At 39.4% G+C, this 53,910-nt stretch carries 50 protein-coding genes and 1 tRNA gene; 21 read left to right on the top strand and 30 right to left on the bottom strand.

The annotated features are described in order from the left end of the window. The coding region (locus AC1M84_RS12940; RefSeq protein WP_481595135.1) for an integrase core domain-containing protein at window positions 1-383 on the top strand (383 nt) is incomplete at its 5' end. Here AC1M84_RS12940 and AC1M84_RS12935 read toward each other — a convergent pair. The 5 genes from AC1M84_RS12935 to rfbB are packed head-to-tail and all read right to left on the bottom strand — an operon-like array spanning window position 366 to window position 4,356. Beyond that, a complete protein-coding gene (locus AC1M84_RS12935) occupies window positions 366-950 on the bottom strand; it encodes a hypothetical protein (protein ID WP_481595134.1) in 585 nt (194 codons plus the stop codon). The genes AC1M84_RS12940 and AC1M84_RS12935 overlap by 18 nt on opposite strands. Before the next feature lie 12 nt (window positions 951-962). After that, window positions 963-1,514 carry a dTDP-4-dehydrorhamnose 3,5-epimerase gene (gene rfbC / locus AC1M84_RS12930; protein ID WP_481595133.1) on the bottom strand — a complete coding sequence of 184 codons (552 nt, stop codon included), beginning with the start codon at window positions 1,512-1,514 and terminating at the stop codon, window positions 963-965. 5 nt (window positions 1,515-1,519) lie between these two features. Continuing rightward, complete coding sequence (rfbA, locus tag AC1M84_RS12925; protein ID WP_481595132.1) at window positions 1,520-2,395, bottom strand: glucose-1-phosphate thymidylyltransferase RfbA; 876 nt, start codon at window positions 2,393-2,395, stop codon at window positions 1,520-1,522. Continuing rightward, window positions 2,392-3,285 (bottom strand): dTDP-4-dehydrorhamnose reductase, encoded by an 894-nt coding sequence (rfbD, locus tag AC1M84_RS12920; protein ID WP_481595131.1) that lies wholly within the window; start codon window positions 3,283-3,285, stop codon window positions 2,392-2,394. The genes rfbA and rfbD overlap by 4 nt, the downstream gene beginning before the upstream one ends. A gap of 3 nt (window positions 3,286-3,288) precedes the next feature. Continuing rightward, window positions 3,289-4,356, bottom strand: a complete 1,068-nt coding sequence (gene rfbB, locus AC1M84_RS12915; RefSeq protein ID WP_481595130.1) for a dTDP-glucose 4,6-dehydratase — start codon at window positions 4,354-4,356, stop codon at window positions 3,289-3,291. A 283-nt stretch (window positions 4,357-4,639) separates the two neighbouring features. On the opposite strand from rfbB, the gene AC1M84_RS12910 reads away from it, so the two are divergent. From AC1M84_RS12910 to AC1M84_RS12900, 3 genes are read left to right on the top strand one after another with little or no spacing between them, the layout of a single operon-like run. Next, window positions 4,640-5,533: a glycosyltransferase family 2 protein gene (locus AC1M84_RS12910; protein ID WP_168419100.1), complete on the top strand. Its 894-nt coding sequence runs from the start codon at window positions 4,640-4,642 to the stop codon at window positions 5,531-5,533. Between the two features lie 11 nt (window positions 5,534-5,544). Then, window positions 5,545-6,261 (top strand): glycosyltransferase, encoded by a 717-nt coding sequence (locus tag AC1M84_RS12905; protein ID WP_481595129.1) that lies wholly within the window; start codon window positions 5,545-5,547, stop codon window positions 6,259-6,261. 47 nt (window positions 6,262-6,308) lie between these two features. After that, window positions 6,309-7,013: a glycosyltransferase gene (locus AC1M84_RS12900; protein ID WP_481595128.1), complete on the top strand. Its 705-nt coding sequence runs from the start codon at window positions 6,309-6,311 to the stop codon at window positions 7,011-7,013. Here the strand turns inward: AC1M84_RS12900 and AC1M84_RS12895 are convergent, their stop codons facing one another. The 3 genes from AC1M84_RS12895 to AC1M84_RS12885 are packed head-to-tail and all read right to left on the bottom strand — an operon-like array spanning window position 7,014 to window position 9,365. After that, on the bottom strand, window positions 7,014-7,811 hold the full coding sequence (locus AC1M84_RS12895) for a glycosyltransferase family 25 protein (protein ID WP_481595127.1): 798 nt from the start codon (window positions 7,809-7,811) through the stop codon (window positions 7,014-7,016). 14 nt (window positions 7,812-7,825) lie between these two features. Continuing rightward, on the bottom strand, window positions 7,826-8,572 hold the full coding sequence (locus tag AC1M84_RS12890) for a glycosyltransferase family 25 protein (protein WP_481595126.1): 747 nt from the start codon (window positions 8,570-8,572) through the stop codon (window positions 7,826-7,828). Between the two features lie 22 nt (window positions 8,573-8,594). Next, window positions 8,595-9,365 (bottom strand): glycosyltransferase, encoded by a 771-nt coding sequence (locus AC1M84_RS12885; protein WP_179998943.1) that lies wholly within the window; start codon window positions 9,363-9,365, stop codon window positions 8,595-8,597. A gap of 168 nt (window positions 9,366-9,533) precedes the next feature. Between AC1M84_RS12885 and AC1M84_RS12880 the strand changes: the two genes are divergently transcribed. After that, entirely contained in the window at window positions 9,534-10,703 is a 1,170-nt protein-coding gene (locus AC1M84_RS12880) for a nucleotide sugar dehydrogenase (protein ID WP_481595125.1), read from the top strand. A 36-nt stretch (window positions 10,704-10,739) separates the two neighbouring features. Here the strand turns inward: AC1M84_RS12880 and AC1M84_RS12875 are convergent, their stop codons facing one another. From AC1M84_RS12875 to AC1M84_RS12860, 4 genes are all read right to left on the bottom strand, one after another. Then, complete coding sequence (locus tag AC1M84_RS12875) at window positions 10,740-11,666, bottom strand: branched-chain amino acid transaminase (protein WP_035265589.1); 927 nt, start codon at window positions 11,664-11,666, stop codon at window positions 10,740-10,742. A gap of 34 nt (window positions 11,667-11,700) precedes the next feature. Then, a complete protein-coding gene (gene glnE, locus AC1M84_RS12870; RefSeq protein ID WP_481595124.1) occupies window positions 11,701-14,442 on the bottom strand; it encodes a bifunctional [glutamate--ammonia ligase]-adenylyl-L-tyrosine phosphorylase/[glutamate--ammonia-ligase] adenylyltransferase in 2,742 nt (913 codons plus the stop codon). Window positions 14,443-14,507: 65 nt separating this feature from the next. Next, complete coding sequence (locus tag AC1M84_RS12865) at window positions 14,508-15,788, bottom strand: sensor histidine kinase (RefSeq protein ID WP_481595123.1); 1,281 nt, start codon at window positions 15,786-15,788, stop codon at window positions 14,508-14,510. A gap of 358 nt (window positions 15,789-16,146) precedes the next feature. Then, window positions 16,147-16,233: transfer RNA gene (locus AC1M84_RS12860), tRNA-Leu, on the bottom strand. A gap of 182 nt (window positions 16,234-16,415) precedes the next feature. Between AC1M84_RS12860 and queA the strand changes: the two genes are divergently transcribed. The 7 genes from queA to secF all read left to right on the top strand — a co-directional run bounded on the left by queA (window position 16,416) and on the right by secF (window position 23,875). Then, window positions 16,416-17,453, top strand: a complete 1,038-nt coding sequence (gene queA / locus AC1M84_RS12855) for a tRNA preQ1(34) S-adenosylmethionine ribosyltransferase-isomerase QueA (protein ID WP_481587161.1) — start codon at window positions 16,416-16,418, stop codon at window positions 17,451-17,453. 10 nt (window positions 17,454-17,463) lie between these two features. Beyond that, window positions 17,464-18,498 (top strand): hypothetical protein, encoded by a 1,035-nt coding sequence (locus AC1M84_RS12850; RefSeq protein ID WP_481595122.1) that lies wholly within the window; start codon window positions 17,464-17,466, stop codon window positions 18,496-18,498. A 24-nt stretch (window positions 18,499-18,522) separates the two neighbouring features. Next, complete coding sequence (locus AC1M84_RS12845) at window positions 18,523-19,092, top strand: LemA family protein (protein WP_481587159.1); 570 nt, start codon at window positions 18,523-18,525, stop codon at window positions 19,090-19,092. A 285-nt stretch (window positions 19,093-19,377) separates the two neighbouring features. Next, the gene (gene tgt / locus AC1M84_RS12840) at window positions 19,378-20,508 is read left to right on the top strand and encodes a tRNA guanosine(34) transglycosylase Tgt (protein WP_035265598.1); all 1,131 of its coding nucleotides are present in this window, start codon (window positions 19,378-19,380) and stop codon (window positions 20,506-20,508) included. Between the two features lie 97 nt (window positions 20,509-20,605). Beyond that, a complete protein-coding gene (gene yajC, locus AC1M84_RS12835; RefSeq protein WP_035265599.1) occupies window positions 20,606-20,935 on the top strand; it encodes a preprotein translocase subunit YajC in 330 nt (109 codons plus the stop codon). A gap of 53 nt (window positions 20,936-20,988) precedes the next feature. Beyond that, window positions 20,989-22,890: a protein translocase subunit SecD gene (gene secD / locus AC1M84_RS12830; RefSeq protein ID WP_035265600.1), complete on the top strand. Its 1,902-nt coding sequence runs from the start codon at window positions 20,989-20,991 to the stop codon at window positions 22,888-22,890. A gap of 7 nt (window positions 22,891-22,897) precedes the next feature. Beyond that, window positions 22,898-23,875: a protein translocase subunit SecF gene (gene secF / locus AC1M84_RS12825; protein ID WP_481595136.1), complete on the top strand. Its 978-nt coding sequence runs from the start codon at window positions 22,898-22,900 to the stop codon at window positions 23,873-23,875. Window positions 23,876-23,913: 38 nt separating this feature from the next. On the opposite strand, the gene AC1M84_RS12820 is transcribed toward secF, so the two are convergent. From AC1M84_RS12820 to AC1M84_RS12735, 18 genes are all read right to left on the bottom strand, one after another. Further along, window positions 23,914-24,558, bottom strand: coding sequence for a 4'-phosphopantetheinyl transferase family protein (locus AC1M84_RS12820; protein WP_481595121.1), 645 nt, complete (start codon window positions 24,556-24,558; stop codon window positions 23,914-23,916). Window positions 24,559-24,656: 98 nt separating this feature from the next. Further along, the gene (gene der, locus AC1M84_RS12815; RefSeq protein ID WP_481587156.1) at window positions 24,657-26,069 is read right to left on the bottom strand and encodes a ribosome biogenesis GTPase Der; all 1,413 of its coding nucleotides are present in this window, start codon (window positions 26,067-26,069) and stop codon (window positions 24,657-24,659) included. A 170-nt stretch (window positions 26,070-26,239) separates the two neighbouring features. Next, entirely contained in the window at window positions 26,240-27,388 is a 1,149-nt protein-coding gene (bamB, locus tag AC1M84_RS12810) for an outer membrane protein assembly factor BamB (protein ID WP_481595120.1), read from the bottom strand. Continuing rightward, the gene (locus tag AC1M84_RS12805; protein WP_481593519.1) at window positions 27,388-28,089 is read right to left on the bottom strand and encodes a YfgM family protein; all 702 of its coding nucleotides are present in this window, start codon (window positions 28,087-28,089) and stop codon (window positions 27,388-27,390) included. The genes bamB and AC1M84_RS12805 overlap by 1 nt, the downstream gene beginning before the upstream one ends. A 29-nt stretch (window positions 28,090-28,118) precedes the next feature. Then, the gene (hisS, locus tag AC1M84_RS12800; RefSeq protein ID WP_481593518.1) at window positions 28,119-29,414 is read right to left on the bottom strand and encodes a histidine--tRNA ligase; all 1,296 of its coding nucleotides are present in this window, start codon (window positions 29,412-29,414) and stop codon (window positions 28,119-28,121) included. A 3-nt stretch (window positions 29,415-29,417) separates the two neighbouring features. Beyond that, on the bottom strand, window positions 29,418-30,539 hold the full coding sequence (gene ispG / locus AC1M84_RS12795) for a flavodoxin-dependent (E)-4-hydroxy-3-methylbut-2-enyl-diphosphate synthase (protein ID WP_481591683.1): 1,122 nt from the start codon (window positions 30,537-30,539) through the stop codon (window positions 29,418-29,420). An 18-nt stretch (window positions 30,540-30,557) separates the two neighbouring features. Then, window positions 30,558-31,358 (bottom strand): RodZ domain-containing protein, encoded by an 801-nt coding sequence (locus tag AC1M84_RS12790; protein WP_481591682.1) that lies wholly within the window; start codon window positions 31,356-31,358, stop codon window positions 30,558-30,560. After that, entirely contained in the window at window positions 31,349-32,149 is an 801-nt protein-coding gene (gene pilW, locus AC1M84_RS12785; RefSeq protein WP_179998933.1) for a type IV pilus biogenesis/stability protein PilW, read from the bottom strand. The genes AC1M84_RS12790 and pilW overlap by 10 nt, the downstream gene beginning before the upstream one ends. A 56-nt stretch (window positions 32,150-32,205) precedes the next feature. After that, window positions 32,206-33,441 (bottom strand): dual-specificity RNA methyltransferase RlmN, encoded by a 1,236-nt coding sequence (rlmN, locus tag AC1M84_RS12780; RefSeq protein WP_481595119.1) that lies wholly within the window; start codon window positions 33,439-33,441, stop codon window positions 32,206-32,208. A 122-nt stretch (window positions 33,442-33,563) separates the two neighbouring features. Next, a complete protein-coding gene (gene ndk / locus AC1M84_RS12775; protein ID WP_035265623.1) occupies window positions 33,564-33,995 on the bottom strand; it encodes a nucleoside-diphosphate kinase in 432 nt (143 codons plus the stop codon). Window positions 33,996-34,104: 109 nt separating this feature from the next. Beyond that, window positions 34,105-34,305 (bottom strand): Fe-S cluster assembly protein IscX, encoded by a 201-nt coding sequence (iscX, locus tag AC1M84_RS12770; protein WP_035265625.1) that lies wholly within the window; start codon window positions 34,303-34,305, stop codon window positions 34,105-34,107. Window positions 34,306-34,416: 111 nt separating this feature from the next. Next, complete coding sequence (locus tag AC1M84_RS12765) at window positions 34,417-34,968, bottom strand: phosphatase PAP2 family protein (protein WP_035265627.1); 552 nt, start codon at window positions 34,966-34,968, stop codon at window positions 34,417-34,419. Between the two features lie 19 nt (window positions 34,969-34,987). Beyond that, window positions 34,988-36,259: a glycosyltransferase family 4 protein gene (locus AC1M84_RS12760; protein WP_481593516.1), complete on the bottom strand. Its 1,272-nt coding sequence runs from the start codon at window positions 36,257-36,259 to the stop codon at window positions 34,988-34,990. Between the two features lie 155 nt (window positions 36,260-36,414). Beyond that, a complete protein-coding gene (locus AC1M84_RS12755; RefSeq protein WP_481593515.1) occupies window positions 36,415-37,692 on the bottom strand; it encodes a glycosyltransferase family 4 protein in 1,278 nt (425 codons plus the stop codon). A 539-nt stretch (window positions 37,693-38,231) separates the two neighbouring features. Next, window positions 38,232-39,464 (bottom strand): putative phage abortive infection protein, encoded by a 1,233-nt coding sequence (locus AC1M84_RS12750; RefSeq protein WP_481593514.1) that lies wholly within the window; start codon window positions 39,462-39,464, stop codon window positions 38,232-38,234. Between the two features lie 58 nt (window positions 39,465-39,522). Continuing rightward, a complete protein-coding gene (gene ilvC, locus AC1M84_RS12745) occupies window positions 39,523-40,539 on the bottom strand; it encodes a ketol-acid reductoisomerase (RefSeq protein ID WP_035265630.1) in 1,017 nt (338 codons plus the stop codon). Window positions 40,540-40,643: 104 nt separating this feature from the next. Then, a complete protein-coding gene (gene ilvN, locus AC1M84_RS12740; RefSeq protein ID WP_035265631.1) occupies window positions 40,644-41,135 on the bottom strand; it encodes an acetolactate synthase small subunit in 492 nt (163 codons plus the stop codon). Further along, window positions 41,132-42,859, bottom strand: a complete 1,728-nt coding sequence (locus tag AC1M84_RS12735) for an acetolactate synthase 3 large subunit (protein ID WP_035265632.1) — start codon at window positions 42,857-42,859, stop codon at window positions 41,132-41,134. Before AC1M84_RS12735 ends, ilvN begins: the two co-directional genes overlap by 4 nt. A 554-nt stretch (window positions 42,860-43,413) precedes the next feature. Between AC1M84_RS12735 and AC1M84_RS12730 the strand changes: the two genes are divergently transcribed. The 9 genes from AC1M84_RS12730 (at window position 43,414) to AC1M84_RS12690 (ending at window position 53,877) form a co-directional block, all read left to right on the top strand. Continuing rightward, window positions 43,414-43,773: a DUF4124 domain-containing protein gene (locus AC1M84_RS12730; protein ID WP_180000565.1), complete on the top strand. Its 360-nt coding sequence runs from the start codon at window positions 43,414-43,416 to the stop codon at window positions 43,771-43,773. Window positions 43,774-43,895: 122 nt separating this feature from the next. Continuing rightward, window positions 43,896-46,517, top strand: coding sequence for a leucine--tRNA ligase (gene leuS / locus AC1M84_RS12725; RefSeq protein ID WP_481595118.1), 2,622 nt, complete (start codon window positions 43,896-43,898; stop codon window positions 46,515-46,517). 243 nt (window positions 46,518-46,760) lie between these two features. Then, entirely contained in the window at window positions 46,761-47,324 is a 564-nt protein-coding gene (locus AC1M84_RS12720) for an LPS-assembly lipoprotein LptE (RefSeq protein WP_035270158.1), read from the top strand. A gap of 6 nt (window positions 47,325-47,330) precedes the next feature. Continuing rightward, the gene (gene holA, locus AC1M84_RS12715; RefSeq protein ID WP_035270157.1) at window positions 47,331-48,317 is read left to right on the top strand and encodes a DNA polymerase III subunit delta; all 987 of its coding nucleotides are present in this window, start codon (window positions 47,331-47,333) and stop codon (window positions 48,315-48,317) included. A gap of 123 nt (window positions 48,318-48,440) precedes the next feature. After that, complete coding sequence (locus AC1M84_RS12710; protein WP_481589269.1) at window positions 48,441-49,793, top strand: MacA family efflux pump subunit; 1,353 nt, start codon at window positions 48,441-48,443, stop codon at window positions 49,791-49,793. 2 nt (window positions 49,794-49,795) lie between these two features. Next, complete coding sequence (locus AC1M84_RS12705) at window positions 49,796-51,772, top strand: MacB family efflux pump subunit (protein ID WP_481595117.1); 1,977 nt, start codon at window positions 49,796-49,798, stop codon at window positions 51,770-51,772. A 12-nt stretch (window positions 51,773-51,784) separates the two neighbouring features. Further along, window positions 51,785-53,200, top strand: coding sequence for an efflux transporter outer membrane subunit (locus AC1M84_RS12700; protein ID WP_481593509.1), 1,416 nt, complete (start codon window positions 51,785-51,787; stop codon window positions 53,198-53,200). Window positions 53,201-53,377: 177 nt separating this feature from the next. After that, window positions 53,378-53,560, top strand: coding sequence for a hypothetical protein (locus AC1M84_RS12695; protein WP_481595116.1), 183 nt, complete (start codon window positions 53,378-53,380; stop codon window positions 53,558-53,560). Between the two features lie 17 nt (window positions 53,561-53,577). Next, window positions 53,578-53,877: a hypothetical protein gene (locus tag AC1M84_RS12690; protein WP_481595115.1), complete on the top strand. Its 300-nt coding sequence runs from the start codon at window positions 53,578-53,580 to the stop codon at window positions 53,875-53,877. Window positions 53,878-53,910 lie beyond the last annotated feature (33 nt).

Raw genomic sequence — 53,910 nt, 5'->3', positions numbered from 1 at the left:
TGGTGCTCGATGCACTTGAGCAAGCATTGCACGATCGAGGCATGCCAAAGAATGTGATTCATCATTCCGATAGAGGTGTTCAATATCTTTCCATTCGCTATACCAATCGTTTAGAAGCAGCAAATTTACGAGCATCAGTCGGTACGACTGGTGATTCATACGATAATGCTTTGGCTGAAACAGTGAATGGCTTATACAAAACAGAGGTGATTAAATATTTAAAAGCAGATTGGCAAGGTTTAGCGGATGTACAACTTGCGACACTAAACTGGGTAGATTGGTTCAATAAAGAGCGTGTACATAGTGCACTAGGTTATGTGTCACCTTTTGATTTTGAAGCAATGTACTATGATAAAATTAATCCGTTAGGTCAGGTGGCCTAACTTAAATAAAAAGTCTCCGACAAACCCGGTACGGTTCAATATGCGGTTTCCCCCCCCTTTACGCACCATATAACAACAGTCAATATCACGCTTGAGCCCTTGATTATCATAGGTATCAATCGGATAGTAAATAACTTTCATCTCACTCTTCGCCATTGTACAAGTGTCGCGGTGAAAGTCATGAATCGCTGAATTAAACTTAAAATACAGCTCGTTTTTACCATAATCAATTTTGCCAGTATGAAACCCTGGTTGGTGTAACAACCAGCGCACCACATGCTGAATACCGAGTGGGTTACCCGTGACTACTTCTGGGTAAATTACCACTGCATTATTAGGAAATTCCTTTTTAGTCCAAATAGGCGTATTCCAACCATCTTTGGTAATAAAAAGCCGAGGTTTTTTAAATTTATATCTAATTTTTTTCCATTTTGAGTATGACCATTCATTACTAACCAAATAAGCTTTATGCCCTGTTGTATCATTAATAACATGACACAATCGATGCAAAGCAATAATTCCACCACTATTTTCATCATATGGATAACTATAAATAAAAATATTCATCGATATCTCAAATTACTTTATGAATAATGTTGCGACGTGATCCTTATCACTCACCAACACCTCTTCAACCTGATCTAAAGGCCAGTCAATTGCAAGTGTTGGATCATTCCAGACGATTGCCCCTTCGCTCTCTTTATTGTAATAATTGGTCGTTTTATACAAAAACTGAGTATTGTCTTCTAACGTAATAAAGCCGTGTGCAAAACCTTCTGGAATCCAAAATATGGTTTTGTTTTCAGCGCTTAATTCCACCCCAACCCATTGACCATAGGTTTCAGATTCTGGTCGAATATCAACTGCGACATCCCAAACTTTACCTTGGACAACACGTACTAACTTACCTTGACCATATGGTGAATTTTGAAAATGCAGACCACGCAATACCCCTTTTTGTGAAAGGGAGTGATTGTCCTGAACAAAATTTGGAATAGGCAAATTTAACTCATTCAATGCTTGTTCAAATTCTTGCTGGTTAAAACTTTCCATAAACCAGCCACGATCGTCACTAAAAACATTAGGCTGGATAATTAACAGACCTTCAATTTTTGTCTTTTCTATTTTCATTTCGCTTAGTCCAACAATTTAAATAGATATTGACCATATTCAGTCTTTTTCAATGCTTCAGCGCTTACAGCTAATTGTTCTTTCGAAATCCAACCTTTATGGAAACCAATTTCTTCGAGACAAGCCACTTTCAACGACTGTCTTTTTTCAACCGTATATACAAACTGCCCTGCTTCTAATAAAGATTCATGAGTACCTGTATCTAACCAAGCAAAGCCACGACCAAGCAACTCAACATTCAGAGAACCATCTTTCAAATAAGCATTATTGATATCTGTAATCTCTAATTCACCACGATGAGATGGTTTCACTTGTTTGGCAAACTCAACCACACGATTATCATAGAAATATAAACCTGTTACGGCATAATGTGATTTTGGTTGAGTCGGCTTTTCTTCAATACTTAGAACCTTACCTTGAGCATCAAACTCAACAACACCAAAACGTTCAGGATCAGTCACATGGTAGCCAAATACAGTTGCACCATGTTCTACATGACTTGCTGACTCAAGTTGTTTACCAAAACTTTGACCATAGTAAATATTGTCACCAAGGATGAGACACACATGATCATCACCAATAAACTCTTCGCCAATGATAAAAGCCTGTGCTAAACCATCTGGTGAGGGCTGAACTTTGTAACTCAATTCAATTCCAAATTGAGATCCATTACCCAGTAACTTTTTAAAATTTGGTAAATCTTCAGGCGTAGAAATAATGAGAACTTCACGAATACCTGCCAACATAAGTACAGATAACGGATAGTAAATCATCGGCTTATCATAAATGGGCAGCAGTTGCTTAGACACGCCTTTAGTAATTGGGTGCAAACGTGTTCCAGAACCACCAGCTAAAATAATACCTTTACGTTTCATTGTCATTTTATTAATAGCTCCGTTAAAGTGCGTTTCACACCGTCTTGCCAATCTGGTAATTTCAGTTCAAAAGTGTGTTCTAATTTCTGTGTACTCAATCTTGAATTTAAAGGTCGATTAGCAGGTGTTGGATAAGCTGTTGTTGGAATTGAATTAACTTTTGATATTTTTAATTCAGCGCCTAACCTTTTTGCCTGTTCAAAAATATAATTGGCATAACCAAACCATGAAGTTTCACCACTTGCAACCAAATGATAAAGTCCTGATTTACTACGATCTCGATAGATTTGAGGAATGGCTTGCGCTGTCACATCTGCAATGAGTTCTGCTGAGGTTGGAGCACCAATTTGATCTGCAATAATCGACAATTCTTCACGTTGCTGTGCCAAGTTCAGCATCGTTTTGAGGAAGTTTTTTCCTTTGCTGGCATATACCCAAGAGGCTCTAAAAATCAAATAATCACAACCACTTTCTACAATCGCTTGCTCACCCAATGCCTTGGTTCGACCATATTCATTGATCGGCTCAATCTGATCTGATTCAGAAAAAGCACTATTCCCTTGACCCGAAAACACATAATCCGTTGAATAATGTACCAAGATCGCTTGAGTACGTTGACATGCTTCAGCAATCTTTTTCACAGCAATATGATTAACGACATTGGCTAAGTCTTTTTCTGTCTCAGCCAAATCTACAGCAGTATAAGCACTCGCATTTACTACGATGTCAGGTTGAAGCTTTAAAACCGTATTGAAAACTGCCTCAGGGTCAGACATATCGCCACTTAAGTCATCCAATCCTGAACGATCCAGTGCAATCAACTCACCCAATGGCGTTAAAGCCCGTTGCAATTCCCAGCCAACTTGACCATTTTTACCTAAGACCAAGATTTTCATGAATTAGCCTTGATACTGCTTTTCTAACCAAGATTGATATTCACCGCTTTGTACACGAGATACCCACTCTTGATGATTCAAATACCATTCCACAGTTTTTCTTAAACCAGTTTCAAATGACTCTAGTGGCACCCAACCCAACTCACGCTTGATTTTACTCGCATCAATTGCATAACGGACATCATGGCCAGGACGATCTTTCACATAAGTGATTAAGTCTTTGTAGTTTTCTACACCTTCAGGCTTATTTGGAGCGAGCTCTTCAAGGAGTTCACAAATGCCATGAACCACATCCAAATTGGCTTTTTCATTATGACCGCCAATATTATAGGTCTCACCTATCGTACCTTCAGTCACAACTTTATAAAGCGCACGTGCATGATCTTCAACAAATAGCCAATCACGAATTTGCTGACCATTGCCATAAACAGGTAAAGGTTTTCCTTGAAGCGCATTCAAGATCATTAACGGAATGAGTTTTTCTGGGAAATGATATGGACCATAGTTATTCGAACAATTGGTCACGATCACGGGTAAACCATAAGTACGATGCCATGCTCGAACTAGATGGTCAGAACTAGCTTTTGACGCAGAATATGGTGAACTTGGTGAATAGGAAGTCTGTTCAGTAAATAAATCTGTTGTCCCCTCTAAATCTCCATAGACTTCATCAGTAGAAATATGATGGAATCTAAAACTATTTTTCTTGTTTCCTTCTAGGCTTTGCCAATACGTGCGGCATGCTTCGAGTAATTGGTAAGTACCAATAATATTGGTCTCTAAAAACGCATAAGGACCAGAGATAGAACGATCAACATGTGACTCTGCTGCAAGATGCATCACTAGATCGGGTTGAAATTCTTTAAAAATAGTATTTAAAGCAGCACGATTACAAATATCAGTTTGCGAAAATTGATATTGAGCACTGTCTGCAACAGAACTCAGCGATTCTAAGTTACCTGCATACGTTAGTTTATCTATATTGAGTACATGATGATCTGTATTATTAATAATATGACGAATAACCGCTGAACCAATGAAGCCAGCACCGCCTGTAACAATTATATTCAAGCGCCCCCCTAATCAGGTTAGATAAACTAAGCTATTAAATTTTATCATGATTTGAAAGAATAATAATCAATAAAAGCTAAATTAAAATTAAAAACTTTTAAAAGTCAGAATATTAACTTCATCTTAATATTATGAATTGTTATCAAAATATAATCTTCTTTTGCAAGCCTCCAAGGATCAGCGTAAAGATTGTTCACCTTAAAAATTTACTCAAACCCTACATTTTGATTGAGAGTCAAATATGCTAATCTGACGCTTAAATTTAGTTACCTCAGTCTTATCTATGCAACTCTCAATTCTTATTGTAAATTATAATACCGAGTCTTATATTGAGAAACTGCTTCTCGATTTAAAAAAACAAACACTACTTGCAAATGGCTACGAGATTATTATTACCAATAATGTTCAGAACAACCTTTTAGAAATGACCATTCAAAATAATTGTGAGTTAAATTCCTTAAATATCCAAATTGTTCAATCAGACAAAAATTTAGGGTTTGGAAGAGCAATGAACCTAGCTGCTACACATGCTAAAGGAGACCATCTACTCATTGCTAATCCTGACTTAAGAATGATACAGAATGATTATCTCTCTTCTCTTTTACATCATGCAGAATCAAACCCTAAATATGGTCTTATAACCACTCAACTAATTAATGATGATAACATTGATAAATCAGAGGGCTATACATTTGAATTCAATGAAACTTGTGGATATAAAGATAAAATTGCTTGGTTTAGTGGAGCATTATTATTAATAAGAAAACAAGTCATGCAACAAATTAAAGGATTTGATCCAGATTTTTTTATGTACTGTGAAGATGAAGATCTTTGTCTACGTATAAAAAAAATTGGATTAGAACTAATAAAAATCAATAGTCTGAAAATTTATCATAAGGGTGGTTCTAGTGAGCCTTATCGTAATTATGATTACTTTTGTCGATTGTATCGTTCTCAAATTCTATTTGCTAACAAACACTTCTCAACGGACCATTTCAATCAAACAATAAATAAAATCAATAAAATATCCATCTTTAAAACAGAAATATATAAAATTCTTATGCTTTGCATACCAACAAAAAGACATAAATTTCAGTTTGCTCAATGGTCTGCAATGCGTGACGTAACAAACAAAACTTTAAAGGAATCAGTAGACTGGTTATACTTCAAAATATAATTGCTACATAAATGAATTCAGGAACTACATTGAAAGTTAACCATATTACACTTTGCCTCACTATTGGCAAACGTCCGAAAGAATTACGACGAACCTTAGAAAGCATTTTAAGTCAAATTAACTTTGAACACATTATCGCTATCAATGACTTCAGAGATGAAGAAACCAATCAAGTTTTCCGAGAGTTATGTCCTCATGGGACTTTAATCGTACAAGACAAACAGGTTGGGCATCATCGTGCAGTGGATCTTATGTATTCACAAGTCAAGACGCCTTATATTTTCCACTGTGAAGATGACTGGCAATTTGATCAGCCATTACAATTAGACAAATATATTGAACTATTAAAACATGATCATAATGCCAATATCGTTTGTCTTAGAAAAGTATCAAATTTTATACTCTCAGAAGAACAAAAATCACAAGTTAAATATTATGAAACACAGCCACTTGCAACTGCAAGATTAGACTATACACATGCCAAATGGCACGGGTATACCTTTAATCCACATATTGCCAGTATTGATGTGTGGAAAAAAACTGGGGGATTCTATAAGTTTAGAAAAGAGCGTGATGTATCAATATTTTTTAGATCACAAGGTAAATATAATCTTTTTCTTAAAGAAGGTGTATGTCACCACATTGGTGAAAACAGTGTCTCTTACCCACAAAATCAAAGTTTTTTTAAAAAACTTAAGTCTAAAATCTATGGATATCCAGTTGATTAAGCTAGGTTCTAAAATTTTACCTAACATTTAATATCTGGAATTCTCATATGCAAAACATTCAAAAATTTGACAATATTACCCTTTGTCTCACGATAGGCAAACGACCTGAGCTACTGCGTCAAACCTTAAACAGCGTGCTTTCAAAAGCTCAGTTTAAGCAAATTATTGCCATTAATGATTTTCGTGATGAAGAAACGAATCAGGTTTTTAATGAACTTTGTCCTGAAGGTTTACTGATCAATCTTCCAAATCAAGTTGGTCATCATAAAGCTGTGGATGAAATGTATTCACGTGTCCAAACCGAGTATATTTTTCACTGTGAAGATGATTGGTTGTTTGACCAAGACTTTGAATTTGAAAAATATTTCGAGATTCTTAAGTCAAATCCGAAAGCAACACAATTATGTTTCCGGAAATGGACTGACTTCCCATTCTCGGAGGAGCAAAAATCAAAAATTCAATTTATTGATTTTTCACCATTCAACTTAGCAAGATTTGATGGTATGCATGATCAATGGCATGGCTTTACGTTTAATCCTCACCTTTCATCTATTGCATTATGGAAAAGCTTACCGCAGGGCTTTAGCCAATTTAAAAAAGAACGCCACGTTTCACGGTGGCTTCGCGCTCAACAACGCTATGTTCTTTTTTTAGAAAATGGAATCTGCCATCATATTGGTGAGGAAGATAGTGTTGCTAACGCATCTAAAAAATCTTGGTTTGCAAAATGGAAAGGTAAAATTTTTGGTTAATTAAAACTTATTAGGATCAACTAAAATTTCTCTTTTCACCCCTGTTCCTAAATATTGCAACTGACGGAGACCCAATTGAATTTGGGTCTTTATTCGTCTCATTTTAAATTGTGATTTCTCACTCGCTGTTAAATCAAAATTTAGCTTATTTTTTACCTGTGCAATAACAGACTCATGAATATATTTGCATGGAACTGCATATTCTGGACATTTATCACTTTGCAATAATGCAGCAGGTTCGATTTGATAAGCTTTTAACTCATAACAACTATGAATAAACTCATCAGATAAACCTATCGCACGCTTATTCATAAAATCTAGTAAAATTTTAGCACCGGTTGGATATAGCACATATCCCCCTGTTCCACTTCGATCAATATAAATTTCCAATAGATCAAAATTATTATCTGCTAAAGAATATGTTGGCTTTTTGGCCACTGTTTTCTTACGCCCATGCACTTCTAAATTTACATAATCTATTTCATTGAGTTGCGTTAAGTCATTTAAAATATTTTTAAAATCTTTAACTAAAATCGCATCATCTTCTAAAACTACACAAGGTTCATTCTGTTCAACTACATATTCCCATGCTTTTTTGTGGCTCAAAAAACAAGCTAGTTCCGACTGCTTCATTGGACGCTGGCCGTTAAAAGCCATCTCTTTATATTCAGCTTCAGAAAAATCATGAATAGAAACTGCTGGTAGACGTTCGAAATCTAAGCCTAAGTCTTTAAATTGAATGCGTTGCTGGTCTAATCGATCTGTAGATTGCTCTAAGTTAATTAATAAAATTTTCATCTTTTACCCAGTATCTAAGCCGAACGAATCTTATTTTTTAAAGCCTTCAATTTATTACCCCACATTCTTTTTTGTCTAGGCCAGCGTTTACCAATACGCTGTCTATTTGCAAGATTCTTTCCTTTTACTGCATCAATATCACTCTCTGCACCGTTCGGCTGAACCAGTGATGGCGACATAGAATATCCACGGCTCAAATCCGTCAGCCAACTTTGTAATGCCACGTCAATTGGTGCATCAATTTCGGTTAAATCATTTTGAAATGCTTGAGCACCTTTACGTGACCAAACTAGACCCAAAGTTAATACTGGAAAATAATATGCTTTTAAAAGGCGATGTTCATTTATTTCGCACAACTGTTTACTGAATTTACGTTTTGTACTGCCAATATTAATGAGGTACCAACCATTTTGATGTTGCTCTAACCACTGTATAGTTTTTTGTACTACAGGGATCAAATCTGAAATGACTTCTAGATCATCTTCAAGCACAATCACAAAATCATAATCGGATGCTAAAAACTCACTTACACAACGCTTATGGCTTAAATAACATCCTACTTCTCCACCAACTAAGTCTCTCCCCATAAGGGCATTTGCTTTCGCACTATTGTAGCCTTCATAGGTAGCAAGATCTAATTGGCGACCATCAACAGCTGAAATACGTTTAAATTCAATATTATGTTTAGATAACTCAGAAGTTGCTTGGATTAATCGATCGACACTCGAATCTAGATTAATCAAATATATACCTAATTTCATACATTTATTTCCATTGAGCTGATTATTGCCAAGCATCCTTAATCCATTGACTTGGCAACACATAGCGGTACCATTTACCACCGCCACCATTCACAGCATCAGGTGGATTAATCTCACCATGGAAAATAATAATTTTGGCACCTTCAGGTTTTACTGGTGGCTTAAAAAATGCCATTGGGATTTTCTGCAGACAGTGATATTTATAGCTTTTACACCAGCTATCTGGCCAATAGGTTTGCTTAGCGTGTTTGTCTACATACCATGACAAATAAGCTTGCTCATTACGGAATTTTTTCCGAATTTCATCAAAGTTTTCACGAAAATACGGTAATAATCCAGGGAAAGCGCCCAATTTAAAACGGTATACTGAGCTATTACCTGTGATTCGCCATGGTCGTTTCCAGTCGTGAATAATTAAAAAATCACCTGGATAAGTGAAAAACTCATCCATATTATCAACGATAACGACATCCAAATCTAAAAATAGCGCATTACCCTTTAAGCCATATAAATCAGGCTCAAAAGTTGAAAGTTTGTTCCAACCACGCTCAGGCGCACCTTCAGGCAATGCTAACGGTGGAATAGGAAAGCATTTAACATTTGGATCAATTCCTTCTGTACGGTCAGTGAGACAAACCATCTGGAAATCAACAGTCGTGTGTCGTTTCACCATATTGTAAAGACGATTCACATACTCAGAACCATATTTGGTTCCCCACTTCATACACAAAACAATGTTCTGTTCTTGTGCAATCTCTTCTTCTAATAAGACATTGTTTTCATGTATTGACATGCCGTTTTATTCCACCGAATCAATAGCTGCATCATACCACAGAGTTAAAATATTCTTGAACGATAAGAATTCAAACTCGTCCAAATTGAAATCAAATCTTCATTAAATTGTCACGTCTTAGAAACCCTATTTTGTCAAATTAAATTTAATCTGGCTTGAACTAAAATAATGAAAATTACTATTGTCGGCACTGGATACGTTGGTCTCTCAAATGCGATGATTTTAGCGCAACATCATGAAGTCACCGCCTTAGATATTGATCAAAACAAAGTAAATTTATTGAACAAGAAAATCTCACCTATACAAGACAGAGAAATCTCTGATTTTCTAAGTAATAAGCCATTAAACTTCAAAGCAACAACTAATGCTGTTGATGCGTATTTTCAGGCAGACTATATTCTTATTGCGACGCCAACAGATTATGACCCTACAACCAATTATTTTGACACTTCAAGTGTTGAATCTGTGATCACTGAGATTTTAAGTATTAATTCATTAGCGACGATCATTATCAAATCGACAGTTCCTGTAGGTTACACCCAACAACTAAAAAGTAAATTTGAAACACAGAATATTATATTTTCACCTGAGTTTCTCAGAGAAGGAAAAGCATTGCTGGATAACTTATATCCTTCAAGAATTATAATGGGTGAAAATTCTGAACGAGCACATCAATTCGCAAACATGCTCATAGAAGGTGCGTATAAAAAAGATTGTCCAGTCTTATTCACTGACTCCACGGAAGCAGAGGCAATCAAACTTTTTGCAAACACCTATTTAGCTATGCGCGTTGCGTTTTTCAATGAACTAGATACTTACGCTCAAATATATCAATTGGACACTCGCCAAATGATCGAGGGCGTATGTTTAGATCCTCGAATTGGTAAATTTTATAACAATCCATCATTCGGTTACGGCGGATATTGTCTTCCTAAAGATACTAAACAATTACTCGCTAACTACGACCAAGTTCCAAGCAATTTAATTCAAGCCATTGTAGATGCCAATATTACTCGCAAAGATTTTATTGCACAGTCTATTTTGGAGAGATACCCTAGCGTTGTTGGGATATATCGTTTGGTCATGAAAAGTGGTTCAGACAATTTTCGATCGTCAGCAATACAAGGTGTTATGCGTCGTCTCAAAGCACAAGGAATCAAGATCATTATTTACGAACCCACACTTTCAGAGAAAAAATTTCAAAACTCAAAAATCATCAAAACACTGGAAGAATTTAAAAAAAGAGCAGATTTAATTATTAGTAATCGTCAATGCGATAAACTAAATGATGTTGCAGATAAAGTGTATACCAGAGATATTTTTGGTAAAGATGATTAAAAAAGGACTCAATTGAGTCCTTTTTCAAAGCATTAATTACTTCACATATGTTAACCAGTGAGCATATTTAGGGTCTTTACCTTGTACGGCATCGAAGTATGCTTTTTGGATTTGTGTTGTGATTGGACCACGAACACCTTCACCGATTTGACGATCATCATATTCACGGATTGGCGTTACTTCTGCCGCTGTACCTGTAAAAAATGCCTCATCAGCGATATAGAATTCATCACGTGTGATACGGCGCTCTACAACGTCATATCCAAGGTCTTTCGCAATCGTAATAATGGTTTGACGAGTAATACCATCAAGAGCACCACCAGCGATATCAGGGGTATGAATCACGCCATCACGCACTAAGAATACGTTTTCACCTGAACCTTGACACACATAACCTTGTGGATCAAGTAACATTGCTTCGTCATAACCTGAGTGCGCAACTTCTTGGTGTGCCAAAATAGACAGCGTATAGTTTCCTGATGCTTTCGCCTTACACATCGTCACGTTAGGGTGATGGTGTGTAAAAGAAGAAGTTTTTACACGAATACCCTTCGCCATTGCTTCTTCACCAAGGTAAGCACCCCAGCTCCACGCAGCAACCACTGCATGAATTGTATTATCCGTCGCTGCAATACCTAGCTTTTCCGAACCAATAAAGATAATTGGACGTAAATAGCAAGAAGCCAATTTATTTTCACGCACCACATCAATTTGAGCTTGTTCTAACGCCGCCTGATCAAACGGAACTTTCATCTGATAAATTTTGGCAGAGTTTAAAAGACGTTTAGTGTGTTCTTTTAAACGGAAAATTGCCGTTCCATTCGGAGTTTCGTAGGCACGGACACCCTCAAACACACCCATACTGTAGTGTAAAGTGTGTGTTAAGACGTGAGTTTTTGCTTCACGCCAATCAACTAATTGTCCATCTTGCCAAATAAAACCATCACGATCAGCCAAATTCATGACCTAAACTCCAAATTTTTATACACAGTCATTTCTATCCAACTACTGATGCAGTTGGATCTATTAATCTTTGCCATAGCTTGCAAACGACCTTACGGGTATCGAGCCAATTCGCAGCACTCACTTGCATGGATTGATTTGCAAGGGCTAAACGATGACTCTCGGCACGTTCACGGAGATAAGCTTGAATCAATGCTGTCGCATCGGCGCTGGATAAGCAGCCAGTTTTTGCGGCATCCTCAAGGATTCGTACATTGTCGGAGTAATGGGCGAGATCAGGATTCGTCCCACTCCATGCTAATACTGCATACTGTGCCATAAATTCGATATCAACGATACCACCTGCATCCTGTTTTAAATGAAAAATTCCATCTTTTTTTTGCTCATTTGATGAGCCTAAATGGTCTTTCATTTTTTGACGCATTTTTAGCACTTCTGCTCTTACCGTTTCTTCATTTCGAGGCAAAGTTAAAATACGACAGCGTAATTCCTCAAACTTTTCTCTTAAGCTTTTCTCACCCGCTATACTACGCGCACGAACAATCGCTTGATGCTCCCAAAGCCATGCATTTTTAAGTTGGTATTGCTCAAAAGCCTTAAGGCTTGTAACGAGAAGCCCAGCTTCTCCTGAAGGACGCAATCGTGTATCAATCTCATACACACGACCATCTAAAGTTTGGGTTGTCATCAGCGACATAAGCTTTTGCCCAACACGCATCGCAAATTCAAAACCACTAATTGGTTTCAAGCCATCCGTATCTGCCTGTTCATCCATATAGTGAATAAAGACTAAATCAAGGTCTGAACCATACCCAAGTTCGATACCGCCTAATTTCCCATACCCAATGACACTGAATGCCATATGATTTTGTGAACAACGTTGACCATCTGCATCTACTGGATAACCATGTTTTTTTGCTGTAATTTGATATGCCAAATTCAAAGTAGCTTGAACTGAAACCTCAGCAATATCGGTGAGCGCATCAGACACACGCATCAGTGGACTTTCAGCCAATACATCACTTGCTGCCACAGTCAAAACATTCGATTTTTTGAATAAGCGCAATACGCGCATTTGATCTTCCACTTGATCAATTTCAATACGCAGCAGCTGCTGTCTGAGTGAATCCTCCAAATCTTGGCGTTTAGGTAGCTCAAAATCCATCGATAAAAACTCATCGAGTAAAACTGGATAATGGGTTAACTCTTCACAAATCCATGGGCTTACAGTCGCCATTTTAACGAGTCGCTGTAATGCTCCTTTACTTTCAATTAACATCACTAGATAGACTGTTCGCCGCATCACAGATTCAACCAGTGGCATCAGCCTTACCAAAGCGACTTGTGGATTATCCGATTCGAGAACAGCTTGAATCAGATGAGGCCAAAACTCTTTTAAACGATTAACTGCTTTAGCGGGTAATTTTTTGATGGCATGTCCATACCAAAACTCACGAACCAAATTTTTAGCAGACTCATCTAAAACTTCATTCAATTGCTGCTCTATTTGGCTAAAGCTTTCAACCAATGGATCTACTTCTTTTTCTTTAATTAAATGCTCAAACTGATAAGTTACTATAGCGCGCTTATCATTGAGAACATTTAAGAACGCATCCCAACTCTCAAATCCAAGTGTTTCAACAATACGATTTCTTTGGTCAGGTTCTGTAGGCAGTGATTGAGTTTGTTGGTCGTTTAAGGCTTGAATGGCATGTTCCACACGACGCAAGAATAAATAAGCATTTTCAAGCTCATCTACCACTTCGGGTTCGAGTAATCCAACAACCCCCAAATGATGCAGACTCACTAAACATTGACGGTCTTGTAGCTCCAGTTTTGAACCACCATAAATCAACTGGAAAACTTGAACAATAAACTCGACTTCACGAATACCACCTGCACCAAGTTTAATATCATCTTCAATATTTCTGCGTTGAACCTCACGCTCAATCATCGCTTTCATTTCACGCATTGCTGCAAAAGCGGTGTAGTCCACGTAACGGCGGAATACAAAAGGTCGTGTCATTTCCAGAAGCTCATCCCCTTCCTTTCCTCCTGTAACAATACGCGCCTTTATCCATGCGTAACGCTCCCACTCACGTCCATGTTGACTGAGATACTTTTCGAGTGCCGCATGACTGATTGCAAGTGCTGAACCATCGCCCCATGGGCGTAATCGCATATCCACTCGGAACACAAATCCATCTGCGGTGATATGTTCCAACAAATAAATAATTTTTTGCCCCCAAAGGATGCAAAATTGCTGAACATCAATACATTTACGACCATTGGTTTCACCTTGCTCATCGAAGGCAAAAATAAGATCAATATCACTGGATAAATTAAGTTCCTGTGCCCCCAACTTCCCCATTGCAATCACGATAAGATCTTGAAGCTTACCGTTATAGCCGATCGGCTCTCCATGTTTGGCTTGCAATGGACGATAAGCAAAGCTTTTAGCTGCATCAATACTCGCATCGGCAAAGTCTGAAAGCTCACGAGTCAATGTAATGACTGAGATAAGGCGGTTCGCATCCTGCCAAATCCACCGAAACATAAAACGTGCTCGCAAAATTCGAATTTTTCGCATCCATTCATTTTCATCTTGAATGTCGGCAAGCTCGCTTTGCACAATGTGATAGATTTGTTCAGTACTTAAGAATTTATTAAATTGATCTGTTGAATAATCTTGTTCTAATAATGTTTGATGTAAATTATAAACTTGTTCTGCATATTGACTGGCTCTAAGAGTTTTTTGCAACTGATCAGCATTCATTTGAAAAAAAGCCTGAATAAATCTAAAACTCTTTTATATCAGTCCTTACGCAATTTGTGGACTATTTAGTTCACTTTTTCCAAAGATGTTGGAGTACTCGTATTTGGCGTGGCAGGTAGCGCTGTATGAGCGTCTGCTTCAGGTAATATGACTTTAAAAGTCGTACCTTGACCTTGTTGAGAGCTGACACAAATTTCACCATGATTCAAATCAACAAATCTTTTACATAACACCAAACCTAAACCAGCACCTTTTTCACCAGATGTACCACGAATAGATACCTTCAAATCCGGTTGAAAAAGCTTCTCAATTTGCTGTGGTGTCATACCTAAACCTGTATCTCGAATGGCAATTTCGACACCTTGATCGCATTTTGATGCTTCGATATAAACTTTTCCAGTTCCATCCACATGAGTAAACTTCAAGGCATTAGATACCAAGTTTTGAATCACTGATGTGATCATATTAATGTCGGCAAAGACTTTTAACTCTTGCGGCACACTTTCAATTAATTGAATATTTTTTTTCACAGCCAACGTGTTTAAAACATCAAAAACGATTTTTGTCACCTGTTTAAGCTCAAACTGAATAGGATGATAGACAAATCTCCCGCCTTCAGCCATTGCCCAATTTAATAGGCTTTCCAATAAGTTATAAGTCGATTGAGCGGTATCATGTAAATACTCAGCGATATTCTGTACACTGTCCTCATCCAAACTTTCACGCTCATTGGCCAATACATCAGAAAAACCTAATAAGCCATGAAATGGTGCGCGTAAATCGTGTGCAATGATTTGAAAGAATTTTGTTTTACTGAAATTAAGCGCCGATTGTTGTTCATATAATTCTTTGAGTTCCGCATAATCCGAATGAAGCTCTAATATACGAATTAAGCTCATTGAAAAATCATAAACCAGTTCTAAATTTTGATCATCAAAAGGTTGGTGCTGATTATCAAATAAAATCACTTGACCAATTGAAAAATCATCATTCACTTTTAAATCAATGGCTATAATTCGCTCGTGATCAACTCCGAGTTGATGAATATGTGCTGAAAAAGATGAATAATTAGGATGATCACGACTGATCGAAGTTTGACCCGCGAAATATGGTAATAATTTTGCTTTTTTATTGGCATTAAAAGCTTTAAATCCATTTGGAGAAGAATGCCACACATATGGTTCATCATGAAAAGCTAAGATTGCTGACTCCGCATTTAAAATGCCACGCGCAAATCTTAAAAAACTCTCAAGTTGATTTTTTGGCGTTGATACACCGAGTAAAAGAGACATTTTGCAGGCACTGAGCTGATCAGCTTGATCGACATCTATAAATTCTATTTTCATGTCTACATCCTGCCATGGAGTAAAGGGGAATAATGATCGATTACATTTTATTTTTTCATTTCGCAGTAAAGAAATGAAACCTTATTTCATCAAGACTAATACATTCTCAAATATTAAGAAAGTGCATTTTTGAGGACTGAATATCTAGCTAAAGCATGAGTCATACTTTATAAAACGTAAGCGTCTAGTGAAGATCGATTGAATAAACCATAACTATTTATTATTAAAATAAAATTTACTCAATCCTTATCTTATATTATTCATCAAATCTTCATTTGAAATTTTAAAATTCCTTAATTTATTTAAAACAAATAAAAAGGCCCTCAAGTCTGAATATGCTTGAAGGCCTTTAAGTATTTGGTCCCGAGGGTCGGACTCGAACCGACACGTCATCTCTGACAGCGGATTTTGAGTCCGCCGCGTCTACCAATTTCACCACCTCGGGAAAGGTTGTGTTCGGTATAATATCGTTTTTCTTTTCTTTGTCAATGCAAAACCTGACTCAAGCGCCTATTTTTAAATCAATAGCATGCATTATGCTTTTTTAACCACCAAACTCAACTCGAACTGGGCAAAAAAAGCATATACTAATGCCAAAATTTTTGCTGATTCCATTTTTATATTCTTATGCAACTTTCTGATTTTAACTTTGAACTCCCTGACGAACTTATTGCCCGTTACCCTCTTGAAGAGCGAAGCGCTTCTCGCTTACTTCATCTTAAAGCCGATGGTCAATATGACGATCACCAATTTACCGATATTTTAGACCTGTTTAATGAAGGTGATTTATTAGTTCTCAATGATACTAAGGTAATGAAAGCTCGCTTGAAAGGTAAGCGTGCTTCGGGTGGTGCGATTGAGGTTCTGGTTGAAAGAATGCTTGATCAATTTATTGCTCATTGCCATATCAAAGCAAGTAACTCACCAAAACCAGGTGCTGAGCTTTTTGTCGGATCAGATGAGGTTAAAGTTACGGTTCAAGGGCGCCATGAAAATCTCTATGTGGTGGAATTTTCCAAACCAATCTTAGATGTATTGGATCAGTATGGTGCATTGCCTATTCCACCTTACTTCAACCGAGAAGCAGAAGATATTGATACTGTACGTTATCAAACCGTATTTAATGATCCTACAAAAATTGCTAGCGTTGCTGCTCCAACGGCGTCTCTACATTTTGATGAACAACTATTAAAAAAACTTGAAGATAAAGGTGTAAACAAGACATTTGTCACCTTACATGTGGGTGCAGGTACCTTCTTACCAGTACGTACAACCGATATCGAAAATCACATCATGCACAGTGAATGGTGCCAAGTCAGCGATGAAGCTATGGCGTTGATTAAAGCGACTAAAGATCGAGGTAATAAAGTGATTGCCGTCGGAACGACTGCAACACGCGCAACTGAAAGCGCGGCTCAAGCCAATGGTGGCGAACTGAAGGGCTGGACTGGTGATACTCAGATTTTTATTTATCCTGGTTATGAATTCAAAGTAGTAGATCGCTTGATTACTAACTTCCACCTTCCAGAATCAACATTATTAATGCTTGTTTCAGCCCTGTCCAATCGTGATTATATTTTGAATGCGTATCAACATGCTGTAAAAGAACGCTATCGTTTCTTTAGTTATGGTGACGCAATGTTGATTGACCAAGCAAAAGATTAGGATCTGATCTATGCCGATTGATTCTGTTCAGCAACTGCTTCACCTTCGCACCCGAAAGAACAAGCAAATTATGGCCAGTGTTGATCGGCTTTGGGCTCTTGGACGTTCTGCTCGACATTCTGATGACATCCTGCAAGGATTACATCCATGGGGTTCGAATACCCAACTCTTTTTTCACAATGGCATACCTAAATTTTTAGTTACGCTTGCCATCATATTCATTGTTTTTTCGCTCTTTCCTATTTTTGACACATTAAAATGGATGGCATATAGCGCAGCGGCGATACTTATCCTGATTGCATATATAATTTATGAACCAAATAAACCTATTCATGAAGTGATTTCATTTCTTGAAGAGCGAATGATTGGTTTTAAATTCGGTATAGAAGCTTATTCAACGCCATCACACCTTGGAACAAATAGACATAACACCTTGATCATAAGTCAGCTAAGGCAAAAATTTCCTTTGTTTAACCAAGGCAACCATGCCAATGACATTTTAAAGTTTGCCTCCACCACGTGGAAAAACGCGCAAAATCAAGATTTTCCTGTTATGCTTTTTCATTACCGATTTATTGATGAAATCAATCTGCCTGAGCAAAACAAAACACCACAAAAATTAAAAAAAATTGAACGTCATCGTTGGGGCGTATTTGTATTTGATATATCACCACTAGGATTAGCGACAACCAGTAGAAAGAAAGGGTTCACAGCACCATATACAGAGCACTGGGAGAGCAGCGATTTAGAGCTACGTAAAAAAGTTCAGATTTACGGTACAGATCGCTTACAACTCGCAAAGATCATGACGCCATCAACCACACTCAAACTGATTGAATTTTATCGACTTCACCAGGGCGACTTAATTTTCCACCCTCATGACCAAATCATGTGCTATTTGGGAGAGCGCGATTTATTTGAAGTCACGCACAAGCTTGAAATCAAAGACATTAAAAATATATCCGCTTTGCGCGGTTACTTAAGAACATTAACCATGCCAAATTATCAACAACTCAAACAGAGCATGCTAAACTTAGTTGCATAATAACGATCATATTAGGTAATGCGCGTGGGCTTATTCATTTTTCTTTCCATCTTTGTTTTGATTATTGTTTGGGGAATATGGGTTCGAAATAATATCGTTCGATATTTGAATGCTTCTCAGCGTGCTTGGTCAGATGTCGCAAATTTTGAACGTCAGAAAATTAAAACATTAGAGCATCTTGAGCAAAATTTATCTCAATACACTGAGTTTGAAAAATCAACACTAGAAAATATCACAGCCTTACGCCAACAAATCCTAAATCTCAATACACAATCAACTGATGTAGCTCAGCTTCAGCATATTGAAGCGCTAAGTCAGTCGTTAATGAAAAGTTTAAATGTGGTTGTTGAGAATTATCCAGATCTCAAAGCTGATCAGCTTTACAACCAAATGATGCATGACATTCAAGAGCAAAATGAAAATGTCAGTGCTGCAATTTCAATATTCAATCGAAATGTCGAAGAGTTTAATAACTTGATTCAAATTTTTCCAAATAACTTAATCAACAGTATCAGCCTCGCAAAGAAACCTATTCGCCCATTTACAGATCATCAAGCGCAACAAAATTTTGATTATCGCCCTAATTTCAAATAAGGATTCCACCTTAAAAAGTGGCAATATCTTAGAGAATCACGTTGTTTATCCATTACGATTTATTCATATTAGGATACGCTAAAAACTGTATAGCTGGGCGAAAAATAAACAGATATCTTCATTGTTTAGCAAGATCATGAATCTCTTGTAATTTTTCATAAACAAAAATCCAAGTCGTTAAGAATAATGTAATTTTTCTAGCATAAACTGCGCGAATCTAGGAAAATAGAGCGCTTTATCGCTATCAATCAGCGAACTGTTTTTTCGCCTCGATTTGGACAATTTATGAAGTTTGAAAAATTAGGTCAGTCTGGTCGCGCTCGACGCGGACGCTTAACCTTGGAACATGGTGTCGTTGAAACACCGATGTTTATGCCTGTCGGAACTTACGGCACTGTTAAAGGCATGCTCCCACGTGATATTGAAGAAATTAAATCACAGGTCATTTTAGGGAATACCTTTCATTTATATCTACGCCCTGGTCTAGATGTCATTCGCGAGCACGGTGGTCTACATGGTTTTATGAAATGGAATAAACCAATTTTGACTGACTCTGGTGGCTTCCAAGTATTTAGCTTAGGCGCAATGCGTAGTATCAAAGAAGACGGCGTAACATTCCGCTCTCCAATTGATGGCTCTAAAGTCTTTCTTTCTCCTGAAATTTCGATGGATATTCAACATACATTGAATTCAGATATCGTGATGATTTTTGATGAATGTACACCCTATCCAGCGACTCACGAAGAAGCTCAGAAATCTCTACAACTTTCATTGCGTTGGGCAAAGCGTTGTAAGACTCAACATCATGATGTGTTAAAAAACCGCAATGCTCTGTTTGGTATTATTCAAGGCGGCATGTATGAAGACCTCCGCCAAGAATCACTAAATGGATTAAAAGAAATCGGTTTTGATGGTTATGCGATTGGCGGTCTTTCTGTAGGCGAGCCAAAAGAAGAGATGATCAAAGTCCTTGATTATCTTCCAGAGCAAATGCCTGCGGATAAACCACGTTATTTAATGGGTGTTGGCAAACCAGAAGACATCGTTGAAGCTGTTCGTCGTGGTGTAGACATGTTTGACTGTGTAATGCCAACTCGTAACGCACGTAATGGACATTATTTTGTTACGGACGGTTTAGTGCGTATACGAAATGCGAAATACCGCCATGATCAAAGCCCACTTGATCCGCATTGCGATTGTTACACCTGTACCAACTTTACCCGTTCGTATCTATACCATTTAGAAAAATGTGGTGAGATGCTTGCATCAATGCTTGGGACGATCCATAACCTTCGTTATTACTTGCGTTTAGCAGAAATGATGCGTGATGCATTAGATAACGGAACATTTGATGATTTTGTTCACGATTTTTATGCACGCCGTGGGCTTGAAGTACCACCTTGTCCGCAAGATTAATACATCAGTATTTGCGCTGAGCAAAAAGACAATGTAAATTGCTGAACAAGCCGATTTTTTATCATCTTTTTTGATATTTTTAGTTTAGGAAAATGAAATGAGCCTTTTTATTTCGACTGCACACGCAGCTGGTGAAGCTGCACAACAACCAAGCTTAGTTGCTAACTTATTGATGATTGCGGTATTCATTGCAATTTTCTACTTCTTAATTTGGCGTCCTCAAGCAAAACGTGCGAAAGAACATCGTACTTTGGTTGAGAGCTTAGGCGTTGGCAGCGAAATCGTTTTTGCGGGCGGTTTAATGGGCCGTATTACTAAACTCGAAGGTGATTTCGCTGTGGTTGAATTAAACCGTGGCAACGAAGTTAAAATTCAGCGTGCAAGCGTGATTTCAGTATTACCTGAAGGCACTCTAAATAACCTTTAATTATAAAATAGTCGTGCAGCTGCACGACTTTTTTCATTTTAAGAAGAAAGCGAATGCGTTACCCAGCATGGAAATATTTACTCATTCTAGTTGTACTAGTCGTGAGTACATTATATGCCCTGCCAAGTTTGTATCCTGATGAACCAGCTGTCCAAATTTCTGGTGCAAAAGCTGGTTCTGTCATTGATGACACAGTGATTCAAAAAGCAGAGCAACTATTAAAAAGCAACAATATCCAATCCCACAATAACAGCTTTACTCAAAATGCTGCCCTTCTACGTTTAGACAGTTCTGAAGCCCAATTAAAAGCAAAAGATATCCTACGTGAAGGTCTGGGTGAAAACTATGTTGTTGCATTAAACCTCGCACCAACAACACCTGAATGGTTACAGAAAATCGGTGCACGACCAATGAAACTTGGTCTTGATTTGCGCGGTGGTGTCCACTTCCTCCTTGAGGTGGATATGGACAAAGCGATTGCGCAGCGTATGGAAACTTCGGCTGCTGATTTGCGACGCGAATTCCGTGAAAACAAGATCAAATTCAATAGTCTTTCATTAAATAACAATGCGATCACTGTTCAATTTGCTAACAATGAAGATCGTGCAGCAGCGATGGATCAGCTTCGTCGTAACGGCAATAAATATACTCAACAAGCACTTGCAACTGAAAATGGTGCCAGTCTTCGTTTAACCTATACAGACACCACGAAGCAAGAAATTCAGTCATATGCGCTAGATCAAAACTTAACAACACTTCGTAATCGTATTAATGAACTTGGTGTTGCAGAAGCATTGGTTCAAACCCAAGGTAGCAACCGTATCGTGGTTGAATTACCAGGTGTCCAAGACACAGCTGAAGCAAAACGTATCTTAGGTCGTACAGCAAACTTAGAATTCCGTTTGGTGTCTGATCTAAATGATCAATATATTGATCCTTATTCAGGGAAATATAATGGTCAACCCTTACCTCCAGGGACAGAAGTATTCGCCTATGAGTCTTTAGACAGTGGTCGTGAACTTTTACTTAACCGTAATCGTATTCTGACGGGTGAGCGTGTACAAAATGCTTCTTCAGGCTTTGGACAAGATAGTGGTACAGCAGAAGTTAACATTACCCTTGATAATGCAGGTGGTAAGTTAATGTCAGATGCGACTCGTAGCGCTGTTGGTAAGCGTATGGCGGTACTGTTCATTGAGAATAAACAACGTATCAGTTACGTTGAAGATCCTGAGACAGGCGCACAAACTGAAGTACGCACACCATATACTGAGTCTGTCGTCATTAATGCAGCGAATATTCAAGCAGTACTGGGTTCACAGTTCCGTATTACTGGTTTAGATTCACCTCAAGAAGCGGCTGAACTAGCTTTAATGCTTCGTGCAGGTGCACTCGCTGCGCCAATGTACTTTGTTGAAGAGCGTGTTATCGGTCCAAGCCTAGGTCAAGAAAACATCGATAAGGGTGTACTATCTACTCAAATTGGATTCATCTTGGTCGCAATTTGGATGGTGGTATTCTTCCGCTTATTCGGTGTCATTGCGAACTTCGCTCTAGTATTCAACTTAGCAATGATCTTGACGGTTATGTCTTGGATCGGTGCTTCATTAACGCTGCCAGGTATTGCAGGTATCGTTATTACCATCGGTATGGCGGTGGATGCAAACGTTCTCATTTGCGAGCGAATACGCGAGGAAATCAAATGGGGGGCATCGCCTAAACAGGCGATTGTTGCAGGTTATGATCGAGCTTATAACACCATCTTTGACTCGAACTTAACCACATTCCTTGTTGCATTTATTCTCTTTGCCATTGGTACTGGTCCGATCAAAGGATTTGCCGTGACACTCATGATTGGTATTGTTTGCTCGATGTTTACTGCGATTACAGTAACGCGTGCAATTGTACAGATCATTTATGGTAAAAAACGTAACTTGAAAAAGTTGAGCATTTAGGAGATCTATCATGACTGAAAATACTCAACTCGAATCAAAACAGTACGGCCGTCCAGACAACGAACGCATTATCCCGTTCATGAAGATTGCAAAACCAGCAGCTTGGCTTTCAATCATCCTGACAATTGCAAGTATCTTCTTTATTGCGACCAAAGGTCTGAATTTAGGACTAGACTTTACTGGTGGTGTTGCAGCTGAATTGAATTATGCCAATCCTGTAAAACCCTCTGAAGTGACGCAAGCATTAAGTAATGCGGGTTTCAATGATGCTGTGGTTCAAACCTTAGGTTCTGAACGAGATTTAATGGTTCGTATGCCCGTACAAGAAGACCTTGAAGCGGAAGATCTAACCAAAGCAATTACCACTGCAGTTCAGTTAGACAATAATCCAGTCACTGTTCCAAAAGTGGATGTTGTTGGTGGTCAAGTCGGAAACGAACTTTACATTAAATCAGCAGGTGCTGTGGCTTTAGCACTGATTATCATGCTGATTTATGTGACGATTCGCTTCGAATTCAAGTTGGCAATGGGTGCAGTTCTATCGCTATTTCACGATATTATCGTGACTCTTGGTATTTTTGCATTGATGCAGTGGCCATTTGACTTAACCGTGCTGGCTGCCCTGCTTGCGATTATTGGCTTCTCATTAAACGATAACATCGTTGTATCTGACCGTATTCGTGAGAACTTCCGTAAAATCCGCGGTGCAGAACCCCTTGAAGTCATTAATATTGCATTGACTGAAACCTTACGTCGTACCATCCACACTTCGATGACGCTATTGCTTGTGGTCGTTGCTATGATGATCATGGGCGGTGATGGTTTGAAATGGTTCTCGATTGCAATGTTTGTCGGCGTTTTTGTCGGAACATATTCTTCGATTTATATCGGTACTGCCTTTGCATTGTGGCGTGGTCTGAACCGCCAAGACTTTATTGTTCAAGTAAAACCTGAATTTGAAGAGGAAGAAGAAATTCCTCAATAAACATTCAATACAAAAAGCCCATCAAATGATGGGCTTTTTTAATGTTGAGTGATTTGAATTTGAGGAATTGCAAAACCACGGCAAGAATATTCACTTCGCCATGCGACTGTCAGCATACAATCCATGATTTCAAAATTCTGATAAGCAAATACCCCTAAGACTGGATGCTCACAAACCCCACCCATTTGTGTGGTATGGGCATTGGTATTCAACTCATTTAAGCTCATGCGGATTCCCATCCCATGTGCCTTCAGAATTGCTTCCTTAATGGTCCAGACTTTAAACCAATAGCGAGAATCAAAATCCAATTCTGCCCATATCGCATATTCCAGTGGATGAAATGCATGTTTGGCTAAGGCTTCGAATCGAATTGATCGATTCAGCTCTTCAATATCCACACCCAAATCTCGAATATGATGTGATGTAACTAAAGCATAATAATGTTGACTATGACTATGGTTAAACTCAAAGTTTGAGATTTTTTTCAAAAAAGGTTTTCCATCTTTCGTTTGGTCAATATCCTCATTTTTTATTGTTTTATTTAATTTACTTCCTAGTAAGCAGTTACGATATTGGTGAATCATTTTTTTTCTAAGACTGATTTCTTCTGTACGTGTGAGATTTTCAGGAACTTGAAAAAAAGAAGAAATTTTAGAAATATCAATTTGAATATGACGGGTCATAATAACGTTCTCAGTGATTCCATTTATCTTAATTTATTCGCATGATAAAAAAAGCCCAAACTTCACATTTGGGCTTTCTGGACTAAATTTACAATTGATTAACCGCGTTTGAACTTCTTCTCGGCTTTCTTAAACTTCTGTACATAACGACGTTTACGTGCCGCAGTACGCTCGTCAATTTGAGATTTACGACCTTCAAATGGGTTTTCTGAAGTTTTAAATTCAATTTTTACAGGTGTACCCTCTAGTTTATACACTTTACGGAACACGTTTTCTAAGTAACGACGATAGTCAGCTGGGGTTTTATCAACTTTATTACCGTGAATCACAATCGTAGGTGGGTTTTGACCACCGATATGCGCATAACGCATTTTAATTGCACGGCCTTGAACTTTAGGTGGATGATGCGCGTCTGTTGCATCTTTTAAGATCTCAGTGATTTTCGCTGGAGATACTTTCAAACGTGAAGATTCATATGCACGATGAATTGAAGGATAAAGCTCACCCACACCTGTACCATGCAACGCAGAAATTAAATGGATTTTTGCCCATGGAATAAAGTCAAAACGACGCTCAACATCCAATTTACATTGTTTGCGATCATATTCTGACATATTGTCCCATTTATTGATCGCAATCACCATCGCACGACCAGCTTCAATCGCATATCCAATCAAATGCAAGTCTTGCTCAACAATACCTTCACGCGCATCAACAACAACAACGACAACATTGGCATCTTTCATTGCTTGTAAAGTCTTTACGATTGAGAATTTCTCAATCATTTCATCCACTTTACCTTTACGACGAACACCGGCAGTGTCAATGAGCGTATATTTTCGACCATCGCGCTCAAATGGAATGTAAATTGAGTCACGTGTAGTACCAGGCTGGTCAAAAGCAACGACACGTTCTTCACCTAACAGGCGATTAACTAATGTTGACTTACCTACGTTCGGACGACCGATAATCGCTAGACGAAGCCCAGTATCTTCATCACGCTGTTCACTTAGGTCATCTTCTGGTACATCTTCAAGCACTTCTTCGAGCATTTGTTGAACACCACGCCCATGGCTGGCAGCCACTTGCATCGGTTCACCCATACCCAACTTAAAGAACTCAACCAATGCTGCCTCTGCATGGACACCATCGACTTTGTTGGCAACTAAAAATACTTTTTTACCGAGTGAACGCAACTCACGCGCAATCTGTTCATCGGATGCTAAAAGACCTGCACGCGCATCAACAACAAAGATGATCATATCTGCTTCATGAATCGCAGTTTTAGACTGCTCTGCCATGTAAGAGTCGATCCCACCTTCGTTTTCGCCGATACCACCAGTATCTACAACGATAAATGATTTATTTTGATAAACTGCATCACCATATTTACGGTCACGAGTAAGACCGGCAAAGTCTGCAACAAGCGCGTCACGACTTTTGGTAATCTGGTTAAACAGCGTTGATTTTCCGACGTTCGGACGACCAATGAGCGCAATAACGGGTTTCATAGATTAACCTTTAACAAGATCAGCCAACTCAATTGGCCTGAACATCAGAAACTGTGGAAGAAGTTAGACGAATCATCTACTTAAAAATAAAAATGTCGGGGTCTGAAAATTCAACACCCCGAACTTAAAATATGTATTCAGCGACTAGTTTACCATAAGCAGAGAAAAAATTAACGATTCTGCCAAATTGTAAGTGCGCCTGTACGTGTCACTGAGTAAAGCTGATTGTTCACTACACGCAACGAACGTACTTCACCACGCGTTTTTTCACGCCCAACAAGTTGACCATTTTTAGGATCTACAAGGTGGAGTACACCCTCATAATCACCTACCACTAAATACTGACCTAACATTACGGGGTTGCTTAATTGACGGTTAAGCAATTGATCATTATTCCATAATGGCTGACCCGTCACCAGATCAAACGATACAATTTTACCATCTGTTTGCGTGACGAATACTTGGCGACCTGCAACTTCAGCACGGTTAATACTACTTGCATCTTCACTCCAAATCACACGTTGTGAAACTAGATCTAGTACAGTGACTTGACCTTGATAGCTGGTGGTTACAACCAATTGTCCTGCAACAATTGGATCTGCATCCACATCAACTAAACGCTGTATATCAGAACGACCATCGCTGACTGCCACACGTCTTTGCATACGCAAAGTTCCAGTGAGACTATCAATTGCGTATACGTATGCATTTGACGAGGCCACTAAAACTGTTCGTGGGTCTAAGCGCACAGGTGAAGCTTGACCACGTAAGCTCAATTGTTCGTTTGGCATACGATAGGTCCACACTTGTTGACCTGTTTTTTCATCCAGACCAAACACCGTACCGTCATTTGCAACAACGATCACTCGACCAGTCTGAATAAGCGCCGCACTCAAAATTGCACCGCTTAATTGCGCAGTCCAACGGATATCACCCGTTTTTTGATCAAGAGCAAACAGCTGACCTTTCTTGTTGCCGACGATTACTAATCCGTTGGCCGCTTCAACACCTGAACTTAAACCAAGCTTTGTAACTTGTTTTTCCCAGACACGCTGCTTACCTTGATATGCAGAAACCTGTCCCTTAGGATCTAAAAAGTATAAAACACCTTGATCATTCGCCATTCTCAAACGCAATGGATCAGCAGCATCCGTCGCTGAAACATTATGTGAAAAAATAGGTGCTAAGCTCACCGATTGCTGAATTTTAGGCAACGGATTAGGTTTCACCTTTTCTTCTTTCACCGTATTGCTTGTACACGCCATTAGTGCACACGACAATGTCGCTAGAACAAAAGAAATTTTATACTTTCTATCCATTAAGACTCATCCGTTTGTATATCTAAAATTGGGCGCTCAATTTCAGGATCATCTACTAATATGCCAACACTTTCGAGTTTAATTTGTAAGATTTGGCGTTCTTGTTTAGTTGCAATTAAGTTATCCCACGCGCTCTGATAAGCTTTTTTCGCATTTTCAATATCATTCTTAGCAATATAAATATCGCCACGTGCTTCATCTACAGTTGTTTTGAAAGCGGGCAAAGTCAAACCAGACAATGTTTTTAAAGCTTCATCATATTTTTTTTGTGCCAGTTGAGCATCTGCTAAACGAAGCTTAATGATGTGTTGTAAACCTTCATCTTTGATTTGAGCATTTTCAATTTTTTTCAATTCACGTTCAGCTTTGGCATAATTCTCTTGGTCATAAGCCAATTTTGCCATTACAAATTGCGTTTGAACCGCATGAATCGAATCAGGATTTTCTTTTACAATTTTTTCAGCAGTTCCATCCAAAGCAGTCGCTACTTTAGGATCAGTTGTTGCAGCTTTCGCTTCATCAACCAAGAGCTGTACTTTAGCAGTCTGTATTTGATCTTCTGCTGCGTTTTTCTTTTTCCAATATTCCCATCCGAAAAAGGCGATCAGGGCAAGAAGAATCAGCGTAATCAACGCCGATCCATATTTCTTAAAAAACGACTTCGCTGTATGCAGTTGTTCTTCGTCAGTCATTGCGCTCATATGATCGCCCTTTCCTTATGTTCTTAAATTTATTTTGAAGATAGTTTATCAATGATGAACGGCACAATGTCATTGACCGCTACTTGTGTCTGCTCTGCTGTAGCTAACTCTTTGACTGAAAGTTGTTGCGCCTCAGCTTCACGCTCACCAAAGATTAAGGCATAAATTGCACCAGACTGATCCGCTTTTTTCATTTGACTTTTCATCGAGCCTTGAGAGCCGACTTTCAGACGCACTGAACTGCTTGCAGCTTCAAATTGATCTCGGATTTGTTCAGCTAGAACTAAAGCTTTGCCTTGCGTCGCAGGATCTGCAAGTAAAAATACTTCACAATCACGTACTGGTGTATTGTCTTCTACTTGTTCTAAAAGAAGCAATAAACGCTCAATACCCATTGCAAAACCAACCGCAGGAACCGATTGATCTGGTTTACCTTTTAACTGACCCACTAAACCATCATAACGACCACCAGCACAAACCGTACCCTGTGAACCGAGATGTGTCGTCGTCCATTCAAATACAGTTTTATTATAGTAATCCAAGCCACGAACCAACTTTTGGTTAATGACAAATGAAATACCTGCATCAGTTAGATATTGCTGTAATTGTTGGAAATGTGCCAGCGTCTCCTCACCCATAAAGTCATGAAGTTTAGGCGCATTTTCTAAAATGCTTTGAGTTTTTGCATCTTTAGAGTCCAAAATACGCAGTGGATTCGTCGTTAAACGACGCTGCGAATCTTCATCTAAATCTGACTTATGTGATTCTAAAAACTCAACCAAGGCTGCACGATAAGCTGCACGCTCATCTGACTCACCTAAAGTATTAAGCTCTAATTGAACTTTGTCCGCAACACCCATCCGTTTCCACAGACGCGCAGTCATCAAAATCAGTTCAGCATCTTGATCAGGAGTTGCAACACCAAACGTTTCCACACCAAATTGATGGAATTGACGGTAACGACCTTTTTGCGGTTTTTCATAACGGAACATCGGTCCAATATACCAAACACGCGGTGTCGCACCACGAAGCAAATTGTGTTCGAGCATAGCACGTACACAACCCGCAGTACCTTCAGGACGTAAGGTCAAAGACTCAGGAGGATTACCTTTATCTAAGAACGTATACATCTCTTTTTCAACGATATCCGTTGCATCACCAATAGAACGCTTGAACAAGTTTGTCTGTTCAACCATCGGCAAACGAATTTGTTGATAGCCATAGGCATCCATCAAACCAGACAGATGCTGTTCAAGACGTCTCCAAGCTGGGGTTTGCGTTGGGAGAATGTCATTAAAACCTTTGATTGCGACGATTGAACTCATGATCTACTCAGAAAAACCTGTGCGAATAATCTCTTTTGATTTAGCTTTTTCAAGCTCGTTAACACGTTGACGAACCATATTTTCGATTTCATCAACCAATTGATTTGTGTCAATTAAATGACTCTTTTCACCATTACGATACACCAGTGAACGTGGACTTGCACCCACTACACCAATATCAGCTTCTTTAGCTTCACCAGGACCGTTGACTTTACACCCGATGACAGAAACATCCATTGGAGTACGTACATCTTCCAAACGCTCTTCAAGCATTTGCATCACTTTGATGACATTAAATTCTTGACGTGAACAACTTGGGCAAGCAATAAAGTTAATACCATTTGAACGTAAGCCCAAAGATTTAAGAATATCAAAACCAATTTTGATTTCTTCCTCAGGTTCCGCTGCTAATGAAATTCGCATGGTGTCGCCAATGCCTTCCATTAACAATCCGCCCAGTGCAATTGCCGACTTCACCGAACCAGTACGGTAAATTCCAGCTTCAGTCACCCCTAAATGTAAAGGATTGTCAATTTGTTGTGACAACAAACGATAAGCATCCATCGTCAAAAAGACATTCGATGCTTTCACTGACACTTTAAACTCTTGGAAATCCAAACGATCTAAAATATCAATATGACGCATTGCTGACTCAAGCAAAGCTTGACCTGTTGGCTCACCATATTTCTTTTGAATATCTTTTTCGAGAGAGCCTGCATTGACTCCAATTCGCATTGAAATATCGTTGTGACGAGCCGCAGCAACCACTTCACGAATCTTTGCTTCTGAACCGATATTCCCTGGGTTAATACGCAGACAATCTGCACCCAAATCTGCAACAGCCAAAGCAATTTTATAGTCAAAATGGATATCGGCAACGAGTGGAACTTGCACTTGTTTACGGATTTCTCCAAAAGCAGTAGCGGCTTCCATACTCGGTACAGACACACGCATAATATCCGCACCAGCATCCACACAACGTTGAATTTGTGCAACTGTTGCAGCTACATCACACGTTTCAGTATTGGTCATGCTTTGAATACTGATTGGCGCATCGCCACCCACATACACAGAACCTACGCGAATTTTACGCGTTGGTTTGCGTCGAATCGGATTCTCGATCATCGTTTTACCTTTAACCCATTAACGTGATAAACGGAATTCAGCTTTTCCGTTTACGGTATATGGTGACAATGAAATATTTTCATTATTTAAACTCAATGAAACGGCTTGAGCATCATCTAATCGAATTTGGAATGGAGACTGTCCATTCAAACTAATCGCAGTTGATTGGCGTCCAGTTGCTAAAACTTTACCCGTACTGTCCACAATGTGTACTGATGTAGGGCGGCTAAAACTGAGATTCATCGTATCGCCTGATACTGCTTCAGTCGTGCCTGTACCATTGTTTAAGGTCAGAATTTGGACATTGTTGGATTGATTCGTATCAGAGTTTGACGAATCGCCTTTAGCCGCCCATTTTTGGATTGCGGAGATTAATAGCCAAGCCACGCCCAAAATAATTAACGCAATCACGATGCGTTTAATCCACTTGCGATTACGTACGCTTTTCGAGCCAGGAAGTTTCCCCATAATTTTAATTGGAGAATTGTTCAAAGCATGATTTGGCAGTAAACCTGTATCATTTTGATAGATTTCATCAAAACGTTGAATCAAAGCAGAGGCATCAACTTTGAGATACTTCGCATACGAACGATAATATCCCTTAATGAAAGTCGCTTCTGGCAACGATTTGTATTCGTCTTGCTCTAACGCTTCAAGCGTTTTTACTGGCATTTTCAAATCACCAGCAACTTTGACCAGATCACGTTGTTGAGAAATACGGATTTGACGCAAATACTCGCCAGGGCGTTGAATATTTCCTAAAGCATTAGGTGCTACGTTTGAACCAGTAGGTTGCTGTGAATTAGGATTTACTTCCATACGGCCTCAGTATTGAACTGTAATTGCAAATAACGTTGAAATTCTTGACTATTTGGAAATAAAGTACGCAACTGATTCACCAGCACATACATTCCCGTTCTATCACCATTGGCACGTGCGATACGTAAACCAATCCAGAGTGCTCGCGCACCTTGATTTTGCTGGCCAACTTTGAGTACAAATTGCTCATATAGCTGACGCGCGGCAATATTATTCTTTTGCAGATAAAATATCTCTGCTAACTCTATCATTGAAACAGTCGAGTCACGATTGACTTGCAGTGCTTGTTTGAACGTTTTTTCAGCATTCGGTATATCCCCTAGAATGAGATAAATCCGCCCAAGGTTTTCTAATGCACGATGACGTTGGTCATATCCAAGCGTTGCGCCTGCAATTGAAAGCTGTTTAACAGCATCATTATATCGCTTCACTTGATACAAATACGTACCATAGTTGTTACGTGCTTGCGCATTTTTAGGATCAATTGATATCGCACGAGAAAAATAATGATCTGCACGTTGCATGTTGATGTCACTTCCTTCTTGCTGAAGCAACACCCCCATCATCATATTTGCAGTTGAATCGCGCGAATTAACCTCTAATGCCTGATCAAGCACACGTTTGGCAGCATCTAAATTCCCATTCCGAATATATTCAGCCGCCATTTGGGTACGAACTTTCACTGATTTCTCAGGATCCTTTTTGCTCGTATCGCCACTGGTAGTTTGGCATCCAAAGAAAAGCAATCCAGATAAAGCGACTGTCATCGTCATGACTATTTTTTTATACATCGGCTTGCTCAAATGATGCCTCCCTCTTTTTAATCATTCACATCTAAATGATACAACTAGCCTTGTGAACGCATAATTTCATTACGTTCTAGCACTTTTTTCTTCCATTGTTCTGCACGACGAGTACGGTCAGCCACTTGACCTACCAATTGACCACAAGCTGCGTCAATATCATCCCCACGTGTCTGACGAATCGTACACACAAAACCAGCATCAGACAAAGTTTTTTGGAAAGAAATGATGCGATTTCGGCTCGAACGCCCGTATGGTGCATGTGGGAATGGATTAAATGGAATCAAGTTAATTTTACTTGGTAAATTTTTCAACAACTTAATCATCTGCTGTGCATGTTCAGGATGATCGTTGACTCCGTCTAACATGACATACTCAATTGTGACATGCTTACGTGCACTTTCATTACCATCTTTAGTGATGTAACGCTGACACGCTGCAATGAGTTGGTCTAACGGATATTTTTTATTAATTGGTACTAATTCGTTACGTAACTCATCATTGGTTGCATGCAATGAAATTGCAAGCGCAACATCAATATCTTGAGCCAATTGATCTATCTTCGGCACAACCCCTGAAGTTGACAGTGTGACACGGCGTTTAGACATTCCATAGGCGAAATCATCAAGCATGATACGCATTGAGTTAAGCACAGCATCATAGTTCAGTAATGGCTCGCCCATACCCATCATTACCACGTTGGTCACAGAACGCTCACGCTCAGCAACAGGCACATCTTCCATATAGGAATAGTTCGCCATCCACAACTGACCAATGATTTCAGGCTGTGTTAAATCGCGTTGGAAACCTTGTTTTCCTGTTGAACAGAACGAACAGTCCAAAGCACAACCGACTTGTGATGAAATACATAAGGTTTTACGCGAACCCGTTTTATCCTCAGCAGGAATCAGTACTGTTTCAACCAAAGAACCCGCACCATCACCTACACGGAATACCCACTTACGTGTTCCATCTTTAGAAAAGTTTTTATGCACGACTTCTGGTGCTTTAATTTCACAAATCTTTTCAAGTTTTTCACGTAATTTCCCTGAAATATTGGTCATTTCAGCAAAATCAGTAACGAAGAACTGATGAATCCATTTCATCACCTGACCCGCACGGAACTTTTTCTCCCCCATATCCTCAAAGAATTTTTCCATTTGCGGACGTGACAGGCCAAGTAAATTCACTTTCTGTACAGTATCAGCCTGCTGTACTTGAACAGTAGTGGGCTGTTGTTCATCTAAATTGACGGATGAAGCGACAACTTCAGAATTCATGAGTATTACCTAAACCATAATGTGGGATAAAAGAACATGCTCAATTTTCAAGCAATAAAATCTTTCAGAAATAAAAAAACCAGATAAGCAGTATAGCACTTATCTGGTTTGAATACTGCGAATTAACGAGTACGTGGAGCGATCTCAGTTTGAGCGAAGAAGTAGTTAACTTCACGATCAGCAGATGCTACAGAGTCAGAACCGTGAGCAGCATTTTCGTCGATGCTTACAGCGAAGTCAGCGCGGATTGTACCTGGAGCAGCTTCTTTAGGGTTAGTAGCGCCAAGGATGTCACGGTGAGCAAGAACTGCGTTTTCACCTTCAAGAACTGATACAACAACTGGACCAGAAGTCATGAACGCAACGAGGTCAGCAAAGAAACCACGTTCTTTGTGCTCAGCATAGAAGCCTTCAGCTTCAGCTTGAGTTAAATGTTTCATTTTAGTCGCAACGATTTTAAGACCAGCTTTTTCGAAACGAGCAAAAATGTCACCGATGTGGTTTTTAGCAACTGCATCTGGTTTAACGATAGATAAAGTACGTTCAATAGCCATGATTGGCTCCTTTAGTCAAATTGACATGAAAATTTTGGCGCATTATACCGAATAATGCGCGATTATCTGCTTTTCGCGTGTAAAAAAATGGTTTTTTTCGATCGATGAATTATCGAGCTTCGTCAATCCAAGCCATTTGAATTGCTTCTAACAATCCTTCTGTTGATTTGTTTGGATCATCTTCAAACTCTGGAAGCGCACAAACCCATGCATGAAGATCAGTAAAACGGATCCATTGTGGATCTACATCTGGATGGGCTTCATACAGTTCAATTGCGATATCAAGGGTGTCTGTCCAACGTAAACCCATACTTATTCCTAAATCATCTTTGGTGAATTCATGGCTTAATTTTAGCAAAAAGCAAATCAAGACGTACAATTATATTGCTTTTGTACGCCTTATCATGCAATCAACATACCCTCACAATATGATATTCAATGCTGGAGCAGCCAAGATAATACCACTAGCAACCGTCGCCCCAATTAAGGCACCAACTAAAACATCAGTTGGGTAATGCAATCCCAATACCATGCGCGACAACGCAACCAAAATGGTAAATGGCATCATCATCACCAGCAAGACAGGCTCTACATAACCCAATACGATTGTTGCCATTACTGCATGCAATGTATGACCAGAAGGAAAGCTAAAATGATCTAGTGGTCTTTCGCCAATATGAATAACTTGGTGAACTTGGTATGGTCGTGGACGTACTGTTTTTGTTTTTAAAATTTTATAAATCAGCGTACCTAACGAAGCAGCAACAACAATATATAAAATTTGAATAGTGTATTGCGGTCCTTGCAGTAGCCACACCAACGCCACCATCATGTACCAAAAAACGCCATCTCCGAGCCGACTAATAATTTTAAATATGAGCGCAATACTTTGTGTATGCGATAGATTATTGAAATAGAGACATCCTCTTAGATCAAGATCGAGTATTTTTATTTTGGTATTTTTAAAATTCATTTCACTCTACTCCTATCGTTCAGGCCGTGAGCGTTTTCTGCTGCACGACACGATAAAATGCATGTTCGAGTTGTTGAGCTGGATGTTGCCATCCGACTTGTTGTACTTTTTTCATTGCTTGCATCCCCATTGCATGCAAGCGTTTGTTCTGGGGCAGATTAACAATATATTGAACCAAAGTTGCAGGCTCACCCAAAGGTGCTAACCATGCTGTTTCCGCATCTAAATACTGCTTAGCACAAGCATAATCATAAGCAACGACAGGCAATGCACTCGCCATCGCTTCAAGCACGACATTGCCAAATGTCTCTACTTGACTGGCAAAAACAAATACATCTGCGCTTGCAAATGATTCAGCAAGATTTGTACCACTTAAGCTTCCAGTAAAGATGATATCGGTATGTTTGCTCTGACGAACCAAACGCGAATAATCGGGCCCATCCCCCACGATGACCAACTTAAATCTGCGCGTTGTTTGTGTTTTAAGTTTTAAATAGGCATCAATTAACACCTGAATTTCTTTTTCAGGTGAAACACGACCAACATAAAGTAGCACAGTTGTATTTTCACAAGCATCCCATTGTCGTCTGAGTTGCACACTTCGAAAAGTAGGTGAAAACTTTTCAACATCCACCCCAGTTTTAATCACTTCAACTTGACATGTAACACCAAAGCTACGTATCGCATCAGCCGAGTCCTGACTTGGCACACAGGTCAATTGCGTATTGTTATGAAACCATTTGAGATAGTGCTGAATCGGCTTGACCATAAAAGCAAGATCATAAAACCGACTAAAGTCATGAAAAGCAGAATGAAAACCGCTACTCACAGGAATCTTTTTGTTTTTTGAGAGCTGAAGTACCGCTAAACCTAATGGTCCTTCCGTCACGATATGCACCAAATCTGGTTGAAATTCATCAAATGCTTTAGCCACTTTGCCATACTGTGGCCAGCCAAATTGCATATGGGCATATTTCGGAATGGTTTGACCATTCACCAAACACTCACGGTTCGGAGAAAATTCCGAACATATTTGTTTTTGTGAAGGTCGTACCAATAGAATTTTGTGACCAAGCTTCTGTAGACCTTTGCAAATCTGTAGTAAAGACAATGAAACACCATTCAGCTCTGGTGGCCATGTCTCCGTAACGACAGCTATTTTTAATCTAGATCGCCCCAATTGCTCAAGCACCGATACATCCCGATCGGAGTTTTGATTTTTAAATTTTAGCCTCTGGTGATCATATTGCGTTGTCGATCTAGGCAATACAGTGTCCATGATTCCCATCATCACACCTCTTTTGTATTTTTTTCATACTTTTACTTTAGAGATGGATCATTTCATTATGATGATGATTTCATTAAATACTTGTCATAATTAGAATAGATGACTGATTCACCGACCACCCTCAAACACGCGACAAGAAACTACGAATTCAAAATAATTTAGTGAAATAAAGTACGATGCACAGCAAAAAATAACGCTTGCTCAAAATCAATAACAGGTTTCAACCATCCTGTTGCAGCAACTGCAAGATGCGCTTTCTCACCCATTATTTTTAAATCGGGTTGATTCAATGTTGCTGTCATTGCTCGTTCGAACATATCTAGATCACCGAGAGGGATCAGCCATCCCGTTTCATTGTGCACAACATGCAGTTTGGCACATGCATAATCATAAGCCACCACAGGCAAGCCACTTGCCAATGCTTCAAGCGCGACATTTCCAAAGGTTTCAACTTTACTTGGAAAGATAAACACATCTGCACTGGCATATGCACAAGCCAAGTCTTCGCCAGTCAAACTTCCCATAAAAATAATATCAGGGTGATGATTCGCAAGGGCTTCAAGCCTTACTCGATCTGGTCCATCTCCGACAATGACCAATTTAGTATAATGTTCAACCTCACCTTCCATTTTCAAAAAAGTCCGAATAATCAGGTCTACTTCCTTTTCAGGTGACAACCGACCAACGGAAATCAGCACTCGTGTATGCTCATTTGCAGTCCATTGCTCTCTCGATAACTTCGATCTTTTATTCGGATTAAATAATTGGGTATCAACACCTCTCCCCACCACCCTTAACTCACCGCTTACTCCCATTTGTTTTAAAGCATGCTGTGTATCTAAACTTGGCACACAAGTCACGTCTGTCTTATTGTGAAACCATGTTAAATATTTTGAGATAGGTTTAACGAGAAAAGGAAAATCAAAGTATCGACTAAACTCTTGAAAGGCAGAGTGAAAACCACTTGAAACAGGAATATTCTGAGACTTAGCTACCATTAGACTCGCAAATCCCAATGGTCCCTCTGTCACAATATGCACAATATCTGGCTGAAATACCTCAACCGCTTTTGAGATTTTAGAAAACTGTGGCCAACCGAACTGTAAGGTGGGATATTTCGGAATCGCCTGAGCATGCACCCAACACTCTGCATCAGGTTTAAACCGTTTACATTTCACTTTGGGTTGGGGACGAATCAACAAAATTTGATGACCTCGCTTCTGCAAACCCAGACATAAATTCATCAGTGAGTTTGCAACACCATTAATCTCTGGTGACCATGTCTCAGTCACAATGGCAATTTTTAATTGAGGATGTCGTTTAGGCTGATCAGCATCAGGAAGATGAATAAAATCCTCAAATGACGTATTTTTTTTAATGTCCAATAATTCAAATAATTTTTTTTGTTGTGTTACTTGTAAATTTAGGAGTGCCATCATCACACCTTTTATTCATGCTATGCCTAAAATTTATAAGAACATAATGTCAATATGATGATGGTTTCATGACAGCCTTGTCATAAGGCTCATTCAGATTTTCACATTTTTAAGGCTCTTGCTCTTGAACACGATCTACATCGCTGCCTAGCTCATTCGCTTGCTCTTGACCAGAGTTAACTGGTGGTTCTTCAATCCGTTTTTCCAAGTTTTCTCCTTGAAGAGCCACAGAGGATTCTGATGATGTCCGATCTGCTAATTGTTTAGTTTCTTAATCAGCATTAACTGCAACTGGTTTCAAAATGCCTTCAACAATTGTATAAACCTGTCCATTAGAAAAATCAATGTGCTGTTTACCACCATGTAACAGTGGGAATCCAACGATTTGCTCGTACTGCTCTGCACGTTTAAATTTTTGTTGAACAGAATCATAAATCCAGTAAATAAAACGACGATCTTGAAGCGTTTTATTCGATGCCTTATTTTAGTAGATGGAAAATAATGTCTGATTTAAAATTGATATTAAGCGATCATTTTCCTTATCTCTCTAAAGTTGGCACAACGTACTCAAAAATATTTTCTTTTAGGATTCTTACTTTTCCTGAACTGTCTTTTTCCAAGGAAATACCGATCCCTTTTGGGTACGATTCAGAGAATAGATAAATTTTCTCTGAATCTATTTTAATTTTTTCAACCCTTTGATTAAATAAATTTAAATGTGTGAAGCATTTTTTTTGAGTTGACCATACACAAGCTATATTTGGACAATCATCTCCATCACGAACATAAAATAAATTATGATTCTCTCCTTCTATGAGGCGTTCACGCTTAACTTCAATAGAATTATTAGCAATATTTCGTAAAACTTCTACAAGATTATTATTTTTTTTAATTTCGTCAAAAATCCAATTCTTACTAAAATTAATAAAAGCTCTATTTTGACCATAAGCTTTAATTTCATAATGAGTAGCCACACTCAGCAATAGGGATGTTTTCATTAAACATGTGTCATCATATAAAGACATATGCTCAAAAAATTGAAATTTCTCAACCAGCTTCTTATATTCCTTGAAATTATGTTCTTCAGTATTTAGGAAACAATTTATTAGCAATAATTGTAAAATTTCATCAGGTATAAGACTCCTAACGATATTTGAATACTTTTTCTTTGTTAAATAATCATCAAGCCCATTATCAATATTTTTTAATATTTGATATAAAAAAATAAAGAGTGTTGTAACCTCTCCATCTTCGATAATTTTTTCACGTTTTACTCTATTTGATTCATAATTAATGATTAACTTTGAAAATAGAGCTTCTACTTTTACTGGGTAGAGTAATCCAATTTTTCGAGATAACTCTGAAAGCAATGTACTAAATAAGCTATCAAATTGTTGCAATGATTGTGTTTTCAATTGTTCATTCATTATAACTTTGGAATCTTCATGAGCCTGAGCTGACCTTTCCAAGGTTTTCCTAGTTTCAGCCAATTCCTCACGATTTAGTTCTAACTGCTCTTCTGTCTTATTTAATTGTTTGCGTTGTAAATCAAGCGTAATTAAAAGAGCCATAAAACTAAAAAATCCAAGTATTGGATTGATGGTTCCACCAACATAGTCACCAAATGCTCCCCAATTCCCAACTTCAGATGAAATCGGATTATTTTTAAAATTGAGCCAATATGTAATTAGAACGGCTACAACTAATAAGCAAGCAATCCCAAACACCATATCCAAAGGATCTATTTTTTTCTTTTGTTTATTATCATTCATAAAAAAACCCCGCTTTCGCAGGGTTTTTTATAGCATAAAAATCAGCTAGATAAGAAAATTAGTTTTTCTCTTTATCAACGATTTTGTTTGCTTGAATCCAAGGCATCATCGCACGCAATTTAGCACCAGTTACTTCGATACCGTGAGCAGCGTTTTGACGACGACGAGCAGTCATAGATGGGTAGTTTAATGCACCTTCTTGGATGAACATCTTCGCATATTCACCAGATTGAATACGCTTAAGCGCATTACGCATCGCTTCACGAGACTGTTCGTTGATTACTTCAACGCCAGTTACATATTCACCGTACTCAGCATTGTTAGATACAGAGTAGTTCATGTCCGCAATACCGCCTTCGAACATTAAGTCAACGATCAATTTAAGTTCGTGTAGACATTCGAAGTAAGCCATTTCTGGTGCATATCCAGCTTCAACAAGAGTTTCGAAGCCCATTTTAACCAATTCAACAGCACCACCACAAAGAACTGCTTGCTCACCGAAAAGGTCAGTTTCAGTTTCTTCACGGAAAGAAGTTTCGATAATACCTGTACGACCGCCACCAACACCTGAAGCGTAAGAAAGCGCAAGGTTACGTGCATTACCAGAAGCATCTTGGTGAATCGCGATAAGATCAGGAACACCTGAACCACGTTGGTATTCAGAACGTACAGTGTGACCAGGTGCTTTTGGAGCAACCATGATTACGTCTAAGTCAGCACGTGGAACAACTTGGTTATAAAGAACAGAGAAACCATGAGCAAATGCAAGAGTAGCACCTTGCTTGATGTTTGGCTCAATTACATCACGGTAAAGTTGAGCTTGGAATTCATCTGGAGTCAAGATCATTACTACGTCAGCTTGAGCTACAGCAGCAGGAACTTCAGCAACTTTAAGACCAGAATTTTCAGCTTTTTTCCAAGAAGCAGAACCAGCACGTAAACCAACAGTTACGTCAACGCCAGAATCTTTAAGGTTAAGCGCGTGAGCATGACCTTGTGAACCGTAACCAATGATTGCTACTTTCTTAGATTGAATGATAGATAAGTCGCAGTCTTTATCATAAAAAATTTGCATTGCTGTCTCCGCTAAAATGCTTTGGCTTCCGTTTGATTAGCGAATGTTAATGTGGTTCGCCAACCCCCTCCTCTCGGAGGAGGGAAGAATTTGTTAATAAAAAATTAGATTGTTAAAACTTTTTCGCCACGTGCGATACCAGATACACCTGAACGTACAACTTCAAGAATGGTATTCTCTGCCAAAGCATCAATAAAACCATCAATTTTCTCAGTTGTACCCGCGATTTGAATCGTGTAAGTCGTTGGTGTTACATCCACGATTTGTCCGCGGAAGATATCTGCTGTGCGTTTAATTTCAGCACGCGCAGAACCCAAAGCTTTTACTTTGATTAACATCAATTCACGTTCAATGTGTGAACCTTCAGAAAGGTCAACCACTTTAACCACTTCAACAAGTTTGTTGAGTTGTTTTGTGATTTGCTCAATCTTGTGATCATCACCATAAGTCGTCAATGTCAAACGAGACATTGTTGGGTCTTCTGTCGGCGCAACGTTCAAAGTTTCAATGTTATAGCCACGTTGTGAGAACAAACCCACTAAACGTGAAAGCGCGCCAGATTCGTTCTCAATGAGAACAGAGATGATATGTCTCATGCTGTGCGCTCCCCTTTAGATAACCACATATCTGTCATAGATTGACCCGCGATTAACATCGGATAAACATGCTCAGTACGGTCAACCATCACGTTGATGAATACACATTTATCATTAATCGCCATTGCTTCTGCAAGCTTCGATTCAAGCTCATCGGCATGATCAATTTGAATACCTACATGTCCGTAAGCTTCCATCAACTTCGCAAAGTCAGGCAATGACTCAACATATGAACTTGAGTGACGACCTTCATAATTCATATCTTGCCATTGTTTCACCATACCTAAAGCACGGTTGTTTAAGCACAAGATTTTAACATTTAGGCCATATTGCTTACATGTTGAAAGCTCTTGGATACACATCTGAATGGATGCTTCACCTGTAATACAAACAACTTGTTGGTCAGGGAATGCAAGCTTAGCCGCCATCGCATATGGAAGACCAACACCCATCGTGCCTAAGCCACCTGAGTTAATCCATTGACGTGGACGTGTGTATTTGTAATACAACGCACCAAACATCTGATGTTGACCAACGTCAGAAGTGATGATTGCTTGGCTGTTCGTTACTTTATCTAAAGCTTGAACAACTTGTTGAGGTTTCATCGTACCGTCAGTTGGTTTTTCATATTTCAAACCATGAACCTGACGCCACTCATTGATTTGTTTCCACCAATCCGCAATAGCTTCAGGGTTCGGCTTAGAAATATTCAGCTGTTTTAATTGCGCTAACATTTCTTGAAGAACTGGCTCTACCGCACCCACGATTGGGATATGCGCCATGATTGTTTTTGAAATCGTCGCAGGATCGATATCAATGTGAATCACTTTCGCATTTGGACAGAATTTTGCAGGATTATTGGTTACACGGTCATCGAAACGCGCACCAACACATAGAATCACATCAGCGTGACCCATGGTCATGTTCGCTTCATATGTCCCATGCATACCCAACATACCAATAAATTGAGGATCATTACCAGGGAATGCACCTAGCCCCATCAATGTATTGGTTACTGGATAACCCAATAGATGTGCTAATTCAGTCAATAAATGTGATGCATTGCCTTGAACAACACCACCACCCGTATAAATAATAGGACGTTTAGCATTGATCAATTCATCAATAGCTTTGCGGATCTGACCAGTATGACCACGGTGTGGCGGCTGGTAAGAGCGCATTTTTACTTTTTCAGGATATTCGTATGCAAATTTTTCAGCAGGGTTTGTTGCATCTTTTGGAATATCAACAACCACAGGACCTGGACGACCTGATGACGCGATATAGAAAGCTTTTTTAATAACCGCTGGAATTTCACTCGCATGACGCACTTGGAAACTGTGTTTCACGATTGGACGAGAAATACCCACCATATCCGTTTCTTGGAATGCATCTTCACCAATCAAATGGCTTGCAACCTGACCAGACAAAATCACCATTGGGATTGAGTCCATGTAAGCTGTCGCGATTGGTGTCACAGTGTTAGTCGCACCTGGACCCGAGGTCACCAGTACAACACCTGTCTTACCTGTTACGCGCGAGTATGCATCTGCCATATGACCAGCAGCTTGCTCATGACGCACGAGGTAATGATTAATTTTGTCTTGTTTGAATAGCGCGTCGTAAATGTGTAAAACTGCGCCGCCTGGATATCCAAAAACATGTTCAACGCCTTCGTCCGCCAATGCGCGAACAAGCATTTCACCACCAGATAAAAGTTCCAACGTATTCACCCTAATCTTATTTCCACGACGGTTATGGGAGACATAAGTCGTGTTTCATTCATTCGTTTGTATGCACTGTTATAGCACACATATTTCATCGTTTTTGCTGCAATAATAAAATTTTTCGATCACAACCGTTTGAGTTGCGACTGCATATTCAACATGTTGGGATAAACATATTTCTGCTATTTCATTGTCTCGGCTTAGAGACAACGTTATTGCAAGCCATGATATTTATTCGAAGGGTGATCGAACAAAACATATAAAACTAGAGCAGCATTTTTAGTTTTTTCACGACCAAAGTCAAGGTTTGCCGAAACCTTTTTATTGTTTATTTACCAACCGATTATTTTTCAAACGATAACTTTTGGTTGGATGATTTATAAAAAAAATTTCAAACACTTATTTTTAATATTTATATAAAACAATTTATACGCAAAATGATTTTTTTGATTAAAATAAAACCAATTAATCTTCATCAGTTTCTCGCAAAATACTGCGATATAAACGTGTAAAAAAACTCATTCCCCTCTTATTTCTTTATAGGTGAAGTCATGAATTCACTAGCATCATCTTTAAAACTTTCTTGTTTAGCATCAACGGTCGTTTTCGTTTCTATTTGTTCATCTATGGTGCAGGCAAAAGAATATTACAAATGGGTCGATCAAAATGGTTCAACCCACTACACCACCACCCCACCACCAAAATCAGCAAAAAAGAAAGGGAAAGTTGAAACGTATGGTTGGAAAGCACCAACAACATCTGTCAATACAAATACAAACCAGAGCGAAGCTCCTCAAACCTCACAGACTCAAACGATACCAACGCAACAGCAAACAAAGAGTGCTTCAAATACTGAGTCACAAAACACAAATGCTGCTCCATTAAGCGAAACTCAAGTTTCAAATGAGTGAATTTGTCTTTTTGATCTTAATTTAAGTTTTGCATCCATTTTCAGTCTGTAAAATTCACTTTTAGGTGCTTTTTGCGCTATGCTGTGCGCTAAATTTTTTAACCGTTCTCTTGTATTACGTATATGACTACTCACATTGACTCTGAATACCAAGCCAGTGCGATTGAGCCCCAAGTTCAACAGGACTGGGAATCTCGCAAAGCCTTTAAAGTTGCCGACACTGTAGAAGGTCCACGTCGATATATCCTCTCGATGTTCCCTTACCCAAGTGGCAAACTGCATATGGGTCATGTACGTAACTACACGATTGGTGACGTGATCAGCCGCTTCCACCGTCTCAAAGGTGAAACTGTATTACAACCTATGGGTTGGGATGCGTTTGGTTTACCTGCTGAAAATGCTGCGATTGCACACCAAGTTGCACCGGCAAAATGGACCTTCGAAAATATCGATTACATGCGTAATCAGCTTAAAAAATTAGGTCTTGCGGTTGATTGGGATCGTGAATTTGCAACGTGTACACCAGAATATTATCGCTGGGAACAATGGTTATTCGTTCAGCTTTATAAAAAAGGCTTAATCTACCGTAAGCTTTCAACGGTAAATTGGGATCCTGTAGACCAAACTGTACTTGCAAATGAACAAGTAGAAAATGGTCGTGGTTGGCGTTCAGGTGCATTGGTAGAAAAACGTGATATTCCAATGTACTACTTCCGCATTACCGACTATGCGCAAGAATTACTTGATGACTTAGACACACTCAAAGACGGTTGGCCACAACAAGTCCTTACGATGCAACGTAACTGGATTGGTCGCTCACAGGGTATGGAAATTACCTTCCCTTCAGCAAATCCTGAAATTTATGCAGATGGCCTAACTGTATTTACTACACGTGCTGACACTTTAATGGGTGTAACTTATGTTGCAGTTGCAGCAGAACACCCGATGGCGCTTAAAGCTGCGGAAAATAATCCTGAACTTGCTGCATTTATTGAAGAATGCCGTATGGGTTCTGTGGCAGAAGCCGACCTCGCTACTGCTGAAAAGAAAGGCATGGCAACAGGTTTGTCAGTTAAGCACCCTGTAACAGGTGAAGAAGTTCCTGTTTGGATCGCAAACTATGTATTGATGTCATACGGTTCAGGTGCGGTGATGGCGGTGCCTTCACACGATGAACGTGACTTCGAGTTTGCTAACAAATACGGCTTAACTATTAAGCAAGTCATTGATGCGAAAGGCGCTGATGATAATGATTTTGATGCGACTCAGTGGCAAGAATGGTACGGTTCAAAAGAAGGTAAATTGGTCAATTCAGGCGAATTTGATGGTTTAGACTTCCAAGGTGCATTTGATGCTTTCCTTGCAAAATTAGAACCACAAGGTCTTGCAAATGTAAAAGTTCAATTCCGTTTACGTGACTGGGGTGTTTCTCGTCAGCGTTATTGGGGTTGTCCGATTCCAATGATCAACTGCCCAACATGTGGTCAAGTGCCAGTACCTGAAGATCAACTTCCTGTTGTACTTCCAACTGACGTTGTACCAGATGGTTCAGGTAACCCTCTCAACAAGATGCCCGAGTTCTATGAAACGAAATGTCCAAGCTGTAACGGCGACGCACGTCGTGAAACAGATACACTTGATACATTTGTAGAATCATCTTGGTACTATGCGCGTTATGCATCTCCTGACTTTACTGGTGGTATGGTTAAACCTGAAGCGGGTCAAACTTGGCTTCCTGTAAACCAATACATCGGTGGTGTTGAACATGCGATTCTGCATTTGTTATATGCACGTTTCTTCCACAAATTGATGCGTGATGAAGGTGTAGTACAAGGTAACGAACCATTCACCAACTTGTTAACGCAAGGTATGGTACTTGCTGATACCTATTACCGCGAATCTGAATCAGGTAAGAAAACGTGGTTCAACCCTGCTGACATCGAACTTGAGCGTGATGAAAAAGGTCGTATCACATCTGCAAAATACAAAGGTGATGGTCAAGACGTTATCGTTGGCGGTCAAGAAAAAATGTCGAAATCGAAAAATAACGGTATCGACCCACAATCTATTATTGACCAATACGGCGCAGATACGGCACGTGTATTTATGATGTTTGCTGCGCCACCAGATCAATCTTTAGAATGGTCTGATGCAGGTGTAGAAGGTGCTAACCGTTTCTTAAAACGTGTATGGCGCTTGACAACTGGTTTCCTTGAACAAGGTAATACTGCATCAGCGATTGATAAAGCTGCGCTTTCAACTGCGGCTCAAGACTTACGTCGTAAGACTCACGAAACCATCCAAAAAGTGGGTGATGACATCGAACGTCGTCATGCATTTAACACTGCGATTGCAGCGATGATGGAACTTCTGAATGCAAACAATAAGTTTGAAGCGAAAGATGACAACGATGTTGCTGTTGCACGTGAATCTATTACAACGCTTTTAACTTTACTTGCTCCATTTGCACCGCATTTAAGTGAAACATTATTGGCGCAGTTTGGTATCGAGTTAAATGCAACATTATTCCCTCAAGTGGATGAATCTGCATTAACACGTAATACACAAACCATTGTGGTTCAAGTGAACGGTAAGCTTCGTGGCAAACTTGAAGTGTCTGTAGATGCATCGAAAGATGACATTCTGGCGCAAGCAAAAGCATTGCCTGAAGTACAACAATTCTTAACAGGTCCAACCAAGAAAGAAATCGTTGTTCCGAATAAATTAGTGAATTTGGTGGTTTAAGAACCTTAAAGCCTCCCTGAGTAAGATATAAAGCACAGCTTTAGATCAAAGCGCAAGAAAGGGAGGTTTGGAGGGATTTAATTTCCATTGCGAAGCATTGCTTCTCACCTCTTTTAAAAAGAGGGGAATATAAGGATTTCACAATTCCCAAACAAAGCCCGTTGCCAGTCAACGGGCTTTGCACATACAATCAGAATATTCAAAATTTATCCTGAGTCTCAGGAAATACACAGAGGATCTACAATGCATTTGAGCAAACGTTTAGCTATTGCTGTTCTAACTTTAGGCTTAAGCGCAACTATGGTCGGCTGTGGATTTCATCTAAAAGGGACCAATCCAACTTCAACGCCACTGGCTTATACAAAGCTTGAATTAGCACTCCCTGCCAATACTTCTGATTTAGAGCGTAAACTCAGTGTTTATCTCACTGCTGCAGGTGTGCAACTAAGTAACTCTAACGATGCATATGTATTGCGTATCATTGACTATAAGCCAATTCGCCATGAGCTCAACGGCAAACTCATTGAAGTTCTACTCAGACTTTCTGTGACTTTCCAAATCGAAGATCGTCAAGGTAACTTGGTGACAAAACCTCGAACTTTAACTGCGACACGTACATATCAATATAATGTTGCAACCGTGAACACAGATGATCAACAAAATAAATATCTCAGTGAAATCTTAATTGACGATGTCGCTCAACAGATCTCTCGTCAAATTGCTGCAAACCGTCTGCCAAAAGCAGAAGCAAATGTACTGTTACCTGTGCAACAAACTTTTGAACCTACTGCCTCTGAAAATCCGTAACTCAGAATGAAGTTAGATTATCTACAAGCATTAAAACGTGTAAACGAAGCACGTGGTGCATGGGTATTACATGGTCAAGAACCTTTACTTGAGCAAAATCTTTTAGATGCTTTCCGTCAAAGTTGGATCATCAATCACGTGGAAAGAGAACGCTATGACATCCAAAGCGTTGCTGATTGGAAAAATGTATTTAATGCACTCAACAGCCTTTCTCTTTTTTCACAAAATCTCGCAGTAGAGGTCCATGGCAACATTAAGCCAGATGCCAATGCGTTAAAGTTACTCAAGCATTATATCCAGCATAATGAACACAACTTGTTGTTGATCATTATGCCTAAGCAAGATAGCAGTAGCTTAAAGTCGGCGTTTTTTCAAACGATTGAAGCCAATGGCGTCTTGGTTCCTCTTACAGCAACTTATGCGCAAGATCGTCAGCGTATACTCAGCATAGAAGCTGATAAAATTGGGATTCAACTGAGCCAAGATGCATGGCAATGGCTCGAAGTCCACCACGAACATAATTTATTGGCTGCTAAAAACAGCTTAATGCGTCTGGCAGACACGTTCCCCGATGTACAGCATCTTGAAATGCAACATTTGCTCGAATGCTTACAAGATCAATCACGCTATACCACTTTTGACTTAAGCGATGCATTAATTTCAGGCAACCTAAGTCAAGCGATCAAAATATACCAATATTTAGTCGAAGCTGGCGAACCACACAGTTTAGTATTATGGACGGTAAGCAAAGAAATGCGCTTACTGATGCAACTTTTTGAGCAACCACAAAATGCATTACAACTCGGCATCTGGAAAACCAAAGTCAGTCTTTATCAACAAGCCTTGAGACGTCTTAATCCCAAGCAATTTCTCACATGGCCACAATTGCTATTAAGAATCGATGCTGCCATCAAAGGCAAAAATAATGAAAATCCCGAACACCTCATGCAACAAGCCATTGCTGAATTATGTGGAAAAACCTTGTTTGCTTAGTTAACGAGCAAGGTCTATTTATAACTATAAAAATGATTATTGATTTTATTTAAGAAAAATACACTTTTTATCCTTATTTCATCATTATAATTCTCTTAATTTCCGTCATTTTTCAATATCGCCATGCAAAAAATAAAACCAACGAAATTGATTATCATCGCGATCATTACGATTGCAGCTATCGCTTTAGCTTGGTATTTCTTTAAACCTAAAGATGAGCAACCTCAGTTGATTACCGCTGAAGTGACACGTGGTGATATTGAAAACTCTGTCCTTGCAACAGGTGTATTAGAAGCGACCAAAATGGTTAGCGTTGGTGCACAGGTTTCAGGTCAGGTGAAAAAAATGTATGTACAACTGGGTGATCAAGTCAAACAAGGTCAACTGATTGCTCAAATCGATTCCGTTCGTCAGGAAAATGATCTAAAAACAGCTGAAGCCAGCATTAAAAATCAGTTGGCTCAATTGGCAGTCAAACAAGCAAATCTGACTAAAGTTGAGGCGGAATATAATCGCCAAAAAGCCATGTATGCCCAAGATGCAACTTCTCGTGCCGAATATGAGTCCGCATTAGCAAGTTATAAAACTGCTCAAGCCGATATCGTCGCGATGAATGCTCAAATCGAGCAATCTCGTTTATCACTGGCTACGACTAAAGAAGATTTAGGCTATACCCGTATCGTTGCTCCGATGGATGGCACAATTGTGGCAATTGTGACTGAAGAAGGTCAAACAGTGAACGCGAATCAAAGCGCGCCAACCATCGTGAAATTAGCAAAACTTGACACCATGACGGTTAAGGCTGAAATTTCTGAAGCAGATGTTATGCGTGTTGAGGAAGGTCAAACTGTTTATTTCACTACTTTAGGTAATAGCGAGAAAAAGCATTACGCAACACTGCGTCAAGTTGAACCTGCACCTAACTCAATCAATACAGAAACCAACAACTCAAATTCATCTTCATCAAGTACAGCTGTGTATTACAACGCTCTATTCGATGTTCCTAATGAAGATGGAAAATTGCGTATTGATATGACTGCACAAGTTTATATCGTGTTAGATGAAGTAAAGAATGCACTGACTATTCCATCTTCTGCTGTTCAAAGCTCTAATCGTCCTGCTCGCCAGCGTGGTGCAAATGCGGGTTCAAATGCCCAAGAACGTAATGAACAAGCTCGTGGTGAAGGGCGTGCCGAACGTTCATCAGCTGATCGTCCTAAGCGTTTAGAATTAACCGCTGAGGAAAAGGCATTAGTCGATCAAGGTAAAGCTTCCATGGCTATGGTACGCGTACTTCAAGCAGATGGCACAGCCAAACCGACCCCTGTTCTTATCGGTCTAAATAACCGTGCAACAGCGCAAGTTTTACGCGGTTTAAAATTAGGCGATAAGGTGGTGATCGCTGATGGCTCTGACTCATCAAATGACTCAGCTAAACGTGGCGCACGTGGTGGCGCTGGTCCAATGAGAATGTAATTATGAGTCAGACCAGAACACCTCTACTCGAGGTCAAAAACCTGACCCGTGAATTCCCTGCTGGTGAATATACTGTGCAAATTCTAAAAGGGGTAAATCTTGAGATTTATCCTGGAGAATTGGTTGCCATTGTAGGTCAATCAGGCTCAGGAAAATCAACACTGATGAACATCTTAGGATGTTTAGATAAACCGACCAATGGTAGCTACAAGGTTAAGGGCCGCGAAACACGTGAGCTAGAACCTGATGAACTTGCTCAATTACGCCGTGAATATTTCGGATTCATCTTCCAGCGCTACCATTTACTTGGTGACTTAAATGCAGCTGGTAACGTCGAAGTCCCTGCGATCTATGCCGGTGCTGATGCTTCTGAACGCCATGATCGTGCAGTTCAGCTTTTGTCCGATTTAGGTCTAGGTGAAAAAACCCAAAACCGCCCGAGCCAACTTTCGGGCGGTCAGCAACAGCGTGTTTCGATTGCTCGCGCGTTGATGAATGGCGGTGATGTTATTCTCGCCGATGAGCCTACAGGTGCATTAGATAAAAAAAGCGGTATTGAAGTGATGCGTATTTTACGCGAACTGAATGCCAAAGGTCATACCATCATTCTCGTTACTCATGATCACAATGTTGCCAAAAATGCGACTCGTATTATTGAGATTTCAGACGGTAATATTATTTCAGATGAACCCAATGTTCCTGAGATTGATGATGGCTTTGAACGTGAAGAATTGATTCGTGCTGAGCAAAAGAAAACATCGTCTTGGCGTTCAGCTTTAGACCGTTTAGGTGAAGCTTTCCGCATGGCACTTCTGGCCATGAATGCTCATCGAATGCGTACTTTTTTGACCATGCTCGGAATCATTATCGGGATCGCATCTGTCGTTTCGGTTGTCGCACTTGGTAATGGATCACAAAAACAAATTTTAGAAAATATTAGTAGTTTGGGCACCAATACCATTACGGTCTACCAAGGACGTGGTTTTGGTGATAACTCCCGATCTTCTCAGGCCAAGACCTTAATCCCTGCTGATGCTGATGCGTTAGCGGAACAGCCTTACGTAGATGGTGTAAGTCCTTCAGTCAATAGTTCTGTCACGGGAAGATATAAAGATGTAGAGGCATCCACGACAGTCAATGGCGTGAGTGAAGACTTTTTCTATGTGCGTGGTTTAACGTTTAAATCAGGTCAACCATTTGACAAACATAGTGTTACTGAACAAGCCCAAGATGTTGTGATTGATACCAATACCCAAAAGACATTCTTTAGCGATGGTACGGATCCTATTGGTCAAGTAATTCTATTGGGCAGTGTACCTAGTCGTATTATTGGTATCGTAGATGCTCAACAAGGTGCAATGGGTAATTCAGATAGTCTTAATGTCTATCTCCCTTACTCAACCGTCATGAGTCGAATGCTTGGACAGTCGAATGTGAGAAGCATCATCGTTCGTGTAAAAGATGAATATTCAAGTACAGCTGCTGAAAATGCAATCTTGAATTTACTCGTTCAACGCCACGGGGCGCAAGACGTGTTCACTCAAAATGCGGACAGTATTCGTGAAACCATCCAGCAAACTACCGCTACAATGACTTTACTTATTTCTGCGATTGCTGTGATTTCTTTAGTCGTTGGTGGTATCGGTGTCATGAACATTATGTTGGTGTCTGTCACTGAACGAACGCAAGAAATTGGTGTGCGAATGGCCGTTGGTGCTCGACAAAGCGATATTTTGCAACAATTCCTGATTGAAGCCGTATTGGTCTGTATTTTAGGCGGTATCCTTGGGGTGTTATTATCACTGGGAATTGGTCAGCTGATTACACACTTTGCTGGTGGCACGTTCCAAATGGCGTATTCAACCACATCAATAATAGCTGCATTCGTTTGTTCAAGTTTAATCGGGATCGTATTCGGTTTTATCCCAGCACGAAATGCTGCTCGTTTAAATCCTGTCGATGCACTGTCAAGAGAATAATAAGGTATAACTATGCGTAATCAACTTCATAAACTGTTCATGACCTTAGCATTAACAGGCTCTTTAGTCGGCTGTGCGGCTGTAGTGAAAACGCCTTATCAAGCTCCTGCAGTCGATATTCCACAGGGCTTTCAAAACAGCCAACAACTCAGCCAAAATATCCACCAACAGGCTTTTCATGATCAATGGTGGACATTATTTGGTGATGCACAGCTCAACCAATTGGTTGAACAAGTGATTGCCCGTAATACTGATTTAGCTGTTGCTGGGATTAATTTGCAACAAGCACGCATTCAAGCCAAGCAATCTGAAAGTCAGCAAGGTGTGCGTATTGGCAATGCAGGTGCATCGGTCGGTCATCGTTTTAGTTTAGATGGTGATGGTGATTCTTCAAATGGTATTTCACTGAACTATCCTGGCTTAAGCTATGAGCTGGATTTATTCGGTAAATTGGCCAATCAAACTGAGGCTTCTCGTTGGGAAGCGCTTGCGACAGAGCAGGATTTACAAGCCACTGCACAAAGCCTGATTGCGACAACTGCACAATTGTATTGGCAATTGGGATATCTCAATGAACGCCTATCTGTGGCTCAACAAAATTTAGCGAGTACGCAGAAAACTTATGAATTAGTGCAAACACAGTATAGAGCTGGGGCGGTATCAGGTCTTGATTTAACGTCAGCTGAACAAGCGGTTCAAAGTCAAAAAGCCACGTTAAGCCAGATCGAACAGCAAAAAGTTGAAACACGGACTGCTCTTGCAGTTTTACTGAATCAACCTGTTCAACAGTTGAATATTGCGGAGCCACAGCGCTTACCACGTTCTGCCCTACCTCAAATTCAATCGGGCTTACCTGCTGAACTTTTATCCCGTCGTCCTGACTTGCAGGCAGCTGAGTTACGTTTACGTAAAGCATTGGCGAACAAAGATGCCAATAAGGCCAGCTATTATCCTTCGATTAATTTAACTGGCAGCATTAGCACAGGAGGCGCAAGCACGTCACTCAGCAACGTGCTGTCGAATCCTGCTGCGATATTGGGTGCGGGTCTTACGCTCCCTTTCCTGCAATGGAATGACATGAAGCGTGATTTGCGTGTCAATGAACTTGAATATGAAAAGTCTATTATTCAATACCGTCAGACGCTATATAAAGCATTTGCCGATGTTGAAAATGCGTTATCCGCACGTAATGAAATAGACAAACAAGTGGCACTACAAGAACGTAATGTGCAACTGGCTGAGAAAACAGAACAACTGACCCAAGTCCGTTATAAAAATGGTGCAATTGCACTTAAGAATTTGATCGATGCCCAGCGCACGACACGTGAAGCACATTTGAGTTTGGTTCAGGCTAAACAGACGCAGTACAATGCTTATGTGACGTTATTGCAGGCTTTGGGCGGTAGTCCGATTCAGCAATTGCCTTAAATAAAAAAAGCCCGTCAGGGCTTTTTTTAAACTCATCTATTTTCAAGTTGTATTTCAAACTCTAACAATATAAATACTATAAATTTGATCATCATAATATTACAAAACCAAAATTATCCATATCTATACTTTTAATATGATAATACTCATAACCTCTGTAATTTGCTGAATAATAAAATGATGAAACAAAATTTAGTTGCTCTTTTATGTTCTACTCTTGCACTTACTGCTTGTGCAAAAACAACCACTGAACCTAGTAAAGAACCATTAAATAAACCAAGTCAACCTACTTCTCAAGATCCTAATTTACAAAAGAAAATCAATGAGCTTTTAGAAAAAACTAAACGAGAACTTATTTAGTAAAAGGTGGAAGTTTTATGATGGGCGACTTTGGTCCTCAACATAGTCAAGATGGGCTTCCCTACGAAGGAGATGGAGATGCAACACCATTACACAAAGTGACCTTATCAGATTATAAGTTGAGTGCGACTAAAGCAACTTATGCTGATTTTGATATATATACTGCTGCAACAAATCAACAACCCATTGGCATTTTTGACGAATTTTCAAAAGTAGATCGAATTCCTGAAGTTGCTGCTGGCGTAAATTGGTATCAGGCGGCTTTGTTGCACAAAGCTATTCTTAAGGGCTTCTTCAGCCATATAATTTTCAAATGAAGAAGCCTGCACACAAAATCTACCGCACAACCA

Source organism: Acinetobacter sp. 24-47-66 (genome assembly GCF_056779755.1).
The sequence above is the reverse complement of the archived record's forward strand: the minus strand, read 5'-3'. Positions and strand labels throughout refer to the sequence as shown.

Excerpts from the sequence above, each read along its gene's own strand:
- iscX (WP_035265625.1), bottom strand. The coding sequence starts at position 34,305 with ATGGGTTTACGTTGGACAGACACCCTTGATATCGCAATTGAACTGTAT.
- AC1M84_RS12875 (WP_035265589.1), bottom strand. The coding sequence starts at position 11,666 with ATGAATTTGGCTGATCGTGATGGTTTTATTTGGCAAGATGGACAATTA.
- tgt (WP_035265598.1), top strand. The coding sequence starts at position 19,378 with ATGAAGTTTGAAAAATTAGGTCAGTCTGGTCGCGCTCGACGCGGACGC.
- ndk (WP_035265623.1), bottom strand. The coding sequence starts at position 33,995 with ATGGCTATTGAACGTACTTTATCTATCGTTAAACCAGATGCAGTTGCT.
- AC1M84_RS12790 (WP_481591682.1), bottom strand. The coding sequence starts at position 31,358 with ATGGAAGTAAATCCTAATTCACAGCAACCTACTGGTTCAAACGTAGCA.
- leuS (WP_481595118.1), top strand. The coding sequence starts at position 43,896 with ATGACTACTCACATTGACTCTGAATACCAAGCCAGTGCGATTGAGCCC.
- der (WP_481587156.1), bottom strand. The coding sequence starts at position 26,069 with ATGAAACCCGTTATTGCGCTCATTGGTCGTCCGAACGTCGGAAAATCA.
- queA (WP_481587161.1), top strand. The coding sequence starts at position 16,416 with ATGCAACTTTCTGATTTTAACTTTGAACTCCCTGACGAACTTATTGCC.
- AC1M84_RS12720 (WP_035270158.1), top strand. The coding sequence starts at position 46,761 with ATGCATTTGAGCAAACGTTTAGCTATTGCTGTTCTAACTTTAGGCTTA.
- AC1M84_RS12905 (WP_481595129.1), top strand. The coding sequence starts at position 5,545 with ATGAATTCAGGAACTACATTGAAAGTTAACCATATTACACTTTGCCTC.
- AC1M84_RS12935 (WP_481595134.1), bottom strand. The coding sequence starts at position 950 with ATGAATATTTTTATTTATAGTTATCCATATGATGAAAATAGTGGTGGA.
- AC1M84_RS12695 (WP_481595116.1), top strand. The coding sequence starts at position 53,378 with ATGATGAAACAAAATTTAGTTGCTCTTTTATGTTCTACTCTTGCACTT.
- AC1M84_RS12700 (WP_481593509.1), top strand. The coding sequence starts at position 51,785 with ATGCGTAATCAACTTCATAAACTGTTCATGACCTTAGCATTAACAGGC.
- ilvC (WP_035265630.1), bottom strand. The coding sequence starts at position 40,539 with ATGCAAATTTTTTATGATAAAGACTGCGACTTATCTATCATTCAATCT.
- AC1M84_RS12850 (WP_481595122.1), top strand. The coding sequence starts at position 17,464 with ATGCCGATTGATTCTGTTCAGCAACTGCTTCACCTTCGCACCCGAAAG.
- rlmN (WP_481595119.1), bottom strand. The coding sequence starts at position 33,441 with ATGAATTCTGAAGTTGTCGCTTCATCCGTCAATTTAGATGAACAACAG.
- AC1M84_RS12900 (WP_481595128.1), top strand. The coding sequence starts at position 6,309 with ATGCAAAACATTCAAAAATTTGACAATATTACCCTTTGTCTCACGATA.
- ilvN (WP_035265631.1), bottom strand. The coding sequence starts at position 41,135 with ATGAGACATATCATCTCTGTTCTCATTGAGAACGAATCTGGCGCGCTT.
- ispG (WP_481591683.1), bottom strand. The coding sequence starts at position 30,539 with ATGATCGAGAATCCGATTCGACGCAAACCAACGCGTAAAATTCGCGTA.
- AC1M84_RS12865 (WP_481595123.1), bottom strand. The coding sequence starts at position 15,788 with ATGAAAATAGAATTTATAGATGTCGATCAAGCTGATCAGCTCAGTGCC.
- AC1M84_RS12730 (WP_180000565.1), top strand. The coding sequence starts at position 43,414 with ATGAATTCACTAGCATCATCTTTAAAACTTTCTTGTTTAGCATCAACG.
- AC1M84_RS12820 (WP_481595121.1), bottom strand. The coding sequence starts at position 24,558 with ATGACCCGTCATATTCAAATTGATATTTCTAAAATTTCTTCTTTTTTT.
- AC1M84_RS12750 (WP_481593514.1), bottom strand. The coding sequence starts at position 39,464 with ATGAATGATAATAAACAAAAGAAAAAAATAGATCCTTTGGATATGGTG.
- AC1M84_RS12895 (WP_481595127.1), bottom strand. The coding sequence starts at position 7,811 with ATGAAAATTTTATTAATTAACTTAGAGCAATCTACAGATCGATTAGAC.
- AC1M84_RS12890 (WP_481595126.1), bottom strand. The coding sequence starts at position 8,572 with ATGAAATTAGGTATATATTTGATTAATCTAGATTCGAGTGTCGATCGA.
- AC1M84_RS12710 (WP_481589269.1), top strand. The coding sequence starts at position 48,441 with ATGCAAAAAATAAAACCAACGAAATTGATTATCATCGCGATCATTACG.
- holA (WP_035270157.1), top strand. The coding sequence starts at position 47,331 with ATGAAGTTAGATTATCTACAAGCATTAAAACGTGTAAACGAAGCACGT.
- AC1M84_RS12705 (WP_481595117.1), top strand. The coding sequence starts at position 49,796 with ATGAGTCAGACCAGAACACCTCTACTCGAGGTCAAAAACCTGACCCGT.
- AC1M84_RS12885 (WP_179998943.1), bottom strand. The coding sequence starts at position 9,365 with ATGTCAATACATGAAAACAATGTCTTATTAGAAGAAGAGATTGCACAA.
- rfbA (WP_481595132.1), bottom strand. The coding sequence starts at position 2,395 with ATGACAATGAAACGTAAAGGTATTATTTTAGCTGGTGGTTCTGGAACA.
- glnE (WP_481595124.1), bottom strand. The coding sequence starts at position 14,442 with ATGAATGCTGATCAGTTGCAAAAAACTCTTAGAGCCAGTCAATATGCA.
- rfbD (WP_481595131.1), bottom strand. The coding sequence starts at position 3,285 with ATGAAAATCTTGGTCTTAGGTAAAAATGGTCAAGTTGGCTGGGAATTG.
- hisS (WP_481593518.1), bottom strand. The coding sequence starts at position 29,414 with ATGAGTTCAATCGTCGCAATCAAAGGTTTTAATGACATTCTCCCAACG.
- rfbC (WP_481595133.1), bottom strand. The coding sequence starts at position 1,514 with ATGAAAATAGAAAAGACAAAAATTGAAGGTCTGTTAATTATCCAGCCT.
- AC1M84_RS12690 (WP_481595115.1), top strand. The coding sequence starts at position 53,578 with ATGATGGGCGACTTTGGTCCTCAACATAGTCAAGATGGGCTTCCCTAC.
- AC1M84_RS12910 (WP_168419100.1), top strand. The coding sequence starts at position 4,640 with ATGCAACTCTCAATTCTTATTGTAAATTATAATACCGAGTCTTATATT.
- secD (WP_035265600.1), top strand. The coding sequence starts at position 20,989 with ATGCGTTACCCAGCATGGAAATATTTACTCATTCTAGTTGTACTAGTC.
- AC1M84_RS12765 (WP_035265627.1), bottom strand. The coding sequence starts at position 34,968 with ATGAATTTTAAAAATACCAAAATAAAAATACTCGATCTTGATCTAAGA.
- yajC (WP_035265599.1), top strand. The coding sequence starts at position 20,606 with ATGAGCCTTTTTATTTCGACTGCACACGCAGCTGGTGAAGCTGCACAA.
- AC1M84_RS12760 (WP_481593516.1), bottom strand. The coding sequence starts at position 36,259 with ATGATGGGAATCATGGACACTGTATTGCCTAGATCGACAACGCAATAT.
- pilW (WP_179998933.1), bottom strand. The coding sequence starts at position 32,149 with ATGTATAAAAAAATAGTCATGACGATGACAGTCGCTTTATCTGGATTG.
- bamB (WP_481595120.1), bottom strand. The coding sequence starts at position 27,388 with ATGGATAGAAAGTATAAAATTTCTTTTGTTCTAGCGACATTGTCGTGT.
- AC1M84_RS12755 (WP_481593515.1), bottom strand. The coding sequence starts at position 37,692 with ATGGCACTCCTAAATTTACAAGTAACACAACAAAAAAAATTATTTGAA.
- AC1M84_RS12805 (WP_481593519.1), bottom strand. The coding sequence starts at position 28,089 with ATGAGCGCAATGACTGACGAAGAACAACTGCATACAGCGAAGTCGTTT.
- AC1M84_RS12880 (WP_481595125.1), top strand. The coding sequence starts at position 9,534 with ATGAAAATTACTATTGTCGGCACTGGATACGTTGGTCTCTCAAATGCG.